56 protein-coding genes (2 of these 56 cut by a window edge) are annotated in these 57,671 nt (G+C 28.7%); 28 read left to right on the forward strand and 28 right to left on the reverse strand.

The genetic code is table 11. The annotated features are described in order from the left end of the window. The 17 genes from nth to ACWOBP_RS01380 form a co-directional block, all read left to right on the forward strand. Positions 1-28: the 3' portion of an endonuclease III gene (nth, locus tag ACWOBP_RS01300; protein ID WP_294683310.1), read on the forward strand. 617 nt of this gene lie to the left of the window's left edge; the window shows 28 of its 645 coding nt (coding positions 618-645); its start codon lies beyond the left edge, outside the window; it ends in the stop codon at positions 26-28. Between the two features lie 13 nt (positions 29-41). Next, a complete protein-coding gene (gene lspA, locus ACWOBP_RS01305) occupies positions 42-497 on the forward strand; it encodes a signal peptidase II (RefSeq protein WP_455337121.1) in 456 nt (151 codons plus the stop codon). A 232-nt stretch (positions 498-729) separates the two neighbouring features. After that, on the forward strand, positions 730-1,233 hold the full coding sequence (locus ACWOBP_RS01310; RefSeq protein ID WP_455337122.1) for a methylated-DNA--[protein]-cysteine S-methyltransferase: 504 nt from the start codon (positions 730-732) through the stop codon (positions 1,231-1,233). Between the two features lie 88 nt (positions 1,234-1,321). After that, a complete protein-coding gene (gene fmt, locus ACWOBP_RS01315) occupies positions 1,322-2,284 on the forward strand; it encodes a methionyl-tRNA formyltransferase (RefSeq protein WP_455337123.1) in 963 nt (320 codons plus the stop codon). Beyond that, positions 2,277-3,602 carry a 16S rRNA (cytosine(967)-C(5))-methyltransferase RsmB gene (rsmB, locus tag ACWOBP_RS01320; protein WP_455337124.1) on the forward strand — a complete coding sequence of 442 codons (1,326 nt, stop codon included), beginning with the start codon at positions 2,277-2,279 and terminating at the stop codon, positions 3,600-3,602. Before fmt ends, rsmB begins: the two co-directional genes overlap by 8 nt. Beyond that, a complete protein-coding gene (gene rlmN / locus ACWOBP_RS01325; RefSeq protein WP_455337125.1) occupies positions 3,596-4,729 on the forward strand; it encodes a 23S rRNA (adenine(2503)-C(2))-methyltransferase RlmN in 1,134 nt (377 codons plus the stop codon). The genes rsmB and rlmN overlap by 7 nt, the downstream gene beginning before the upstream one ends. Next, entirely contained in the window at positions 4,707-5,453 is a 747-nt protein-coding gene (locus ACWOBP_RS01330) for a protein phosphatase 2C domain-containing protein (RefSeq protein ID WP_455337126.1), read from the forward strand. Before rlmN ends, ACWOBP_RS01330 begins: the two co-directional genes overlap by 23 nt. Continuing rightward, the gene (pknB, locus tag ACWOBP_RS01335; protein ID WP_455337127.1) at positions 5,443-7,350 is read left to right on the forward strand and encodes a Stk1 family PASTA domain-containing Ser/Thr kinase; all 1,908 of its coding nucleotides are present in this window, start codon (positions 5,443-5,445) and stop codon (positions 7,348-7,350) included. Before ACWOBP_RS01330 ends, pknB begins: the two co-directional genes overlap by 11 nt. 85 nt (positions 7,351-7,435) lie before the next feature. After that, the gene (gene uvrC, locus ACWOBP_RS01340) at positions 7,436-9,184 is read left to right on the forward strand and encodes an excinuclease ABC subunit UvrC (protein ID WP_455337128.1); all 1,749 of its coding nucleotides are present in this window, start codon (positions 7,436-7,438) and stop codon (positions 9,182-9,184) included. A 130-nt stretch (positions 9,185-9,314) separates the two neighbouring features. Next, positions 9,315-10,229, forward strand: coding sequence for a fumarylacetoacetate hydrolase family protein (locus ACWOBP_RS01345; protein WP_455337129.1), 915 nt, complete (start codon positions 9,315-9,317; stop codon positions 10,227-10,229). Positions 10,230-10,245: 16 nt separating this feature from the next. After that, complete coding sequence (recA, locus tag ACWOBP_RS01350; RefSeq protein WP_455337130.1) at positions 10,246-11,385, forward strand: recombinase RecA; 1,140 nt, start codon at positions 10,246-10,248, stop codon at positions 11,383-11,385. A gap of 349 nt (positions 11,386-11,734) precedes the next feature. Beyond that, entirely contained in the window at positions 11,735-13,918 is a 2,184-nt protein-coding gene (locus ACWOBP_RS01355; protein ID WP_455337131.1) for an ATP-dependent helicase, read from the forward strand. A 6-nt stretch (positions 13,919-13,924) separates the two neighbouring features. Further along, positions 13,925-15,916, forward strand: coding sequence for an NAD-dependent DNA ligase LigA (gene ligA, locus ACWOBP_RS01360; protein WP_455337132.1), 1,992 nt, complete (start codon positions 13,925-13,927; stop codon positions 15,914-15,916). Continuing rightward, entirely contained in the window at positions 15,916-16,191 is a 276-nt protein-coding gene (locus ACWOBP_RS01365) for a DUF1049 domain-containing protein (RefSeq protein WP_455337133.1), read from the forward strand. The genes ligA and ACWOBP_RS01365 overlap by 1 nt, the downstream gene beginning before the upstream one ends. Before the next feature lie 32 nt (positions 16,192-16,223). Continuing rightward, complete coding sequence (recJ, locus tag ACWOBP_RS01370) at positions 16,224-18,482, forward strand: single-stranded-DNA-specific exonuclease RecJ (protein WP_455337134.1); 2,259 nt, start codon at positions 16,224-16,226, stop codon at positions 18,480-18,482. Positions 18,483-18,504: 22 nt separating this feature from the next. Then, positions 18,505-19,131 carry a DsbA family protein gene (locus ACWOBP_RS01375; protein WP_455337135.1) on the forward strand — a complete coding sequence of 209 codons (627 nt, stop codon included), beginning with the start codon at positions 18,505-18,507 and terminating at the stop codon, positions 19,129-19,131. A gap of 217 nt (positions 19,132-19,348) precedes the next feature. Then, a complete protein-coding gene (locus ACWOBP_RS01380) occupies positions 19,349-23,461 on the forward strand; it encodes a leucine-rich repeat protein (protein ID WP_455337136.1) in 4,113 nt (1,370 codons plus the stop codon). Between the two features lie 87 nt (positions 23,462-23,548). Here ACWOBP_RS01380 and ACWOBP_RS01385 read toward each other — a convergent pair whose 3' ends face one another. Both ACWOBP_RS01385 and ACWOBP_RS01390 read right to left on the reverse strand, forming a co-directional pair. Next, a complete protein-coding gene (locus ACWOBP_RS01385) occupies positions 23,549-24,082 on the reverse strand; it encodes a VanZ family protein (protein ID WP_455337137.1) in 534 nt (177 codons plus the stop codon). Positions 24,083-24,149: 67 nt separating this feature from the next. Continuing rightward, on the reverse strand, positions 24,150-24,527 hold the full coding sequence (locus tag ACWOBP_RS01390) for an iron-sulfur cluster biosynthesis family protein (protein WP_455337138.1): 378 nt from the start codon (positions 24,525-24,527) through the stop codon (positions 24,150-24,152). Between the two features lie 264 nt (positions 24,528-24,791). On the opposite strand from ACWOBP_RS01390, the gene ACWOBP_RS01395 reads away from it, so the two are divergent. The 10 genes from ACWOBP_RS01395 (at position 24,792) to ACWOBP_RS01440 (ending at position 33,869) form a co-directional block, all read left to right on the forward strand. After that, positions 24,792-25,304 (forward strand): adenine phosphoribosyltransferase, encoded by a 513-nt coding sequence (locus ACWOBP_RS01395; protein ID WP_003144963.1) that lies wholly within the window; start codon positions 24,792-24,794, stop codon positions 25,302-25,304. 22 nt (positions 25,305-25,326) lie between these two features. Beyond that, positions 25,327-28,194 carry an insulinase family protein gene (locus ACWOBP_RS01400; protein ID WP_455337139.1) on the forward strand — a complete coding sequence of 956 codons (2,868 nt, stop codon included), beginning with the start codon at positions 25,327-25,329 and terminating at the stop codon, positions 28,192-28,194. A 12-nt stretch (positions 28,195-28,206) separates the two neighbouring features. Then, positions 28,207-28,851, forward strand: a complete 645-nt coding sequence (gene trmB / locus ACWOBP_RS01405; protein WP_455337140.1) for a tRNA (guanosine(46)-N7)-methyltransferase TrmB — start codon at positions 28,207-28,209, stop codon at positions 28,849-28,851. A 151-nt stretch (positions 28,852-29,002) separates the two neighbouring features. Beyond that, positions 29,003-29,560, forward strand: a complete 558-nt coding sequence (efp, locus tag ACWOBP_RS01410; protein WP_314084269.1) for an elongation factor P — start codon at positions 29,003-29,005, stop codon at positions 29,558-29,560. Positions 29,561-29,628: 68 nt separating this feature from the next. Continuing rightward, positions 29,629-30,165, forward strand: a complete 537-nt coding sequence (locus ACWOBP_RS01415; RefSeq protein WP_455337141.1) for a DUF1697 domain-containing protein — start codon at positions 29,629-29,631, stop codon at positions 30,163-30,165. 75 nt (positions 30,166-30,240) lie between these two features. After that, positions 30,241-31,641 carry a GntP family permease gene (locus tag ACWOBP_RS01420; protein WP_455337142.1) on the forward strand — a complete coding sequence of 467 codons (1,401 nt, stop codon included), beginning with the start codon at positions 30,241-30,243 and terminating at the stop codon, positions 31,639-31,641. Positions 31,642-31,758: 117 nt separating this feature from the next. Continuing rightward, the gene (gene rpmB, locus ACWOBP_RS01425) at positions 31,759-31,947 is read left to right on the forward strand and encodes a 50S ribosomal protein L28 (RefSeq protein WP_003144993.1); all 189 of its coding nucleotides are present in this window, start codon (positions 31,759-31,761) and stop codon (positions 31,945-31,947) included. 198 nt (positions 31,948-32,145) lie between these two features. Further along, positions 32,146-32,283: a hypothetical protein gene (locus ACWOBP_RS01430; RefSeq protein WP_455337143.1), complete on the forward strand. Its 138-nt coding sequence runs from the start codon at positions 32,146-32,148 to the stop codon at positions 32,281-32,283. 234 nt (positions 32,284-32,517) lie between these two features. After that, on the forward strand, positions 32,518-33,564 hold the full coding sequence (gene xerS, locus ACWOBP_RS01435) for a tyrosine recombinase XerS (protein ID WP_455337144.1): 1,047 nt from the start codon (positions 32,518-32,520) through the stop codon (positions 33,562-33,564). A 62-nt stretch (positions 33,565-33,626) separates the two neighbouring features. Continuing rightward, positions 33,627-33,869 carry a CBU_0592 family membrane protein gene (locus ACWOBP_RS01440; RefSeq protein ID WP_455337145.1) on the forward strand — a complete coding sequence of 81 codons (243 nt, stop codon included), beginning with the start codon at positions 33,627-33,629 and terminating at the stop codon, positions 33,867-33,869. Between the two features lie 20 nt (positions 33,870-33,889). On the opposite strand, the gene ACWOBP_RS01445 is transcribed toward ACWOBP_RS01440, so the two are convergent. From ACWOBP_RS01445 to ACWOBP_RS01570, 26 genes are all read right to left on the reverse strand, one after another. Next, on the reverse strand, positions 33,890-34,429 hold the full coding sequence (locus tag ACWOBP_RS01445) for a GrpB family protein (protein WP_455337146.1): 540 nt from the start codon (positions 34,427-34,429) through the stop codon (positions 33,890-33,892). Between the two features lie 60 nt (positions 34,430-34,489). Further along, positions 34,490-35,059 (reverse strand): CDP-diacylglycerol--glycerol-3-phosphate 3-phosphatidyltransferase, encoded by a 570-nt coding sequence (gene pgsA / locus ACWOBP_RS01450; protein ID WP_455337147.1) that lies wholly within the window; start codon positions 35,057-35,059, stop codon positions 34,490-34,492. A 123-nt stretch (positions 35,060-35,182) separates the two neighbouring features. After that, a complete protein-coding gene (locus ACWOBP_RS01455) occupies positions 35,183-36,022 on the reverse strand; it encodes a hypothetical protein (RefSeq protein WP_455337148.1) in 840 nt (279 codons plus the stop codon). A 73-nt stretch (positions 36,023-36,095) separates the two neighbouring features. Next, complete coding sequence (locus tag ACWOBP_RS01460; RefSeq protein ID WP_455337207.1) at positions 36,096-38,219, reverse strand: DNA translocase FtsK; 2,124 nt, start codon at positions 38,217-38,219, stop codon at positions 36,096-36,098. 211 nt (positions 38,220-38,430) lie between these two features. Continuing rightward, positions 38,431-38,643, reverse strand: a complete 213-nt coding sequence (locus tag ACWOBP_RS01465; protein WP_455337149.1) for a ferredoxin — start codon at positions 38,641-38,643, stop codon at positions 38,431-38,433. Then, complete coding sequence (locus tag ACWOBP_RS01470; RefSeq protein WP_455337150.1) at positions 38,633-39,217, reverse strand: XTP/dITP diphosphatase; 585 nt, start codon at positions 39,215-39,217, stop codon at positions 38,633-38,635. Before ACWOBP_RS01470 ends, ACWOBP_RS01465 begins: the two co-directional genes overlap by 11 nt. Before the next feature lie 10 nt (positions 39,218-39,227). Further along, positions 39,228-40,022, reverse strand: coding sequence for a glutamate racemase (gene racE / locus ACWOBP_RS01475; RefSeq protein WP_455337151.1), 795 nt, complete (start codon positions 40,020-40,022; stop codon positions 39,228-39,230). A 14-nt stretch (positions 40,023-40,036) separates the two neighbouring features. Next, positions 40,037-40,768: a DNA repair protein RecO gene (gene recO, locus ACWOBP_RS01480; protein WP_455337152.1), complete on the reverse strand. Its 732-nt coding sequence runs from the start codon at positions 40,766-40,768 to the stop codon at positions 40,037-40,039. Further along, positions 40,752-41,660, reverse strand: a complete 909-nt coding sequence (era, locus tag ACWOBP_RS01485) for a GTPase Era (protein ID WP_003146031.1) — start codon at positions 41,658-41,660, stop codon at positions 40,752-40,754. The genes recO and era overlap by 17 nt, the downstream gene beginning before the upstream one ends. 2 nt (positions 41,661-41,662) lie before the next feature. Further along, positions 41,663-42,136, reverse strand: coding sequence for an rRNA maturation RNase YbeY (gene ybeY, locus ACWOBP_RS01490; protein WP_060914727.1), 474 nt, complete (start codon positions 42,134-42,136; stop codon positions 41,663-41,665). 72 nt (positions 42,137-42,208) lie between these two features. Continuing rightward, positions 42,209-42,685: a tRNA (uridine(34)/cytosine(34)/5-carboxymethylaminomethyluridine(34)-2'-O)-methyltransferase TrmL gene (gene trmL, locus ACWOBP_RS01495; RefSeq protein WP_455337208.1), complete on the reverse strand. Its 477-nt coding sequence runs from the start codon at positions 42,683-42,685 to the stop codon at positions 42,209-42,211. Positions 42,686-42,688: 3 nt separating this feature from the next. Then, entirely contained in the window at positions 42,689-44,041 is a 1,353-nt protein-coding gene (gene ffh / locus ACWOBP_RS01500; RefSeq protein WP_455337153.1) for a signal recognition particle protein, read from the reverse strand. A gap of 10 nt (positions 44,042-44,051) precedes the next feature. Further along, positions 44,052-44,375 (reverse strand): YlxM family DNA-binding protein, encoded by a 324-nt coding sequence (gene ylxM / locus ACWOBP_RS01505; RefSeq protein WP_455337154.1) that lies wholly within the window; start codon positions 44,373-44,375, stop codon positions 44,052-44,054. A gap of 322 nt (positions 44,376-44,697) precedes the next feature. Continuing rightward, a complete protein-coding gene (gene priA / locus ACWOBP_RS01510) occupies positions 44,698-47,061 on the reverse strand; it encodes a replication restart helicase PriA (protein ID WP_455337155.1) in 2,364 nt (787 codons plus the stop codon). Positions 47,062-47,090: 29 nt separating this feature from the next. Continuing rightward, complete coding sequence (coaBC, locus tag ACWOBP_RS01515) at positions 47,091-48,266, reverse strand: bifunctional phosphopantothenoylcysteine decarboxylase/phosphopantothenate--cysteine ligase CoaBC (RefSeq protein WP_455337156.1); 1,176 nt, start codon at positions 48,264-48,266, stop codon at positions 47,091-47,093. A 21-nt stretch (positions 48,267-48,287) separates the two neighbouring features. After that, positions 48,288-48,611 carry a DivIVA domain-containing protein gene (locus tag ACWOBP_RS01520; protein WP_455337157.1) on the reverse strand — a complete coding sequence of 108 codons (324 nt, stop codon included), beginning with the start codon at positions 48,609-48,611 and terminating at the stop codon, positions 48,288-48,290. 12 nt (positions 48,612-48,623) lie between these two features. Further along, a complete protein-coding gene (locus ACWOBP_RS01525; protein WP_455337158.1) occupies positions 48,624-49,373 on the reverse strand; it encodes an RsmE family RNA methyltransferase in 750 nt (249 codons plus the stop codon). A 188-nt stretch (positions 49,374-49,561) separates the two neighbouring features. After that, entirely contained in the window at positions 49,562-50,692 is a 1,131-nt protein-coding gene (gene mltG / locus ACWOBP_RS01530) for an endolytic transglycosylase MltG (protein ID WP_455337159.1), read from the reverse strand. A 2-nt stretch (positions 50,693-50,694) separates the two neighbouring features. Further along, on the reverse strand, positions 50,695-51,000 hold the full coding sequence (locus tag ACWOBP_RS01535; RefSeq protein WP_003145557.1) for a DUF1292 domain-containing protein: 306 nt from the start codon (positions 50,998-51,000) through the stop codon (positions 50,695-50,697). Between the two features lie 25 nt (positions 51,001-51,025). Continuing rightward, on the reverse strand, positions 51,026-51,454 hold the full coding sequence (gene ruvX, locus ACWOBP_RS01540; RefSeq protein ID WP_003145599.1) for a Holliday junction resolvase RuvX: 429 nt from the start codon (positions 51,452-51,454) through the stop codon (positions 51,026-51,028). After that, on the reverse strand, positions 51,455-51,709 hold the full coding sequence (locus ACWOBP_RS01545) for an IreB family regulatory phosphoprotein (protein WP_003146016.1): 255 nt from the start codon (positions 51,707-51,709) through the stop codon (positions 51,455-51,457). A 15-nt stretch (positions 51,710-51,724) separates the two neighbouring features. Further along, positions 51,725-52,567, reverse strand: a complete 843-nt coding sequence (locus ACWOBP_RS01550) for a DegV family protein (RefSeq protein ID WP_455337160.1) — start codon at positions 52,565-52,567, stop codon at positions 51,725-51,727. A gap of 3 nt (positions 52,568-52,570) precedes the next feature. After that, on the reverse strand, positions 52,571-53,059 hold the full coding sequence (locus ACWOBP_RS01555) for a dihydrofolate reductase (RefSeq protein WP_455337161.1): 489 nt from the start codon (positions 53,057-53,059) through the stop codon (positions 52,571-52,573). Positions 53,060-53,069: 10 nt separating this feature from the next. After that, complete coding sequence (locus ACWOBP_RS01560) at positions 53,070-54,002, reverse strand: thymidylate synthase (protein ID WP_455337162.1); 933 nt, start codon at positions 54,000-54,002, stop codon at positions 53,070-53,072. A gap of 12 nt (positions 54,003-54,014) precedes the next feature. Next, entirely contained in the window at positions 54,015-54,404 is a 390-nt protein-coding gene (mntR, locus tag ACWOBP_RS01565; RefSeq protein ID WP_003145030.1) for a transcriptional regulator MntR, read from the reverse strand. A 14-nt stretch (positions 54,405-54,418) separates the two neighbouring features. Further along, a complete protein-coding gene (locus ACWOBP_RS01570) occupies positions 54,419-55,195 on the reverse strand; it encodes a Nif3-like dinuclear metal center hexameric protein (RefSeq protein ID WP_455337163.1) in 777 nt (258 codons plus the stop codon). Between the two features lie 210 nt (positions 55,196-55,405). Here ACWOBP_RS01570 and recD2 point away from each other — a divergent pair, with 210 nt between their 5' ends. Further along, positions 55,406-57,671, forward strand: the 5' portion of a protein-coding gene (gene recD2 / locus ACWOBP_RS01575) for an SF1B family DNA helicase RecD2 (protein ID WP_455337164.1). 71 nt of this gene lie beyond the right edge of the window; 2,266 of the gene's 2,337 nt are visible here — the first part of the coding sequence; the start codon lies at positions 55,406-55,408; its stop codon lies off the right edge, out of view.

Below are 57,671 nucleotides of genomic sequence, written 5' to 3' on the forward strand. Positions count from 1 at the left end.
ATTAGAAAAATTATTAGTATTGAAATAAGAGGAGAAGGAATATGTTAATCATATTTATATTAGCGTGTTTTCTAATATTGCTAGATCAACTTAGTAAAAATTTTATAGTTAATCATTTCTCGTTAGGAGAAAGCAAGGAAGTTATAGCAAATTTTTTCAGTATCTCATCTCATAGAAATAGAGGAGCTGCATGGGGGATTCTACAAGATAGTCGTCTATTTTTCTTAGTTGTTACGATTATTTTTGTGGCCATTTTAACATATTATCTATTAAAACAAAAAGATTCTTTATCTGTCTTTGATAAGGGGACATTTGCTTTAATATATGGTGGAGCAATAGGTAATTTTATTGACAGATTAACAAGACATGAGGTTGTTGATTTTCTTGATTTTAGAATATTCGGTTATGATTTTCCTATATTTAATTTAGCAGATTGTTTTATTTGTGTAGGAGTATTATTTTTACTATATAAGATTTACAAAGAAGACGAGAAATAATAATAAAGGGGCTGATCCAAAAGTCCTAAATTTAAACAAAGTGTATATGATAACTCATAGACGCAGTGGTTTATTGATATTTAAATTCGCTTTATAAAAGCTTTTAGATATCTAATAAACTGTGCGGGAGTGACTCGATAAAATCGATTTCTTCAAAATCGCGATTTTTGAGTCACTCCCTCTTTTTTTGTTATAATAAAAGTATATTAGTATAAATTCAAAGGAGTTTTAAATGTATTATTGTACTTATGAAAGCAAAATAGGACTTTTATATTTAATTTCAGACGGTGAAAGTCTTTGTGGGTGTTATTTAAAAAATCAAAAGTATTTTCCTAATGACATAGGTGAATATCTATTAAATGAAGAATTAGATATATTTGTAAAGTCTAAAGATTGGTTAAAAAAATATTTTAATGGTGAGAATCCAAGTATAGATGAAATCCCTTTGAATTTTATTGGGACTGAATTTAGAAAAACAGTATGGGAAGTACTCAAAGAAATATGCTATGGAGAGCTAGTTACATATAAACATATAGCAGAAAAAATTGCTAAGACTAAAGACTTAGAAACTATGTCAGCTCAAGCAGTTGGAGGAGCAGTTGGGCATAATCCATTGTTAATTTTTATTCCATGTCATAGAGTAATAGGGGCAGACGGAAGTTTAACAGGTTATGCTGCCGGTCTTGAAAATAAGAGATTTTTATTAAATCTAGAATCTGATAATAATCATTATTAATTAAAGGATGAAATACCATTCAACAATAGAAGGATATACAAAAATATGGTATAATTAAATAGATTAAATTCTTTTTTAGGAGAAATAAATGAACGATAAAAAAATAGTATTTATGGGAACTCCAAAGTTTGCTGTTCCTGTTTTAGAAATGTTAATAGAAAATTACGGAGTAGATTTAGTAATCACTCAGCCAGATAAAAAAGTTGGTAGAAAGAAAGTACTAACACCACCTCCAGTAAAAGTTGTAGCTTTAGAAAATAATATTAAAGTATTACAACCCGAAAAAATATCAACAGATGAAGAGACTTATAATACATTAAAAGAGTTAAACCCGGATATTATTATAACTGCCGCCTATGGACAACTTGTACCAGAGAAGATTTTAGAAATTCCTAAACATAAGTGCATTAATGTCCATGGATCATTATTACCAAAATTACGTGGAGGAGCACCTATTCAGTATTCAATACTTGAAGACCATGATAAAACAGGTATAACAATTATGTATATGGTTAAGAAACTAGATGCAGGAGACATGTTATCAAAAGTAGAGGTTGATATTCTTGATAGTGATAATTATGAGACTTTACATGATAAACTTTCAATAGCTGGTCGTAATCTATTAAATGAAACTCTTCCAAAAATCTTTAGTGGTGATATTGCACCAAAAAAACAAAATGATGAAGAAGCTACGTTTGCTCGTAATATCTTAAGAGAAGATGAGAAAATTGATTGGAATACTTCAGCTAGAGATATATTCAACAAAGTTCGTGCATTAGATCCAACACCTGGGGCATTTACTTATTTAGAAGGAAATGTGCTAAAAATTTGGTCTAGTGAAGAAGTTAAACAAGACATTGAGTCTAATTTTGATAGAGTTGGAACTATTATTAAACAAGATAAGAAACACATCTATATTCTATGTGGTAATAAGACAGTGTTAAAAGTAAATGAACTTCAAGTTTCTGGTAAAAAACGTATGCCAGTAGTTAATTTCTTATCTAATAAGAAAGACTATGTGGGAACAGTATTAGGTGAAGAAAATGAGTAGCATTAATGCTAGACATATTGCATACGAGGTTCTATATACAATTATTCAAGAAGATGGTTATAGTAATATTACCTTAAATAAATATTTTAATCAGTATAAGGTCGAAGAACAGGATAAGAGATTTATCAGTGAAGTAGTATATGGAACTATAAAAAACAAATTGTATTTAGAACACACTCTTAAATCTTATTCTAAAGGTAGAGTAAAACCTAAAGTTAAAGTTATTTTATTAATGAGTATTTATCAATTGCTTTTCATGGATAAAACACCCAATTTCGCAGTTATTGACGAAGCTGTAAAATTAAGTAAGAAAATTGCAGGTAATATCACAGGAAAATTCGTCAATGGTATTTTAAGAAATATTGAGCGAAATGCTAATAATTTAGATCTTAAATATAAAAATGCAACTGAAAAGTTCTGTATAGAAAATAGTTGTCCAAGTGAATTATATAATATACTTAAAGAACAATACGGAGTTGAAAAAGTTCAAAAAATAGTTGTGTCTTTTAATGAAAAGAGCAAAAATAGTATTAGATATAATCCATTAAAAATTACTAAAAAAGAGTTAATAGAAAAATTAGGGGATGCTGTTAGTGAGAGTGAAATCTGTGAAGACAGCCTAGTTTTAAATAAATTAAACTTAGATAGTAGTTTATTTACAAAAGGATACTATATTGTCCAAGATGAGGCAAGTGCTCTTGTAGCAGCATCGATTGGATTACCAGTTGATAAAGAGTATGAAATACTTGATACTTGTGCCGCTCCTGGTGGTAAAAGTTTGCATATAGCTAGTAAGTATTTTAATTCTAGTTTAATTTCATGTGATAAATATATACATAAGCTAAAATTAATTGAAGGTAATAAAGAGAAGCTTGGAATTACCAATATTGAGGTTAAAGAACAAGATGCTACTCTAAACAATACTTTATTTAACAATAAGTTTGACATAGTAATCTGTGATGTGCCATGTTCAGGAATAGGGGTTATAAAAAACAAACCTGAAATTAAATATAAAATCACAAATTCGTATGTTGAAGATATTGCTAAACTTCAATATGATATTTTAGACAATAGTAAACACTATGTAAAACAAGAAGGAATTTTAATGTATTCAACTTGTACGATTGATAAGAGAGAAAATATAAAAAATATAGAGAAGTTTTTAAAAGAGAACAAAGATTTTAGTTTAGAGAGTATTTCTCTAAAAAATAGTATTGTAAAAACGAGAGAAAATGGTGTATTAGAAATACTACCTGATGAGTATAGTTGCGATGGATTTTTTATCGCAAAACTTAAAAAAACGGAGGAAAAATGTTAATTTCAGATTTTAAAGGCTATAAAAAGTCTAGATGGTTAAAAGATTTTGATAAAATGTCTATATATTCTATAAGACTTGATCAATTAGAAGAATATATTGTAAGTATCGGTGAGAAAAAATTTAGAGCGAAACAAATCTTTGATTGGCTATATAAAAAGAGAATTACAGATTTTTCAGAAATGAAAAATGTACCTAAGTCTCTACAAGAAAAACTTGCTGAAGAATTCGAGATTACAACTCTAAAAACAATTATTAAGCAAGAATCTGCTGATGGAACAATGAAATTCCTATTTGAGCTACAAGATAAGTATACTATTGAGAGTGTTCTTATGAAAAATAAATACGGAAATTCACTATGTGTAACAACACAAGTAGGTTGTCGAATTGGATGTACTTTCTGTGCTTCTACACTTGGTGGTTTAAAACGAAACTTAGAAGCAGGAGAAATTGTATCTCAAGTATTAAAAGTCCAACAAGAGTTAGATAAAAAAGGTGAGCGTATCTCAAGTATTGTTATTATGGGTATCGGGGAACCATTTGAAAACTACGATGAAATGATGGACTTTATTAGAATCGTAAATAGTGACGAGAGCTTTAATATTGGGGCCCGCCATATTACTGTTTCAACTTCTGGTATTGTACCGAAAATTTATGATTTTGCGAATGAGAAAGTACAAATTAACTTTGCGGTATCATTACACGCGCCTACTAATGAATTACGTAGTAAAATCATGCCGGTCAACAGAGCATATAATATTGATAAGCTTATGGAGGCTTTAAAATATTACCAAGAAACTACTAATCGTCGTATTACGTTCGAATATGGTTTAATGGGGAAAGTAAACGATCAAAAAGAACATGCGGAAAAACTATCGGAAATTATAAAAGGTTTAAACTGCCACGTTAACTTAATTCCGATTAACTATGTGCCTGAACGTAACTATGTAAGAACTAGTAAGAGTGACATTTTCGCATTTGAAAAAATTCTTAAGAAAAATAAAGTTAATGTAACAATTAGAAGAACACAAGGTGATGATATTGATGCTGCTTGTGGTCAACTTCGTGCAAAAGAACGTAAGGATGAGGTAAAAGGAGGAATTCCAGATGCCACTAGTATATTCGTATAATAGTAATAAAGGTAGAAAAGAAAAAAATGAAGATGCAATTTCTGTTGTAAAAAATAAACAAGGTGAAGTGCTTGCTGTTGTTTGCGATGGTGTAGGTAGTCATAGTAATGCAGCATATTCAAGTAATTATATTGTGGCAACCTTAGAAAAAGAGTGGCAAAGTTTAACTTTTGCTAACTTTAATAATATGAAAAATTGGCTTTGTGACAAAATAGAAAAATTAAATTTAGAATTATTTAATAAATCTCAAGAAAAAAATAAAAAAATGGGGACTACTATTGTCGCAGTAGCCACATTTGCCAATAAAGTTGTTGTTTATAATATTGGTGATAGTAGTGCATACGGCTTGACTAAAGATAATGAGATGAATATTGTCACTACAGAAGATTCATTTGTTGGAGCATTAATAGATGCTGGAGCAATAACGCATGAAGAAGCAAAAACTCATCCAGAACGACACGTACTAACTCAAGCTTTAGCTACAAAAAATAATATTAATTTGCATACATTTATTGACGAATTAAGCAACTATGATTATTTTTTACTATGTTCAGATGGTTTAACAAACATGATAGAAAATGAAGAGATTCAAGATATAGTTAGAAACAATGAATTATCGACATCTGTAGAAAAGCTTATAAAATTATGTGTAATTCGAGGAGGAATAGATAATATATCAGTGGCTATAATAAAAAATCTAGGGGGTGTAAACCATGATAAATAAAATTATATGTAATAGATATAAGATTTTAGATCATCTAGGTACTGGTGGAATGGCTACTGTGTGGTTGGGTTATGATACTATTTTAGATAGACAGGTAGCAATTAAAACATTTAAAATTGATGCGAATGATGAAGATGCGGTAAAAAGATTTAATAGAGAAGCCAAAGCGGTGACTAGCTTGTCTCATCCTAATATTGTTTCTATTTATGATGTAGAAAATGAAGGCGAATTTTATTATCTTATTTTAGAATATGTAGAAGGAATGACGTTAAAGGATTATATGATTAAAAATCCTCGTATTCCAATTGAAACAATAGTTCATATTGCTAAACAAATTGCAGCGGGTCTTAGTCATGCACATCAAAACGGGATAATTCATAGAGATATTAAACCTCAAAATATTTTAATGAATGAAAATTTAACATGTAAGATAACTGATTTTGGTATAGCAAGAGCCTATGGTGATACTACTCTTACGCAAACAAATCAGATGTTGGGAACTGTTTACTATTTATCACCAGAGCAAGCGCGTGGGAATGTTGCTACAGCCCAAAGTGACATTTACTCATTAGGAATTTTAATTTTTGAGATGATTACTGGTCAGATTCCATTCAAAGGTGAATCTGCAGTTGCCATTGCTTTAAAACACCTACAAGAAGAACTCCCTGATATCGACAAATATAGAGAAAATGTACCTCAAAGTGTAAAAAACATCGTACTTCAGGCTACTATGAAAAATCCTAATGAAAGATATATTAGCTCTAAAGAGTTATTTGAGGATTTAAGTACGGTTCTTAATCCAGAACGTTTATATGAAAATAAATACACTGGTTTTAAAATCCCAGCACAACCCATAAATAATTATAATGAAACTCAATATATTGATAACAGTATTAATAACGATCAGTACGGTTACAATGATTACACTACTACTGATGATGATTATGAATATGAACAGGATAATAGAAAGAGTAATCGACGTTATCAACAAAGTAATAATCAAAAAAATAATTATACTAATGTGAGTAAAAAAGACGAAAAAGAGGAAACATCAAAAGCTAAACATGTATTTCTTGCAATATTAGCTATTGTTACTATTGTAGTAGGTTCATTCTTTATTTACAATTATGTTAGTGATTCCAACAGTGTTTCGGCACCAGATGTGCGTAATAAATCACTAGAAGAAGCTAAAGTTACTATCGTTAAAGCTGGTCTCGAAGTAGGAGATATTACAGAAATCGCAAGTGATGATATAAAAGAAAATATTGTTATAGATAGTGATCCTAAGGCCGGTAAAAAAGTAAAAAAAGGCTCTAAAGTAGATTTACGTGTTTCTTCAGGTAAAAAGACAATAGATATGCCAAATTTTGTAGGTCTAGATGAAGAAACTGTTAAGAAAAACGCATCAAAACTAGGATTTAAAAATATAACAGTAGAGAAAGTAGAAAGTAATAATTATGATACTGGAAAAGTTGTTTCTCAAAATATTAAAGCTGGTATGGAAATAGTACCAAAAGAAAAAGAGTTGATATTACAGGTTTCAACTGGTAAGAAAAGAATTGCTATGCCTAACTTAGTTGGTGAAGATATTAAAAAAGCAGAAAATACAATTTCGGCATATGGATTTAAACAAGTATCATTTAAAGAAGAGTACTCAGATAAAGATGCTGGATTGGTTATTTCTCAAAATATTAAATCGGGTTCTAGTATTATACCAAGTGAAGAGAATTTAGAAGTTATTGTTTCTAAAGGAAAAGATAAAACTTCTTCTCGTGAGGAGACAACAAATGATTTAAGTACTGATAAGAAGTCAAATGAAGATAAAAAATCAAATGAAGATAAGTCTACTAAAAATAATTCTATTCGAAACAACTCAAATAATAAGAATACTAACTAATTAATGATTATAAAAGCACAGGGGAGATAGGAATTTCAACTGTGCTTTTTAACAAAAGTTATAAATTGATTATATGGTGATTAATATGAATTTAACATTACAAAAAAAATTAGAGTTACTACCTGATAATCCAGGCTGCTACTTATATAAAGATAATATTGGAGAAATTATATATGTAGGTAAAGCTAAAAATTTAAAAAATCGGGTTAAAAGCTATTTTACAGGTACACATAATAAAAAAACTCAAACTTTAGTTTCAAAAATTGAAGATTTAGAATACATAATAGTAAACTCGGAAAAAGAGGCGTTGTTATTAGAGAATAACCTAATAAAAAAACATAGGCCTTACTTTAATATTCGATTAAAAGATGATAAAAGTTATCCGTATTTAATGATAACTAAAGAAGAACATCCTAGACTATTAATGACAAGAAAGTATAAAAAAAATAATAAAAATATATATTTTGGACCTTATGTTGATATAAAATCAGCTACAGAGGTAAAGAAAATATTAGATAAAATATACCCATTAAGAAAATGCAACCCAGTAGAAAAGAGACCATGTATGTATTATCAAATAGGTGAATGTATAGGTCCATGTGCCAAGAAAATTACAACAGATGACTATAAGAATCAGATTTCTAAAATTAAATCTTTCTTAACGGGTAATACTAAAGAGATATTATCAGACTTAAAAAATAAAATGCAAAATCATGTTAAAAATCTAGAGTTCGAAGCAGCGGGACAAATACATAGTTATATTAAATCAATAGAAATTTCAGTTCAAAATCAAGTTGTTGCAGATAGTACTAATGTAGATAGGGACTATATTGGATTTTCTTTTAATAGTGATCATATATGTATACAAATATTTTTATCTAGATTAGGAAATATTATAGAACGTAAGGTTGAGTACTTTAACTTATACGATACTCCTGAAGAAATTTTATATTCATACTTGTTACAATATTATTCCCTAAATAAACTTCCGAAAGAAATATATATTGATGATATTGATGAAAATTTACTTTCTGATGTAGTTGATTGTAAAGTTATAATTCCAAAACGAGGTAATCATAGAAAAATATTAGATACAGTAAAAGAGAATGCAACTTATTACTTAAATAATAATCTAGCCATTGAAGAACTTAAAGAAAGAAAATTACAAGTTACACTTAATAACATTGCTGAAAAATTAGGTGTACAATCTGTAAATAGCATTGATGCTTTTGACAATTCTAATATAATGGGCGTTGATGCAGTTTCTGTGAAAGTAAATTTCACCAATGGTAAAAAGAATACTTATAATTATAGAAAATTTAAAATTGATGAATCGATGGGAATTAATGATGTCCAAACTATGAGAGAAGTACTTTATAGAAATTATAAAGATAAAAAGACCAATACAGAACTACTAATAGTCGACGGTGGAAAGAATCATCTTAATGTAGCTATTGATGTAGTTCATAAAACTCTCGGTCTAGAACAAATTAAGATTATTGGATTAGCAAAAAATGATAGACATATAACAGAGTACATTATTACCGATGATTATGAAATTATAGAATTTCCTAAAACTTCAGCAGAGTATTTATTTTTAAAGCAAATACAAGATGAGGTTCACAGATTCGCTATAACTTATCACAGAGCGATAAAGAATAAAAATATGTATAAATCTAGCCTTGATGATATTCAAGGAATTGGCAAAGTTAGAAAAAATCTATTGTTAAAATCGTTCTCTTCATTAGAAGAAATCAAGAATGCAGCAGATGAAAAGCTCTTAAAACTAGGTATTCCAAAAGATGTAATTAAAAATTTAAAGAAAAAATTATAATTTATTAAGTTATCCATATTTTTAAAATAAAACATACGGATAACTTAATTTTTTTGAATAAATCTATAGTAATATTACTAAAAGTATGGTATAATAACTTAAAGAAATTATAAAAGTCGAGGAGGCAACTATGAAATTTTTATCATTCAGTTATAACGATAAAGAATTATATGGAGTAAAAGTAAAACGTGAAGAAAGTGCATGGAACTTAATTAAAGTATTTGAAGATTTTGATAACAATGATACTATTCCGCAATCGTTAAGAGAAGCAATCGAAATATATGGGGTTTCATTTATAGAAAAAGTTCGAAAAGTACTAAAATTAGTTGAAGAAAGCAGTGATGCTGATAACTATAAAGTATCATTTGATAAAATAATTTGGCGTTCGCCTATTACGAGAACACCAAAAAACATTCTTTGTGTTGGACACAATTATGAAGCACATGTAAATGAGCTAGGTGACGAATTAGCAAAAACTCCTAAAGATGTTCTTATCTTTACAAAAGCCACAACAGCTTTAGCTGGAAATAATGAAGTAGTGCCATCTCATAAAAATATTACAGATAGCTTAGATTTCGGAGGGGAACTAGCTGTAGTAATAGCAAAACCAGGTAAAAATATACTAAAACCTCTAGTTTTAGATTATATTTTTGGATATACAATTATGAATGATATCACTGCTACAGACTTACAATATAAACACGGTCAATTTTTCCTAGGGAAATCACTAGAAAAATCAGCACCAGTAGGACCTTACTTAGTTACAAAAGACGAGGTTAGTTCACCTGAATCTATGAGTATTGTAACAAAAGTTAATGGTGAAATTAGACAAAATGCTATGACTTCAGAAATGTTATTTAGAATTGATGATGTATTAGCAGAAGTTAGTAAAATTGTTCCTCTAGAGGCTGGAGATATTATTGCAACAGGAACACCTGCAGGAGTTGGTTCTGCTCAAAATCCACCAGTATACCTTAAAGCTGGAGATGAAATTAAAATAACCGTTGAAGGAATTGGTACATTAACTACAGTTATTGGAGACTAAGTAGAAAGGAATAACAATGGCGAAGAAAGCAAAAGATAAACAAGTTACACACATTGAAAAAGACGATTTAAAAGCACGTCAAGCCGCTATTAATGAAGCTATTAAAGTTATAGAAAAAGAGTACGGTAAAGGTGCTATCATGGATATTTCCTCTGAAAATCCTATTAAAGTAGAAGCTGTGTCTTCTGGATCATTAGCAATCGACTCAGCTTTAGGTATAGGAGGATATCCTAAAGGTCGTATTGTTGAAGTATATGGTCCTGAATCATCAGGTAAAACAACAATCGCACTTCATGCTATTGCTGAAGTACAAAAAACTGGAGGAATCGCTGCATTCATAGATGCTGAAAATGCCCTAGACATTGAATATGCTAAAGCATTAGGAGTTGATTTTACTCCTGGTAAGTTTTTCTTATCACAACCTGACAGCGGTGAACAAGCACTTGATATCGCTGAAAAACTTATCTTATCTGGTGCGATTGATATAATAGTAATTGACTCAGTAGCTGCATTAGTTCCAAAAGCAGAAATTGATGGTGTTATGGGGGCGAATCATATTGGGTTACAGGCTCGACTTATGTCACAAGCTCTACGTAAATTAACTGGGCAAATAAACAAAGCCAATACTATTGCACTATTTATTAACCAACTTCGTGAAAAAGTTGGGGTAATGTTTGGTAGTCCTGAAGTTACAACAGGAGGTCGTGCATTAAAATTCTATTCAACTGTACGTATTGATGTACGTAAAGGAGAAGCAATTAAAGGTGCTGATAGTGAAATTTTAGGAAATAGAACTAAGATTAAAATTGTAAAGAATAAAGTTGCTCCACCATTTAAAGTCGCTGAAGTTGATATTATGTTTGGTGAAGGAATTTCAAAAATCGGGGAAACTCTTGATTTTGCAGTTGATTTAGATATTATTAACAAATCTGGTTCATGGTTCTCATATAATGGAGAGCGTTTGGGTCAAGGACGTGAAAATGTTAAAAAAGTATTCGAAGAAAATGAAGAACTATATAATGAAATTTACGGCCTAGTAAGGGATGAAATTATGAGTAAAACTGGGAAAAAGAATAACTCAGCAGATGAAGAAGAATCAAATGATAATATTGATGAACTTGATTTAGGGATAGAAACTTTAGGTGAGGTTGAATAGTAATATATGAATAAAAAATTATTTAAAATTGTATTATGGTTAATGATTTTTATTATATTAGCTAGTGGATTTATTTCAGCTATAGCAATATTCTTATAATCTAGATACATAGCAAATAAAAGGGGAGGCCCCAAAAGTCATAAATTTTAAAAAAGTTTATATGAGAACTCATAGACGCAGTGGTTTATTGATATCTAGACTCGCTTTATAAAGGTTTTTTAGATTCAAATAAACTTTGCGGGGGTGACTCGACAAAATCGATTTCTCTGAAATCACGATTTTTGAGTCACTCCCTTTTATTTTGAAAATATGATAAAATATTTTTAGAGAATGAATAGGAGAAATAATAGTGAATTTAGTACAAAATATGAACGATAATCAGCTAAAAGCTATATTAAAAACAGAAGGTGCTGTAATGGTTATAGCTGGAGCAGGTAGTGGTAAAACTCGTGTTTTAACAAATAGAATAGCTTATTTAATTTCTGAAAAGAATATATTAGAGAATAATATCTTGGCTATTACTTTTACGAATAAAGCTGCTAAGGAAATGAAAGAAAGAATATATGCTTTAGTTGGTGAAACTTCAAAATATATTTGGATAAATACATTCCACTCTATGTGTGTAAGAATTTTACGTCAACACATAGAACTTTTAGGATATAATAAAAACTTTACAATACTAGATACTAGTGAGCAAAAAAGTATAATTAAAAATATAGTTAGATCTTTAGATCTATCAGAAGATGCATATCAACCAGCTAACGTATTAAAAATAATTTCAAATGCAAAAAATAATTTAGTTTCTGTAAAAAAAATGAGAGAACAATCTCGTTTTGGATTTATGAAAAATGTAGCAGAAATTTATGCACACTACCAAAGTTATTTAAAGAAAAATAGTGTTTTAGATTTCGATGATTTAATGCTTAAAACAATTGTATTATTTAAAAAATTCCCTGAAGTTTTAGCGATTTATCAAAATCAATTTCAATATATTCATGTTGATGAGTATCAAGATACAAACGTTATTCAATATAGATTAATTAAAATGTTATCAGAGGTACATAAAAATGTATGTGTAGTTGGTGATGATGATCAAAGTATTTATAGCTGGCGTGGTGCGTGTAGTGATAACATAATAAATTTTGAAAAAGATTTTGACAATGTTGAACTAATATTTCTTGATCAGAATTACCGTTCTAATTCAACAATTCTTGATGCTGCTAATGCGGTTATTAAAAACAATACTGATAGAAAAGAAAAAGCTCTATGGTCTGAAAATAAAGGTGGAGGTAAAATATCTGTTTATGCTGCTTCTAATGATAAAGATGAAACAGATGATATTGCTAAAAAAATACTTGAATTGAAAAAAGAAGGTATCGATTATAAAGATATTGCGATTTTATATCGAGCTAACTACCTTTCACGTCAAATGGAGAATTCATGCCTATCTTTCGGGATACCATACAAGTTAATTGGTTCTCTTAAATTCTTGCAACGTCAGGAGGTACGTGATTTACTTGCATATTTAAACGTTATTGTAAATAGAGCTGATGAGTTTAGTTTAAGAAGAATTATTAATGTACCAAAACGAGGTATTGGTGCCAGTTCTATGGATAAAATTGATAAGTATGCAGAACAGTATGGTATTTCATTATTCGAAGCTTTAAAAAATATAGAAGCAATAGGAGTCTCTAAAAAAATAATTACTAACATCAAATTACTGACTAATCTAATTGAAAAATATTCAGAAGTAGAAAAATACTCAATAGATGAGTTAATTATTGGAATTTATAAAGACTCAGGTTATGAAAGTATGTTAAAGGAATCCAATGATCCTTATGCAGAAAGTAGAATCGAAAATATTTCTGAGTTAGTATCTTCTGCTAAACAATTCTCTAGCATGAATGATAGTCTTATTGATTTCATTTCGGAAATGTCGCTAACTTCTGATTCTGATGATGAGAACCAAGAAGACGCTGTGGTACTATCGACAGTCCATGCTTCAAAAGGATTAGAGTATAAAGTAGTCTTTATAATGGGGTTAGAGGAGAATTTATTCCCATCTATCAGAGATGCTGAGAGCAGTGCTGACGAGAAGAACAAGATGGAAGAAGAGCGTCGTTTAGCCTATGTTGCTATTACACGTGCAAAAGAAAGATTATTTATGTCTTATGCAAATAGGCGAATGCAATTTGGTTCTATCAAGATGAATAAACGTTCTAGGTTCTTAGATGAAGTTCCTAACAAATTAATGCATTTTGAATCTTCATTTGGAGGAAGTTTTGAAAGTACTGATTCAAATGTAGATCAAGCTAATAAGTTTATAAGTAGGCTTAGTCCAAAAATTAAGATCTCAGAGAAACCTAAGTCTTCAGTTAGTACAAATTATGTTATAGGGGACACTGTACTTCATAAAAAATTTGGAGAAGGCAAGATCCTAGACATATCTAAGGATAGTGTAAAAGTTGAATTTGGTGAGGTTGGCGTGAAAACTTTATTAATTGAGTATGCTAATCTAACTAGAAAGGATTAATAAATTATGAAACAAATTCAAGAAGAAATTTTTAAACTAGTTTCACTACTAAATAAACATTCATATGAGTATTATGTTGAAGATAATCCGCAGATAACGGATACTGAGTATGATACTCTATATAAACAATTAGAGAAACTAGAAGAAAAATATCCTGAATTAATACTAGAAAATTCTCCCACACAAAGAGTAGGGGATAGGGTTCTCGATGAGTTTGAGAAAATTACTCATAAAGTACCGATGTTAAGTTTATCGAATACATTCTCTACTGAAGACTTAAGAGATTTTGATGCAAGAGTATCAAAATTAGTCCCAAGTGAAAATGTTGAGTATATATGCGAATTAAAAATAGATGGTCTTGCAATTTCTATTAACTATGAGAATGGTAAATTAGTTAGTGCAGCTACTCGCGGAGACGGAACTGTTGGTGAAGATGTTACTGAAAACATAAAAACAATATTTTCGATTCCAAAAGTGTTAAAGGATAAAAGATCCTTTGAGGTTAGGGGAGAAGTTTATCTGCCAAAGAAATCTTTTAATATCCTAAATAAAGAGCGTGAGGCAAATAATGAGGTATTATTTGCTAATCCTCGTAATGCAGCAGCAGGATCTTTAAGACAACTTGACTCTAAAATAACAGCTAAAAGAAGATTATCAGCATTTATTTATTCAATAGTAGATGATGATAGTATTGTTTCTCAAGAAAATGCATTAAATATAGCTAAGGAATATGAACTTCCTGTAAATCCTAATTTCAAACTTTTTAAAAGTATTGATGAAGTAATTGAGTATATTAATTACTGGGCAGAACATAAAAAAGATTTACCATATGATATAGACGGAATTGTAATTAAAGTCAATTCATATGGAATTCAAGAACAAGTAGGGTATACTCAAAAAAGTCCGCGGTGGGCTACAGCATACAAGTTTCCTGAAGAAGAGCTCGCAACTAAATTACTTGATGTAGAACTTAGTGTAGGTAGAACTGGGATAATTACACCTGTTGCTATACTTGATCCAATTGTAATTTCTGGTTCCACAGTATCTAAAGCATCTTTGCATAATAAGGATATTATTGATGAACTTGATATTCATATTGGAGATATGGTAGTAGTAAAAAAAGCAGGTGAAATTATTCCTAAGGTAGTTCGTGTAGTTAAAGAATTAAGAACTGAAGGAACTACAAAATATCAAATGCCATCTACTTGTCCATCATGTCAACAGGAGACTTGTGTGAAAGAAAATGATCCTTTTACACGATGCAAAAATCCAGATTGCCCCGAGCAAAATATTAGAAGAATAATCCATTTTGCTTCAAGAGATGCTTTGAATATAGAAGGATTAGGTGATAAAGTAGTAGCAACTTTATATGATAAGGGGTTTATTAGTCATACAATAGATTTATATTCATTAGATAGAAATAAGCTTATTAATTTAGAAAGAATGGGCGAGAAATCTGTAGATAATCTATTGAATGCGATAGAAAAATCAAAAGAGAGTTCGTTAGATAAAGTAATTTTTGCACTTGGAATACTAAATGTCGGTAAAAAAGCAGGAAAGCTACTTGCAGAAAAATACTTGAATCTTTCTAATTTTATGAATGCAACTTTAGAGGAGCTTATTAACCTCGATGATGTTGGTCAAATCACAGCGGAATCTATTTTAGACTATTTATCTGATGAAAATAATATTAAGTTCATAAATGACTTGATTAATATTGGAATGAATCCTCAATATGAAGTAAATGCAGTGAATACCGATAATATATTCTCAGGGAAAACAGTAGTATTAACTGGTAAGCTTGTTGAATTAACAAGAAATGAAGCAAAAGAATTTTTAGAGAAAAATGGAGCAAAAGTTACTGGAAGTGTTACTTCAAAAACTGATCTAGTAATTGCAGGTGAGAAAGCAGGTTCTAAACTCGCTAAGGCCGAACAATTAGGAATCGAAGTAATTAACGAAGAACAATTTGCTAACATGGTAAGAGAGGTGAAATAATGGATAATAAATTACCGTATAAAGTTTTTGGGATTGTAATTGTGTTCGTATCAATAATTACATTTTTCATCATGAACTACAATTCAGTACCAGTTTCATTTATATTTTTTACTATTAAATTACCTTTAACAATACTATTCTTCGTATGTTTCTTTATGGGAATAATAGCTGCTAGTTTTTATTGGTATCAAAAATATAAAAGTTTAGCTAAAAAATATGAAAGAACAGAAAAACTATTATTTACTAAGGAAAAAATTGAAGATAAAATGGAATAAATTACATTTTTCGAAAGAAAAGGGGTGAGAGAATGGGCATAAAATATAATTGGATATATCCAAATTACGATGAAAATTTTATTAAAGAATTAGAAACATATAGTATCTCTAAAAATATTGCTAAAATATTAAATGCTAGAAATATTACAGATATGACTTCCGTTAAAAAGTATTTTTCGGATGAATATGAAGAAGGATATGATCCATTTTTAATGCATGATATGCAAAAAGCTGTAGATAGAATAAATGATGCTATAGAAAATGAAGAAAGAATTCTAGTCTACGGAGATTATGATGCGGATGGAATTACTTCAACAGTGTTATTAGTAGAGACATTAATATCTATGGGGGCCAATGTATCATCTTACATACCAAATCGATTTGAAGAAGGATATGGACCAAACAAAGAAGCTTTTACAAAGATTATTGATTCAGGAATAACTTTAATTATTACAGTCGATAACGGAATTGCAGGTGTGGAAGAAGTTGATTTAGCAAATGAATTGGGTTGTGATGTAATTATAACAGATCACCATAAAATTCAAGATACTATACCTAATGCATATGCTATAATTCATCCGGAACATCCAGAAGGAGACTATCCATTTAAGAAATTAGCAGGAGTCGGCGTTGCATTTAAATTAGCCCACGCATTATTGGAAATCTTCCCTGACTTTTTATTGGATTTAGTTGCGATTGGTACAATAGCGGATATGGTATCAATTACTGATGAAAATAGAATATTTGTAAAGCAAGGTTTAGAATTAATAAATGAAGATCCACGAATAGGCCTTAAGATGTTACTTGAATTGTCAGGTATAAATACAAAAATAGACGAACAAACTATAGGTTTTTATATAGCACCTAAATTAAATTCAATAGGTAGAATGGATAGTGCTAAATTAGGATTAACCTTCCTAATGGCAGAAGATCCAGTAGCGGCAAAATCATTAGCTGAACAAATTGAACAATATAATATACAACGAAAACAAGTTACTGAAGATATTGTAAAAGATGTAATAAGTAAAATTGAAAATTCAAATAAAAAAAAAAAGAATATTATTATGGTTTCTGGTGAATACCACGAAGGTGTATTAGGTATAGTAGCATCTAATATTGTTGAAAAATATCAAAAACCAGTGTTTATTATGAATAAAAAAGAAGGTATTCTTAAGGGGTCTGCAAGAAGTATTTTTGATTTTAACATCTATGTAGCAATGAATAAAATTTCTAATTTATTTATTGCGTTCGGAGGTCATACATTAGCTGCTGGTTTCTCATTTGATGCGAGTAATTTTGATAAAATTGAAGAATTTTTAGATAATGAATTTGAAGAATTTAAAAAACATAACGAATTAAAATCAAGTAAGAAGATTGATATAGTAACTTCACTTGAAGGTATTAGTTATCAGTTTTTTAATTCTTTAGATGTATTAAAGCCTTATGGTATGGATTTCGAAAAACCTAGTGTATTAATAGAAAATGCAATGGTTCTTAATAAAGCATATTTTGGTTCTGAAAAACAATATTTGAGACTTACAATTGCTGATGAAGTAGGTAATCTTGAGTGTATCAGTTTTAAAGATATTTCAGTATTCGATAAAGTTGAGAAAAATGACATTATTGATTTGTTATGTACGTTGGATAAAAATAACTTTAATGGACGATCAAAATTACAAGCTCACATTATCGATATAAATATTAAAGAATTTTTATTTGAAGATTTACGATTTATCAATTATGATATTTCAAAAATTGACAAGACTAGTTTAAAATTATCAAAGTATAAAAGCGATAAAGATAATAATTTTTATTTATATAAAGATATAGACAAGTTAAATACTAATTTTGAATATATTTATTTACTAGATATACCCGCATCTAAAGAATATCTAAACAAAATAATAAATCTAAAACCTAAAAAAATATTTTTAATATGTGAAGAGAAACAGGTTTTATCTGATGTGTATCTTATTGATAAAAATAGATTAATTAAATTATTTAATTTAATACTTTCAACAAATAATAAACAAATAAATGTAACTCAACAATTAGATAAATTACTAACCGCATTAAAAACAAATGTGGATAGTTTAAAAATTATGGTACAAATATTTAAAGAATTAGAGTTAATTAACTTTGTAAATAATACAATAATACTTAATCCAAATTATAAAACCGTTGATTTGAAAAAATCATCAAGTTTTATAAGAATGGAAGAAATTTTCGAAGTTGAAACTTTACTTTTAAAAGAAAATATAGCTAATATCAATAAAATACTTGAAGTTTAATATAGATTAAAGGAGATTTATAATGAAAATTTTATACTTTTGGGATGCATACTGTGGTTGGTGTTATGGATTTAATAAAATATTTACTAAGTTTTATGAGAACCATTCAGACGTAGAAATTGAAATAATTTCTGGTGGATTATTCTTTGGAGACAACAGTAAAAAAATCAAAGAATATGGATATTTTCAGGAAGGAAATAAAAAAATTTCTGAAATGTATAATGTAGAATTTGGAAAAGAATATAATAAAGTAGTTGAAGAAGGCGAAATGATACTAGATTCTATTCGTCCTGCAATAGCTATGGATGTTGTAAAGGAGCTAATACCTAATTCACAAATATTACACTTCGCATATGATGTTCAATGTAAATTCTTTATTGAAGGAAAAAGTCTTAGTGATGTTCAGACATATGTAGAATTAAGTAAAAAATATGGAATAGATAGTTATGATTTTGCTTTAAAATTAACTATTGCATTCAAAAATTCTAATCCTATTCATCCAGATTTTATAAAAACTCTGAATTTAGGAATTGAATCATATCCAACTGCAGTTATGGAAAAAGATGGAGAATACTATGACTTAAGAGGATATGCAACAGAACCTGAAGACATTGAAACTCATTATAATTTAATAGCAAAAAGATTTTAACTATTTATATTAATTATTTTTCATTGTGGCAAATTTATGAACGAAAATTATTAGGTGATAATCCCATGAATTCAGTATTTCATATACTTAATTTATAAGATTATCATCTAATTTTTTTTTATTTTTAACGTTTTCTCTTGTATCTTTTATATTGTTGTAGTATAATAGCCTTATAATTAATCGATATTGATTATCATTGTTTTAATGGAGGAACATAATGAACAAAAAATATAATAATAAATTAATTATTGGATTGGCTGTACCTATTTATTTAAGTATAGGTTCTGTTGATTTCAATAATTCTAAATTAAATATTGATTCTAATGTGGTATATGCACAAGATCAACAAAGTACAGGTTTTAAAGTATACGAACCAGAGATTGGATCAAGTAATTCATTAGAGATTGCTGTTGAAGGTCAAGATACATCAGATACACTTTTTAAGAGATACTGGAATAAAATTGATAAACTATTAATAGATGGAAAAGATTTCGGATTTAATAGTGAAGCATCTTCTTCAAAAAATTATTCATTATTTGATAGTGTTATTTATGTTAATAATAGTGAAATAACTAATCATTATAATAAACAAGATAAACATAAAATTGAATTTATTTTTAAAGATGGATCAAAAGCTGTATATGAAGATAAAGGGTATGTAGATCCAACAGCAAAACCAAAATTAATTAATGAAGGTTTAAAAATTTTAGAACCACAAGTAGAAAATGACTCGCTAATCTTCTTCTTAGAAGGTTCTGACCTTTACAAAAACTACTGGTCAAAAGTAACTAAACTTACAGTTGATGGAAAAGATTTTGGATTTGATAGTCAAAATACTAACAGTAAATTTTATAAACTATATGATGGTCAAGTGACTGCTGTAGATAAAGCAATAACTGAGCATTATAAAAAACAAGATAAGCATAAAATTGAATTCACATTTACTGACGGTTCAAAAACAACTTATGAAGATACTGGTTATGTTGAGCCTAGTAATGAAGCATCAACATCTGCAAAAGAAAGTTCAACTGATTCTAACAAACCAGCTACAAATGCTAAATATACTATTTCCAAATTAGATCAAGGTAAAAACTGGAAAGATGAAAAACACTTAACTTTAGAATTATCTGACACTTCAGTTTATGATAATTTTGTTGATGAAATCGCTAGTGTGACTCTAAATGGTACTACTGTAAATAAAGATGTTTTCAAAGATAAAGTAGAAACTTCAAAATATCTTGGAATCAGAATCTTTAACGAAGACTTAGTTAAGGCTTTAAAAGATTCAGACAATAAACTAGAAGTCAAACTTGCTGATGGAACAATAATTTCATATCCAGCGGCGACTGATAAAAAAGAAGATGTAAAACCTGCAGAACCAAAACAAGATACACCAGCTACTAGCACATCATATGCTCAAAAAGATTTAGTTTCTAAAGTGGAAAAAAATAGCTATGCTGATGAATTAAATATTACACTTGTTGATGGATTTAAAGCGGAAGATGTTCTTAAAAATACTAAAGAAGTAATTATTAATGGAAAATCATTTGATAAATCACTATTCAGTAAAAACTGGAAAGATCAAATAGTTACTTTCGATGATGGTGGAGAAAGTCTTAAAGCATTTAAAGCTTGGAACTTTGATGGAGATAATACAATTGTATTTAAAGCAAATGACGGTAGCGAAAGTAAAACATATACTACTGGTAATAAAGTAGTTGAAGAAAAACCAACACCAGAAAAAACTCCTGAAAAACAAGAGGAAAAAACTTATTCTCTTACTGATAAATTAGAAGATGGTGAATATACTTTAGGATTTAACGCTTTATACGCTGATGGAAGACAAGGAACTTCAATGTTAGAAGGATTCTTTGATAAAAATGTGAAATTAGTAGTTAAAGATGGAAAAATGAGTATTACAATGTTAAATACATTATTTGCTCATGGTTTATATGATTTTGCTATTCAAAATAAAGGTAAATGGGAATCAGGTGTGAAAGAAAACTTTGGTGAGAAGAACTCAGCAGGTCAATATGACAGAGCGTTATTTACACTTCCGGTTGAAGATCTAGACCAAGTACATTTAGGTGGTGTTATAGTTTCTTATATGGGCTCTTTAGAAAGCGATAAAGGAAACTTTGATAAATATACGACAGTTAAACTAAAATTCAAACCTGAGATCAAAAAAGGATGGAATGGATTTGAGTTAGTAGAGAAAAATAATGAAGAGCGTAAGAAAAGTGATGACTTACTTCAAAAGAAATTAATTGCTAATGGCGTAGATACTAACAAAGACGGTAAAGTAACAGAAGATGAATTGAAAAACTTCACTGGTGATATCAATATTGGTTCATTAGAAATTGATGGAAAAGTTGATAAAGGTGCTATTTACAATCTTGATTTACTAAAACACATGGGACCTGGTGTTAAATCATTCTCATCTGATAGTAATAACTTCGGTGAATTACCTGAAGATTTATTTAAAAATGCAGTTAATATTGAGCGTATTAACTTAGGAGGAAATGGTGTTACTAAACTACCAGGTAACCTATTCGCTAATAACAAAAAATTAAAAACTGTGAATTTATCTTCTAACAACTTAGGTAATATCCCAGAAAACTTGTTTGCAAATAATTCTGAATTAGAATCTGTTGAATTTAGTCAATCATGGTTATCAACATTACCAGTGAATGTATTTGCTAACAATAAAAAACTAAAAACAGTAAGTTTATCAAACAATAAGATTGTTTCACTTCCAAATGATTTATTTAAAAATAATACAGGTTTAACATTCTTATCTGTAACTGACAATGAACTTACTAAACTTCCTGACAGTGTTGCTAATTTAACTTCTTTAACACAGTTATATGCAGCTAACAACAAATTAACATCACTTCCAGAAAATGGAGTTAATTTCACTAAATTAAATACTCTAGCTCTAAATAACAACCATATTTCTAGTTTATCTGATGAATTATGGAAAACACTAGCAAAAAATAAAGCAACAGTAAGATTAGTAAATAACCAAATTAGTAATATACCATTAGAATTAATTAAAGCAAATGGTAGTCTGCATATCCTTGATATTGCTAATAACAATTTACCGGCAACATTACCGTATAATGATTCTGACACAAAACTATTAGGAATTTCTCCTGAAGTAACACAAGGTTACTATCCACAAAAACAAGCTATTGAATTAAATGTTGTAGCAAGAGATAATAAGGTCACTATTCAACCTAAAGATGAAAAATTAACAATTCTAAATCTTCTACACTGGTATAGAGGTCGTTCTGAGTTCTACGGTGGAGAAGGTATCTTACAAGGATTAGATAAATATAAAGAATTCCTAAGTAAACAAACAAAACCTATGGCCGAACTACTTAAGAGCGATGACTATGGTCGTAACTGGTATATTGTTACTAAGGTAGAACGTATCCGCGATAATGAAGTTAAAGAACTTAGTTCAACAAGTGTCTCTAATGAAGATGATAGAAAATTAGAAATTACTGATAATGATATGAAAGCTGGAGATAAATATAGAATTACTAAAATTTTATTCGAAAAAAATGCTACAAATATCGACGATAAATTAGTTGAACTTGTAACGACAGTTGAGGCTGATGTTAAGAAAGAAGAACCAAAAGTTGAAGAAAAACCTCAAGTAACTCCGGAGCAGCCAAAACCAGAGGAGAAACCACAAACAACACCTTCTGAACAACCTAAACCTGAAGAAAAACCTCAAGTGACGCCTGAACAACCTAATACACCTCCACTAGAAGATAAGAAAAATAATGTAACTGATACTCTTATTGCTAAATTACCTGGAGATGAAGAAGTAACAGTTCAATTCAAGGCTAAAGATGTTACTGGAATTCACTTTGTTGCTCAAAATTCCAATAAACAAAAAGTAAATGAAGTAAAAGAATTAGTTAAAAATCTAGCTGATAACTTAAATGTTGTTAAAACTTTAGATTTATTCTTTACAGATGATAATGGTAATGTAATAAATAAAGATGGTGAAACTAGAATAGTTACCGTGACTGTACTAGCTAATGAGAATGAAACACTAGAAGTATACTATGTAAATGGTAATAGATTAGAGAAAGTTCAAAGTACTTACAGTGATGGAAAACTAACATTCTATACAGATCACTTTAGTACATATACTATTGTTTCTAAAGCTAAAGAAACTAAGAAAGATGATTCTTCTCCTAAACTAAACAATATACTACCTAAAACTGGTTTAACTGAAAATAGTGTAGGATCTGTGCTATTAGGATTACTAGGAGTGGTTCTAGCTGCATTAGGAATTAGAAGAAAAAGATAGTAAATCATAATTTTTGATTATTCATAATACAAATAAAATAATAAAGAGCGATATTTATTGATTAATATATATCGCTCTTTATTATTTTTAAATTATTATATATAGAATTTCATAAATAATATAACTCGAAAAAAGTATTAGTATAAGATTCATATAAATTCTTAATTTCTCTCTGAAAATTACTGAAATTATATCAATAATTATTACTCCGATAACCGCACCTAAAGTATTGTCAATTAAATCTGTTATATCTGGAAATCCAATTGTTAAAACATATTGTGTGGATTCATAAATTAAGCTCAACATAAAGCCTAAAATTATTGCTTTAAATCCTGAAGATTTAGGGTATAATAATTTTATATAGAAACTAAAAGGGATAAAAAATAGAATATTTAACAAGACTTCTAATATGTCGAAGTTCCCATTTCTAAATGGAACTAAATTAATAGATCTCCAAGTTATCCCTGGATGAAGAAGTACTTGTGGATGTTTAATCCAAGAAAGATTACTACTTTTAAGCAAGGTCCAATCCATTTTAGCAATAATTACCCATGAAAGTATGAATAAATATACACAGAATAGAATAAATGTTAATTTTCTACTATTTAGTAACGATTTCAAAATATTCTCCTTTCATTATAAGAAATATAAAATTTATGATACCAGTTCTTATTAAAATAAACTTAAATTATAATTTTATAATTACTTGTACTTGTTCTGTAATTATGCCCGCTTCACTCTTCAAGTATAAATTAAAATTAGTTGCACTATAATCAAACTTATTATCTTGATTAAACATTACTTCGTAATATGATGGATAATAAACATTTCCTATATTTGTGGAAATTTGTTTATCATATTTATCCCATTTAATATTCGTATCTTCTTTAGAAACTATCAAAATTCTATATTTATCATATACTTGACAATGACAGCCATTAACACTATCTGTATATGGGCTATTACCGTCTAAGTAATCAATAATGATATCGTATAACTTAATATCATTATTATCTAGTTTTTTATATATATAATTTAAAGCTGCCTCTGTAAATGTAAAATTCATAATTAAAACTCCTTTATAAGTAATTAAATATATTTTAACATATAATTCTAAGTAACGATAATATTTGATTTTAAAGAAACCTCAAAAATACCTAATCAATTACTAAATTGTTATAAAACTAAACTATAAATTAGATTTAAACTAATTTTTAGACATTCACAGATTATGATTATAATCGCCTATATAGTATTAAAAATTGCTTATTTTCTTATTTTATAGTATAATAATTGAGTTAAGAAAACATTTAGGAGAAAATAAACATAAATGAATTTAGAAAAATATATTTCAATCGTACCAAATTGGCCAAAAGAAGGAATTAGCTTTAAAGATATTACTACTTTAATGGCAGATGGAGAAGCGTATAAGTACGCTACAGATCAAATCGTAAACTATGCTAAAGAAAAACAAGTTGATGTAGTAGTAGGACCAGAAGCTCGTGGTTTCATTATTGGATGTCCTGTATCTTACTCACTAGGTATAGGTTTTGTTCCTGTAAGAAAACCTAATAAATTACCACGTGAAGTTATTTCATACGAATATGATTTAGAATACGGAAGTAATACTCTAACAATGCACAAAGATGCAATTAAACCGGGGCAACGTGTTCTAATTACTGATGACCTATTAGCTACAGGTGGAACAATTGAAGCAACTATTAAATTAGTAGAAGAATTAGGAGGAATCGTAGTAGGTATTGCGTTCTTAATCGAATTAGATGGTCTAAACGGTATGGACAAACTACAAGGTTATGACGTTCTTACATTACTAAAAATGTAATCTACTATAATAATTAAATAATATGACATTTGAACTTATAGAAAAGAAATATCTAAAAAATATAAATACAAATGCTTATCTTTATGAGCATGTTAAAACTCGTGCTAGATTAGTATTCTTTGAAAATGACGATATAAATAAAAGTTTTAGCATTAGTTTTAAAACTATTCCTTATAATGATAATGGTATTTTTCATATTTTAGAACATTCTGTTTTATGTGGTTCAGCGAAATATCCAGTAAAAGAACCTTTTGTAGAACTACTTAAAGGTTCTTTTAATACATTTTTAAATGCAATGACATTTCCTGATAAAACTATGTATCCAGTATCATCTAAAAATGAAAAAGACTTAGAAATATTGATGGATATATACTTAGATGCAGTATTTAATCCAAACTTAAAAAACAACCCAAATATTCTTGCCCAAGAAGGATGGCACTATCATCTTGAAGATAAAGAAGAAGAACTAATATATAAAGGTGTTGTTTACAATGAAATGAAAGGTGCATATTCATCAATAGATGAAGTACTGGATCAATATGTAACAGAACAACTATTTAGTGATACTTCTTATAAATATTCTTCTGGAGGAAAACCAGAAGCAATCCCTTCGATTACACAAGAAGAATTTTTAGAAACTTATAATTATAACTATCATCCAAGTAACAGTTATATCTTTTTATATGGTGACTTAAATGTTCAACAGTATCTGAACCATATTGATAGTTATCTAAATAATTACGACTATAAAGACTATAGCGATTATAACTTATCACGTCAAAAAAACTTTACTGCGGATATTGTTAAGCGTACATATTTTAATGAAGATGTAAAAGATAAAGCTTATGTTGCTTATAACTATATTCTTGGTAATAGTAATGAGTTTAGTAAAATTGAGAATATCGATATAATAGATGATATTCTTCTAGGAAGTAGTAATACAGAATTTAGAAAATACTTCATTGATAACAATATTTGTGAAGATGTGTATAGTTATGTACAAAAAGATCGTAAAGAAACTGTATACTCAATTATCTTTAAATATGTAAGTGATGATAAATTAGAAAGTCTTGATACAGAATATAAATCTTTATTAAAAGGTATTATTGATAAAGGATTTGATTATGAGCAAGTTCAAGCTTCAATTAACAAAAAGAACTTTTCTATCAAGGAAGAGATTAATAAAACTTCGTCACCTAAGGGTGTGTCTTATGCTATTAGATTATTAAGAACATGGTTATATAGTGAAGATAATATATTAGACGCATTTGATTTAGACAATGTAATTTCTCATTTACAAGAAAACTGTGTTAATAAACAATACGAAACTCTTGCTAGACAGTTTCTAATTGAAAATAATAAACAGGCTGTATTGCACTTAATTCCAACATTAGAAAAAGAGAATAAGGAAAAAGATTTAGTTGAATATAAGGCTACTTTATCAGAAACTGGGTTAGAGGCCCTTGTTCAAAATACTAAATCACTTCAAAAATGGCAAAACAGTACTGATAAAAAAGAAGATTTAGAAAAAATTAAAAGTGTCAATGCTAAAGAAGTAGAGTTGAAAAATCCATTTGAAGAAACTTTCTTTGAAGAATACACAGGTATTAATTTCTCACACTATAATACTGTGACTAATGGTATTTCATATTCTAAATTACTATTTGACATAAGTGATTTTGAAGTTGAACAGCTTCAATATGCATCAGTATTATCTTATTTATTATTTAACTTTAATACAAAAAATAAAACTGAAGCCGAAGTTATAAAAGAAATAGGTGCAAATCTTGGTGGTGTTAGTTCTTATGTAGATGTTTTCAGAAAACATAAGAGTGAAGAATGTGAAGTGAAGTTCATAATCAGTGCTAAGAATTTAGTAGAAAAAGCTGGAGACCTTGCTAAAATTCTAGATGAAACTACACTTAATGCTGATTTTGAAGATAAAGAAGCACTATACAATGTTCTCTTAGAAATTAAGTTAATGCTAGAAAGTAGATTTAAAAATTCTGGACATGCTTTTGTAGCACGTCGTATTAGTGGTTTCTACAATCCTCAAAGTAAACTTGCTTCATATCACGGAGAATACGACTTCTACATGTTTATAAATGAATTAGTAAGCAACTATGAACAAAATAGTAATAAAATTAAAGAGCAGTTATACACTGTTACAAATCTGATCTTTAATCAAGCCAGATTATTAGTTAACTTTGTCGGTAATAAAGAAGAATACGCTAACTTCAAAGAAACTATATCTTCATATTTAACCAAATATCCTACTGAATTAGACAAACAAAAAGGATTTGAAATTAAATTAGAAGATCAAGGATATTCTGAAGGTTTTTACTTTGATTCACTAGTTCAATACGTTGGTGTAGGTTATAATATAAATGATTACACTGGAACACACTTAGTACTAAGACATATCTTAAGCTTAGACTATTTATGGAATAATGTCCGTGTTAAAAATGGAGCCTATGGTTCTGGCGTGATATTTAATGCTTTTGGTGATTTTAATTTATGGTCTTATCGTGATCCAAACTTAACAGAAACTCTAGAAATATATTACAATATTAACAACTACGTAGCTAATGTTGAAGCAGATGAAAAAAATCTTAATAAATATATTATAGGTACTCTAAACTCATTAGATGTACTAATGTCGCCAAGTGCGCAAGCTGCATATTCATTAAACAAATATATCACTAACTCTCCATTTGAAGTTTATGATAAACTTGTAAATGAGATAAAAAATACGACAGTTGAAGATTTAAGAAAGTTAGCAGTAGAATTTGAAAATATGAAATCTAAAGCATATACTTGTGTTCTAGGTTCAAAAGAAAAAGTATTAGAAAACAAACAATTATTTAATAAAACAATAGAATTAAAATAGAAAGGTGCATGAATGAGAGTTCGAAATAGAGCAGATGCTAGAGAGCGTCTAGAAAATAGTCCAGTTGTATTTTTACAACCTAAGGATAATAAGGGAAAATGGAAAGAAATTTTTGGGAATGATAATCCAATACACTTAGAAATAGGAAGTGGGAAAGGTAAGTTTATTCATACACTTGCTGAAAAACACCCTGATATTAACTTTATAGCTATGGAGGCACAACCAACTGTCTTAACATTTCTACTAGATAAAGTTGAAGAAACTCATAGAGAAAACTTAAAACTTATCTCAGGAAATGCAGAAGATTTACTAGAATATTTTGCTGAAGGTGAAGTTGATCAACTATATCTAAACTTCTCTGATCCATGGCCTAAAACAAGACATGAGAAAAGACGCTTAACATTCCATACGTTCTTAGCTCGTTATGAAGCTATTTTAAATGGAAATAAAACAATAGTTCAAAAAACTGATAACCAAGGTTTATTCGAATACAGCTTAATGAGCTATGCTAAATATGGATTTACTTTTAATAGACTTTCACTAGATTTAACTAATAGTATCTATGAAGAAGATAATGTTCATACTGAGTATGAAGATAAGTTTATTAAAAAAGGTAATAGAATCTACATGGTAGAAGCTGTAATTGAAAGTAAATAATTTTAGTTTACGTAATTATATTTATGTAAACTAAAATAAATTAATTACTATTCTTTATATAAAATACACTAAATTTATTAGTTTTTACCTTGATTTTAAAAAAAAATTTATTTATAATAATATTAATACAATTTAAAGGAGAATTACAATAATGATATCAGTTAATGATTTTAAAACTGGAGTTACTATCGAAGTTGATGGAAACATTTGGAAAGTAATGGAATTCCAACACGTTAAACCTGGTAAAGGAGCTGCATTCGTACGTTCTAAATTAAGAAATATGCGTACTGGTGCTGTTAACGATAAAACTTTCAGAGCTGGTGAAAAAGTTGCAAAAGCTCAAATTAACAACCAAAAAATGTCATACCTTTACTCAACTGGTGAAGCATATGTATTTATGGATAACGCTACTTACGAGCAAATCGAAGTACCTGAAGCACAATTAAAATATGAATTAAACTTCTTAAAAGAAAACATGGAAGTTTCAATCTTAATGTTTGGTGATGAAATCTTAGGAATTGACTTACCAACAACAGTAGAACTTACTGTAACTGAAACAGAACCTGGTGTTAAAGGAGATACTGCACAAGGGGCTACTAAAGCTGCTACAGTTGAAACTGGATACACTTTACAAGTACCTCTATTCGTTAAAGAAGGAGACGTATTAGTTATCAATACTGCAGAAGGTTCTTACGTATCAAGAGCATAATTAAAGAATTATTTTTAAACTCTCTATTATTACGATAGAGAGTTTTTTTAAAAGAAGGAGAAGTTTATATGCGTTATGTACTATTACTTAGAGGAATTAATGTTGGTGGAAAGAATAAAGTATCAATGGCTGAGTTAAAAGAGATGATTTCACATTTAGGGTATACCAATGTTGTTTCATATATAAATAGTGGAAATATAATATTTGATACTACTGATAGCATAGATACTATTAATCAAAATATATCAAAGATATTAAATGCTTATCCATTTAAAATTAATAAAGTAATACTTAGTCAGAGTGAATATCTTGAGGAACTTGAAAACTTACCTAGTTGGTGGTTTAACGATTTGTATAGAAAAGATGTATTATTCTATACAAATGAAATAGACTATTCAATTGTGAAAGCCCGTATAGAACAAATGCCATTAGACGATGAAGATGTTCATTTTGGTAAACATGCAGTGTTTTGGGGTAAATACAACGAAACAAGTTACTTAAAAACTGCCTATCATAAGTATTTAATAAAAGAAAGTTTCTACAAATCTATTACTATACGAAATGCTAGAACTTTCGAAAAAATTGCTGATCTCCTAAAAAAATAAATTATAAAGCGTTTACCTTTACTTCTCTATATTAATAATGTTATAATTACCTAATGAAAAATTAAGGAGAATATAATGAAATTAGATAAGATATTTATTATCTTAGGATTAATAGTCTACTCATCATTAGCATTTTTTTTAGGAAATTATTCTTATAAATTATTGTTAGTATTTATTGGTATTAGTACTCTTATATTTTTGATTACAAAATTACATTTTGAGCCATTTTTATCAATATTAATAGTAGCTATTATTCTAGGATTATTTTTAGGACTTTCCCCTAATACATTGATAGATTCTATAGAGAAGGGGACTGGATCTCTTCTAGGACATTTATCATTAATATTAGGTCTAGGAGCAATGTTTGGTAAAGTATTGGAAGAATTAGGTGCAGTAGAGATTACTGCAAAGAAAATGATCAGCGTATTTGGAGTTAAGAAAATCCAATTAGGCTTACTTATAGCTGGAATGTGTATAAGTTTTTCTTTATTCTTTGATGTAGCTTTTATTTTAGTAATTCCAATTATTCTTGCGGTAGCTAAAGAGTTAAAACTAGATAAGATATATCTAGCCCTTCCTGCAAGTATAGGTGTACTAACTATTCACGCTTTATTCCCACCACATCCAAGTCCAAGTATAATAGTAAAAACATTTCACTTAAATATGGCTGAAGTGTTCTACTATGGATTAATAGTTGCTATACCTACGGCTTTTATAGGTGGTTTATTATTAACAAATTCTAATTTAGTAAAAACAAGAGTTAATTTAGACAATAATGAAAAGAATATAAGCGTTCTAAAAATTGAAAATCAAACTATGAGTACTACATTTGCTATCTTATTAATGCTATTACCAGTACTATTAATTACGATCCCTACAATAATTTTAGGTATACCTAATTTATCAGGAATAATAAAAGGTATCTTAATAATTATAAGTAACCCGGTTACAGCATTAATAATAAGTTTATTAATCGCTATTATTGAATTAATGATAACAAAAGGTTTAAGAATAAGAAGTATTGTTCCATTACTAAGCCAATCTCTTAAAACAATTGCAGTCGTATTACTAATTAATGGTGCTGCAGGTGGTTTAAAACAAGTATTAGTTGATTCTAAAGTTACTGATGAGATTGTTAGACTAACTAATGGTCTCAATTTATCACCAATCGTTATTAGCTTCCTAGTAGCTGCTATATTAAGAATATCATTAGGTAGTGCTACAATAGCTGCAATAACTACACTTGCTATTGTCGAACCATTGGTTCCTGCTATTAGTTATTCACCAGTATTTATAATGCTAAGCATTACAGCTGGAAGTATGTTCTGCTCACATGTAAATGATCCTGGATTCTGGTTATTTAAACAATATCTAAATTTAGATTTTAAAACTACATTTAAGACCTGGACTCTAGGAACAACAGTATCATCTATAATAGCATTTATAATAATATTATTTATAACATCGTTTGTATAAAGAAAATTATTATAAATTAAAGTTTTTACTTGATATTTATGTTAAGGTATGTTATATTATTACTTGTGTATGTAGTAAATGTTATGAATAAACTATTTCCAAAAGGAGGATTAATTCATGGCAAAAGTTTGTTACGTAACTGGACGTAAAGCTCGTTCAGGAAATACTCGTTCACACGCAATGAACGCAAATAAAAGAAAATTCAAAGCTAATCTACAAAAAGTAACAATTTTAGTAGACGGACAACCTAAAAAAGTTTGGGTTTCTGCTAGAGCTTTAAAATCTGGAAAAGTTGAGCGTGTATAATTAAGCGATAAACTTTAAGCTATCTAAGGAAACTTAGGTAGCTTTTTACATTAGATTACAAAAAAATAATAGAAAAATGATAAAAAATACCAAAATAGACGTTTAAATCCATTCTGAACGTTTTTAGTGGTTTTTGGGATAATTATACAAAAAATAATTTTAGGACGCTTATACGGCGTTTAAATAGGTGATATTTTTATGAAGAAACTGAAACTAAATAATCATAATAATTATATAGTTGAAAATAAAAAAATCCCTCCAAAAGTTCCTTACTTAGTAAAGTATATTTTCCAACACGTAAACGTAGTAGTTTTTAAATATAAGAAAACAATTTGAATATCTTTCTAATCAAACTTAACCAAAACAAATACTGATAAAAGATGTTGACTCTCATCAAAATATAAAATAAATTAATAAGAATTAAATAAAACTATATAATATTAATAAGATTCAAATATGAGGGGACAAGTATATATTGAACGAACTAGCTGAATGTGATATAATATAATTGTTCGCATAATACATATTATATGTATAATTTATAAATTAAAGGAGAATGTAGTAATACCAATGAATCAACGTGATTATTATAAACAAAAGATTAACAAAATACTTCCAGAATTTCCTGACTATATAGAAGATTTTATTGATACATATTATGACAATTTATCTCCATTAACTTTACATAGATATCTAGAAACATATAAGAACTTTTTAAATTGGACTATCAGAGAGACTATATCAGATGCTGAACTCATTAAAGATGTCAGCCTTTCTACATTAGAAAATATTTCAAAAAAAGAAATGGAAAGTTATTTCAAGAGCCTATCTCGTGAACAAGTTAATGGTAAATATCGTAGTCAAACTACTATAAATAACTATAAAGCCGCTATGAGATCACTTTATAAGTTCCTTACAGTAACAAGTGAAACTGAGCAAGGTAAAGCTTATTTTGAGAGAAATGTTATGCTTAAAATACCTATTAATCGTGTGAAAGAAACATTATCTTCAAGATCAAAGAAAATATCGGAAAAGATTTTTTTAGATTCTCAAGACGAAGAATTCTTACAGTATGTCGAGTTTGAATATGAAAAGACTTTATCTAACCATGGTAAATCATTCTTCTTAAGAGATAAAGCAAGAGATCTAGCTATACTTACACTATTTTTGAAAAGTGGTATCCGAGTTAATGAACTTGCTAATCTTAAAGTAAAAGATATTGATTTTCTAAATAGTGAGATTAATGTTGTCAGAAAAGGTAATAAGGTCGATACAGTTATAATTACTAAATCCGCTTTAGATAGGTTAAATGAATACATTACTTCCCTACCTTTTAAACTTAATAGAGAAGATTATGTATTTATTAGTAAAAATAAGAGCGGACTATCAATAAGAGCAATTCAAAAATTAGTGATGAAGTATACAGACGCTTTTAATGTTCCAATGTCACCACACAAATTAAGACATAGTTACGGTACAAAACTAGCTCTAAAAACAAATGGGAATATACCTATAATTATGACACAAATGGGACACTCTAACAGCGACACATCAATGCTATACATTAACGAATCAAAAAAGATTATCAAACAAAACATTGACAAACTTGATGATTAGTATTGAAATATATCTCCAATTGAGGTAAAATATAAAAGTTATTAAATTTTATGGAGGTAATAATGGGTATTATTGTTCAAGTTTTAGGATCACTATTAATACTTATAGGATTTGTATTTAGTCAATTAGGAAAGCTTAAAACAACTTCACTTAACTATCTATTGCTTAATGCTATTGGTGCTTTAATTCTTGGAATAGACGCATTTATAGTAAAACAATGGGGATTTGTTTTACTTGAAGGTGTCTGGTCAATAGTTGCAATTCAAGGGTTAGTTAAGTACTTCAATAAAGAAAAAGTAAAATAAAGAATATGGTTTACATATCGTTAATTATGTAAATCATATTCTTTTATAATATCTTTTATTAATTTCGTTTTGCCAGCTGTATATCCTTCTCTATCATACTTATATGTTGTTTCTAAATCTAATTTTAATCTTTCATATTGTTTTGCTAATTTTGGATTTTCTATTAATACATCTCTAAACTTAACTTCTTCAATATCACCTTTTTTTCTTACATGTAGATGGTATACTTTATCTAGAAAACCATCAGCACCGTATCCTTTAACTAGAAAAGCTCTATCCTCTTCTTTCCAACGTAGTTCCCACTCAAGACTCAGAGTGTCAATTATACTATCAAAATCGTTACTTTCATAGATTTCTAATATTATATCTATTATATCCTTTGAATATATATTTGGAATTGCTGTGCTTCCTATATGATATAAAATCACTTTATGTTTTTCGAGTTTAGCTAGTAAACTTTTCTTTTCATCTTCATACCAATGTGCCCACTCACTATTATATTCAACAAGTTTTATAGGAAATTTCTTTTTAAACTCCTCATCTCTCAATATTTTATTCATTTATAAAAAATACCTCCCAAAAAATAAAAATGCTAGGATAGGTTGAACCTATCACTAACATTATTTGAATACGTGTAATGAGTTTTTGAAATACTCAATTCCAGATAGTATCGTTAAAATTACTGATATCCATAATAGAATATAATCTAGTTTAAATCCAACAGTATTAAAAATAGGATTTCCTAATAATATAAGAATTATGGCGATTAATTGACTAATAGTCTTTAGTTTTCCTAAAATACCAGCAGGAATAACTTCACCTTTTTCAACAGCTAAAAGTCTTAAACCAGTTATAGCAAATTCTCTCGCAATTACAACAACTACCATCCAACTGTGCATTAATCCTAATTCAACCATAACTATAAATGCACTTCCAACTAGAAGTTTATCTGCTAATGGATCTAAGAATTTCCCCATATTTGTAACTAAATTATATTTTCTTGCTAAATAACCATCAATAAAATCAGTAAATGATGCAAATATAAATATTAATGCTGCTATAAATATATTTAAGGATATTTCTCTTCCTCCTAGAATAGAAATACTTCCTCCCATATCAACTAGTAAAAATACTATAAATACAGGTATTAATATTGTTCTAAATAATGTTATTTTATTCGGTAGATTCATTATTTTTTACTTACCCTTCTAACTTAAAGTATAAATTCAATTCACTAATAATTATAACATATTCTATAATTTGCTACAATAAAAAATACAGGATAATTAGATTTATCCTGTATTTTAATATAGTTATTCTCCACTTCCCGTAGCTTCTGTCCCTGCTGGCGCTGCTGGTGTAGTTGGTGCTACTGGAATTGTAGTAGCTCCACTGTTAGTTGGTGTTTCAGTAGTTGCTGTATTATTCGATGGTGTACTTGGGCTACTAGTCTCAGTAGAAGTATTACTATTAGAACTATAACTAGAAGAGTTACTACTATTACTATATCTTGGTGTATACGTATTTGCAGGTTGTTGAGGAGCTGGTGTATCAGCTACTTCTGTACTAGCATGTGCTTGAGTTTGTGTTTCCTTCTGTTGTTGTGATTGATTAGATTCTGTAGTTTTAGAAGCCTCTAAAGCTGTTAGTGCATCTTTAATACTCTGAGCGACAGAATTATAATCTTCTTCTTTTTCAAATAAAACTGATTTTTCTTTTTCAAGAGTAGATTGTAAGTCATTTAATCCTTTCTTAACAGAGTCCACTTTTTCAGAATTTTTCTTATCTTCATCATTTAATGAAGCATTTTTAATTTTATCCTTAACAGCGTTATTTAGTTTTTCACGCATATTTTTAATTGCATCATTATACTCACTGTTTAGCTTATCTTTGTTTTCTTTTGCTACTTCATCCTTTTTATCAAGAATTGATTTAAATATTTCAATTTTTTTATTTAAATCATTCTCTTTATCAAATTTAGAAACTGTTTCTTTTATTAATTTCTCTAATTTAGAATCTTCTTTTTTCTTTTCAACTTTTGGTTTATTATTATTAAGTGCTTGTTGCTTTTGGTATGCATAAGCAGATAATCCAATAACTGCTAAAATAACTATAGTTAATAATCCTATTAATAATTTACTATTTTTTTTCACGTCTATTTACCTCTAATTTAATTTCCTTCACTTAGATTTACATAAATTAAATTATGTAAACAAAATATTTGTTTTATTCATTATCTTCTGCGTATTCTTTTTCTAAAAATACTTTTCTTGGTTTACTTCCATCTACAGGTCCAATATACCCATCTTCTTCAAGCATATCTATTATTCTTGCTGCTCTATTATAACCAATTTTAAATCTTCTTTGTAGTAATGAAGCAGAAGCTTTCTGTGTTTTAGCTATAAATAATAATACCTCTTTATACAGCGGATCTACATCTTCTCCTGATGAGCCTCCGTTTTGTGAACTTACTTCACTTGGAGTCATATTTGGATCGTACTGTGCTTCAGACTGACTCTTAACAAAGTCGACAACTTTCTCTACTTCTTCATCAGATAAGAAAGCTCCTTGTACACGAACAGGTTTACTTGAATCAGCTGATAAGTAAAGCATATCACCCTTACCAAGTAATGTTTCTGCACCTGATTTATCAAGAATAGTTCTTGAATCAATACTAGAACTTACCGCAAACGCAATTCTTGATGGAATATTAGTTTTAATAACCCCTGTAATTACATCAACTGATGGTCTTTGAGTTGCTATTATCATATGTATACCAGCTGCCCTAGCTTTCTGTGCTATTCGAGCAATTGACTCTTCTACTTCTTTAGAAGATACCATCATTAAATCAGCTAACTCATCTATAATAACTACTATATATGGAAGTTCTTTATAGTCTGGATCTTTTGCAGCAATTTTGTTATAACCTTCCATATTTCTTACTCTAGCTCTTGCAAACTCTCTGTATCTGTTTTCCATTTCAAGAACAACTTTATGAAGAACATCAGCTGCTTTTACAGGATCTGTAACAACAGAAGTTAACAAGTGTGGAATACCATCATAAATCGATAGCTCAACCATCTTAGGATCTATCATTATCAATTTAACCTTATCTGGTTTATTTTTTAATAATATACTAGTAATTATCGTATTTACACAAACTGACTTACCACTTCCTGTAGAACCTGCTATTAATAAGTGAGGCGTTTTATCAATTCTCGTGAATATCGATTCACCTGATACATCTTTACCTAATACAACAGATAGTGGTGAATTATCCTCATCATTAACAAAAACTTCTTTCATCGTTACTAGCTCATTTACAGTATTCGGTATTTCTATACCTATTAATGATTTACCAGGAATAGGTGCTTCAATACGTACATCCTTAGCTGCTAGATTTAATGCAATATCATTGCTCAAGTTAACTATCTTACTAACCTTAGTTCCTGGAGTCGGTAATATCTGGAACTGTGTAATCGAAGGCCCTACTATTGCTTTGACAATCTTAACCTCAATACCAAAGTTATTAAATGTACTTTGAAGAATTTTTGATTTTTCTACTACATCACCTTTAGTAATAGTTTGTTTTTTAACTGGGTTATTCAATAGTGTAACTGGTGGAAGTTGATAATTATCATATGACTCTTCAGAAACTATTTCACTAACCGTTTCTTCTTCAACAGTAATATGCTCTTTATTTAATTTAGGTTGCTTTCTAGAAGGACGTTGTACAATTTCCTCATCATAAAATTCTTCATTTTCTTTGAATTCTCTTATATCAACAACTAAATCTTTATCTTTAATTTTATTATATCTTTGTTCATTAGAATTTTCTCTATTAACATCAGACGAATTATATTCGTCATAGATAATATCGTCCTCTTCTTGATAGTCATCTAAAGTATCTTCTACATATTCATTCTTATCAAATGCATTAACTATATGGTGTTTAATTCTTAAGACTAACTCCCTATGATTAATGTTAAAATATAAAAATATAACTGTTATTATAGCTGAGATTATCACCAATAATGAACCATAATAAGATAATAAATAAATTAAGAATTTAACAGGATAATATGATAATAATCCTCCCCCATATGAACTAACTCTATTATTATAAATATCATTAAAACCTAATAAATTATAATCACTATTTCCAATATAAATTAATTGAAATAGAAAATCTACTAAAATTAGTAAGATTACTATGATTGCTGGTGTTTTTAGTTTTTTGTTCATAATATAATATATTGGAGTTGCAACTATTATTATATAGATAAGATAACTAAAACTTCCGAATAAATATTTAAAAAGTGTATCGAAAAATCTACCAATAAATCCCATTTGTAAAACAGATAAAATTACTATAAGAACAGAAATTACAAAATATAATCCACGATAGGCTTCTTTAGACAAAACGGGAATAACATTTTTCTTTGGAGTTTTCTTTGCACTTGTATTTTTACCACTTACCTTAGTGGTTTTCTTGTTTTTATTAGTTTTACTTGTTTTTTTTGTACTTTTTGTCTTTTTATTGCTCAATCTTCTCTCCTTTCTAGTCTTCTTCTACAAAAACTGCCTCAGTAGGACAATTATCTTTTGCTTCTAAGACTAAACTACGATACTTTTCAGCAACTTCCTCAGTCATCTCATTATCATCGATAATGCAATACGCTATTCCATCTTCATCATAATCATAAACATCAGGGCATATCGCATTGCAGTTACCGCAGGCAATACAATCTTCTCGTATTATTTTAGTTTTCATTATTTTCTTCTCTCAAAAAATTAGAAAATTTCTCCAACGATTCTTTTCGATGACTGATACTATTTTTTTCTTCAGAACTTAGTTCTGCAAATGTTTTATCTAAACTCGAAACATAGAATATAGGATCATATCCAAAACCATTCTCACCTCTTAACTCAGAGATAATTTCACCATGACATTCCCCTCTAAAAGTAAATTCTGTCCCATCAGGTTCAACTAAAGCTATAACTGATACAAACTTAGCATTTGATTTCTTACCATCTAATTCAGATAAAACTTTCTCTATATTTTTTGAATCTGTTTGTTCTTTTGAATATCTTGCTGAATAAACTCCAGGTCGGCCATCTAAAAGATCAACACTAAGTCCACTATCATCTGCTATTGCAGTTTTTCCTGAGTATTTTGAAATTGTTCTTGCCTTTATCAAAGCATTTTCTTCAAATGTTAATCCATCTTCAATAATCTCATCAGTAAAATTAATATCTTTTAATGTTAGAATATTATAATCACTCAATATGCTTTTAATTTCTTCAACTTTATGTGCATTATTTGATGCCAAAATCAATTCTTTCATTTTATCACTCCTATATTTCAACTACTTCTGCATTAATATCTTTCTTTAACCATTTTGAAGCAATACTATTAAAATTATCACTTTCTTGTGAAATAAAGAATCTGTGCTCTTTTATATTTAACTTCTTCTGATGCAATCTTTCATATCCCAAAACAGTACTCACTTCCCTTGCTGCTTCTCTACCTGAAGAGATAACTTTAATATTATTACCATAATATTCCTCAATATCTTTTTTTAGTATTGGATAATGTGTACATCCGAGAACTACAGTATCAACACCAAGCATATTGGTATTACTTAATGTTTCATCAATTAGTTTTCTAGTGGCTTCTTTATCAAGATTACTTTCTGCCTCAATAAAAGGTACAAAAGCAGGACAAGCTTTGTCAAAAACTATAATATCAGAATTAATATTTTCAATTTCTATATCGTATACTTTTGAGTTTGCTGTAAACTTTGTCCCTAATACCAGTACTTTATTATTTTCTGTTGCCTGGATAGCTCGTCTAGCACCTGGTTGAACAACTCCTATAATAGGCACTTCATATTTGTTTTGTAGATACTCCAATGCTGCAGCTGTTGCAGTATTACATGCTAAAACAACCAGTTTCACTCCTTTATCTATTAAGAATTTTACTGCTCTATCCGTATTTTTTATTATTTCTTCCTTTGTTTTATCCCCATAAGGGCAATTTTTAACATCGCCGAAATAATAGATAGTTTCATTAGGCAACTGTCTCATTATCTCACGAGCAACTGTTAGTCCACCTACTCCACTATCAAATACTCCTATTGCATTATTCATATATAGCCTCTTTCTTAATTAGAACTTAACATTTCTTCAAGTTCTAATATTTTAGTGTAAGATTTAGTTTCTATTCCTACAAATTCTTTAAATACCATATTTAAAAATGAGAATAATCTAATTAAATCTTTGTTTTCTATTTCTAAATTTTCTAAAAAGTCAATATTTTTAACAGTCATATAGTATGTAAGTTTTACTAATGAATCGTTAAGACCATAAACACTATAATCCACATTAAACTTATCTACAAAGCTATTTTTTAAAAAGCTATACCCTACATAGATTTGATCTGTTTTTTGGTATTTGAACATAAAACCTTGACCTTTTAAAATTTGACATAAAAAATATATTAAAACAAGTTTTTCAGAAACATCTTTTTCTATATTTTTTAAACATAACTTCAATAACTTATACATATTAAATGTATCATCATTTATTAAATTAACATACTCCAACATATTTGAAACATAACTGTTTTTCAGTATATCATATACAATATTTGTATATGTATTTTCAATTTCCAAATTTGTTATTTTATTCATACCACCAGTTGAAAAAAAATTAATCGATACCTCATGTGGCGTACTCACCTTAATTTTTTTCTTACTTTTGTGTACATTTTCATAAAAGAAACTCTCTACATTTCCTTGTTCTGTTAAAATATGTAGTATTTCATGATAATCTCTATATCTTATTTTTTTTATAATTATTCCTGTAATAAAATTTCTATTAGTCAAAGATATCATCCCTATAGCCAAGATCACGAATTTGGTTAGGTTTTGATCTCCAATTATCAATTACCTTAACCCATAATTCTAAGAATATTTTTTCTCCAAGAAGAACCTCAATATCCTTTCTTGCTCTAGAACCAATTTCCTTAATCATCTTACCTTGTTTTCCTATAATCATACCCTTTTGTGATTTTCTTTCAACAACAATTGTGGCGATAATATTTTTCTTTTTACCAGGTTGTTTTTCAATCCTATCAATTACAACAGCGATTGAATGAGGAATCTCTTGCTCAGTAAGTTGTAATACTTTCTCTCTAATAAACTCTGAGATAACAAAATACTCTGGTGAATCAGTAATTACATCATCAGGATACATTTTGAAACTTGGTTGTAAATATTTTTTCGTTGTGTTTAATAAATTATCAACATTTATTGATTTTAATGCTGAAATGGGAACTATCTCAACAAAATCATATAAGTCTTTATAAAATTCAATAATCTGAATCAGTTGTTCAGGTGAAATTAAATCGATTTTATTAATTAATAAGAACGTTGGAACTTTTAATTCCTTAACTATGTTTATTAAATGTTGATCACCAGGACCAAATTTCTCACTGGCATTTATAATTAAATATACAATCTCAGATTCTTGAATTGCACTACTAGCAAGTTTCATCATATAATCACCAAGTCTATGTTTTGGCTTGTGAATACCAGGTGTATCAATAAAGACAATCTGTGAATCATTATCAGTATAAACACCATTTATAATGTTACGTGTTGTTTGTGGTTTATCTGACATTATTGCTATTTTTTGTTGTAATATATTGTTTAATAACGTAGATTTACCCGCATTAGGTCTACCTATAATAGTGACAAATCCCGTTTTAATCTGTTCTTCAAACATGCTTATCTCCTTAAACCAAACTTCTCAAGAATCTCGTCTTGTTTACCAAACATTTCTTTTTCATCTTCTTCAGTCATATGGTCATAACCTAGTAAGTGTAAAAATCCATGTACTGCAAGAAAACCTATCTCTCTATCAAAACTATGTTCATACTCTTTTGCTTGTTCATGAGCAATATCAACACAGATAATTACATCACCTATAGAATTAATCTCATCTTCAAGACCAATTATATCAATTTCATCTTCTACCTCATCATTTAAAGCAAAAGAAATCACATCAGTAGGAACATCTTTTCCTCTATAATCACGGTTAATTTCTTGTATTTCTTCTTTACTAACGAATGATAACGACATTTCAGTAATCTCAGTATCAACACCTTCATACTCAGCTGCACAATCTAATAATTTTAGCAACATATCTTTTGTACTATCTTCCACTAAGTTATTATCATCTATAATTTCAACAAATGTCATGATTTTCTCCTTATATATTCTTATTGAGAGGGGATAATTCAAGACAAAAACCCTAAATTCTCCCCCCATTTATTATTTTAATTTATTAAAATTTTGTTGTCTTAAAGCTTCGTAAATTATTAATGCTGCCGTATTAGACAAATTTAATGAACGAACATTTTCACTCATTGGAATTCGCAATGCTTGTTCACTATACTTCTCTCTAAATTCTTTTGGTAAACCTTTCGTCTCTCTACCAAAAATAAAATAGATGTCTTCATTATCAACATTTGAAAAATCAAAATCACAATAATTTTTTGTCCCAAATTTAGTTATTAGATAATAGTGCTTGTCATTAGTTGCTTCTAAAAATTCATCAAAACTATCCCAAACAACTAAATCTAGATGTTCCCAATAATCTAAACCAGCTCTTTTTACATGTTTATCATCAATTGAGAATCCTAGCGGCCTAATTAAATGTAACCTTGTATTAGTTCCAACACAAGTACGTGCAATATTTCCTGTATTAGCTGGAATCTCTGGTTGGAATAAAACTATATTATTCATAATTAACTAGAATGGAAGTTTGCCACCAAACATTCTTCCAAGACCCTTTCTTTTAGATTTATCATTCATAAGCCCTCCAAACTGTTTCATCATTTTTCTCATTTCTTCGAACTGTTTGATGAGTTTATGAACCTCATTAAGAGGACGACCACTACCTTGTGCAATACGTTTTCTGCGTGGTACGTTTATAATATCAGGATTTTGTCTCTCTTCAATTGTCATCGACTTAATAATAGCCTCAATATAGACAAATTGTTTTTCATCAACAGCATCTAAATTCATATTTTTTAGTTTACCCATTCCCGGAATCATTCCAAGTATATCTTTAAGACTACCTAATTTCTTAACTTGTTCTAACTGGATTAAGAAATCCTCAAAAGTAAAACTTTGATTTAGAATTTTTTCTTGCATTTTTTTAGCTTCATCTTCATCAATAGAAGCTTGCGCCTTTTCAATTAACGTTAGTACATCACCCATACCTAAAATACGAGATGCCATACGTTCTGGGTGGAATAACTCAAGGTCATTCATTTTTTCACCCATACCAACTAATTTAATTGGTTTACCTGTAATAGATTTAATAGATAGGGCCGCTCCTCCGCGAGTATCACCATCTAATTTAGTTAATACTAAACCAGTAATGTCAAGTTGCTCGTCAAATGATGTTGCAATATTAACTGCTTCTTGTCCAATCATAGAATCGACAACAAGTAAGATTTCATCTGGTGTTGTAGCAGCTTTAATATTTTTTAATTCGTCCATTAATAATTCATCGATATGTAGACGTCCTGCTGTATCGATAATTACATAATTGAAGTAATTTTCCTTAGCAAAAGCCAATCCATCTTTAACGATATCTACTGGATCTTTATCTACATAGAATACTTCGATATCAAGTTGCTTACCTAGTGTTTTTAATTGTTGAACTGCAGCAGGTCTATAAACGTCAGCTGCGATAAGAAGCGGTTTTTTCTTCATAGTTTTCTTAACTTTAAGTGCTAATTTACCTGCTGTTGTCGTTTTACCAGCCCCCTGAAGACCAACCATCATAACAGTAGTAATTTTACCACCTTGGTTTAATTCAACATTAGATCCGCCTAATAATTCAACTAATTCTTCATTTACAATCTTTACAACTTGTTGCGCTGGAGTAAGAGACTTCATAACCTCAGTTCCAACTGCTCTTTCACTAATTTTTTTTACAAATTCTTTTACAACTTTAAAGTTAACGTCCGCTTCTAATAAAGCTAACCTAACTTCACGCATCATCTCTTTTACATCAGCTTCTGAAACTTTACCTTTTCCTGTAAGTTTAGCTATTGTATTTTGTAATCTTTCTGATAAATTCTCAAATGCCATACAAGCTCTCCTAATTTTCTAGTTTTATCAATTCTTCAACATACGTCAGTACTTCTGTATCAGTAGTTGATTTTTTTATCTCATTTAGTAAAAATAATCTCTGATTGTTTAATTTAATTAAATTTAATTTCTCTTCAAACTGTTCTAATTCTAATATTGTTCTCTTAATATTATTTGACACAGCTTGTTTTGATATATTATAATTTTCAGAAATCTCTGTTAGCGATAAATCGTTAAAATAATAGTCATCTAAATACTGTTTTTGTTTATCACTAAGTAAGTCAGAGTAAAAATCATAGAGTTGTGAAATTTTTATAACTTGTTCTATTTCCACAATCTTCCTCCAGTCATTAAATATAAATCTATATCATTATATTATACGATAAAATCGCGTTTTTTTCAAACTTTTACAGTTTTTTGAAAAAAATAAATCAACTCAAAATAGTTTTAATTTGAGTTGATTTATTTAAAATTATACAATTGATTTTTGGGAGTGACTCAAAAATCGTGATTTCAGAGAAATTGATTCACCCCCGCACAGTTTATTAGATATCTTAAAAGCTTTTAAAAAGCGATTTTAGATATCAATAAACCACTGCGTCTATGAGTTTTCATATGAACTTTGTTAAATTTTAAAGCTTTTGGGTCAGCCCCATTTACATATAATCCAGTGCAGAATTATCAATCGTTATTGTAATTTTTTCTCTAGAAAAACTTTCAGCAAAATAATCATTAATATACTTTAATAAAGGAAACAGTTTACTATAATCTTCATCTTGGTATCTTATCGCAATATTAAATTTATATTCATTATTTATTTTATAAAAAAGACTCTTATTAGGCCCTAATATTGATAAATTAGTTTGCTTTTTACTAATAAAATCAAATATCATTTTAGCAACACGTTCCGTCTTTTGTTCATCATACCCTTTTATAGTTATAAAAGAGATTTTACAAAACGGTGGATAGTCTATTAACTTTCTTCTGTTAAGTTCATATTTATAAAACTTCTCATAGCTATGTTCAATTGCATAATCTAGTATATTACTAGCTATATTAGTTTGAAAGACAACTTCCCCATCCTTCTCACTTCGTCCAGCCCTACCAGCTGTTTGAACTAGTAATTGGAATAGTTTCTCATTTGCTTTAAAACTAGGCAGTGCTATCATATTATCAATAGATAATACACCAACTAAAGTAATATTTGGAAAATCTAGTCCTTTCGAGATCATCTGCGTTCCTAATAGAATATCAGATTTGTGATTTTTAAAATCAGTAAGTAGCCTTTCATATGCTCCTTTTCTACTAGTTGTATCAGAGTCCATCCTTGTAATTCTAACATCTGGTATATTTTGATATAGGTACTCTTCAACGCGCTGTATTCCATAATTCCCCGAAACTAATTCTGGATGTTCACAACATTTAGGTATATTAGAAATTTTCTTTTGATATCCACAAAAATGACAATGCAATAAATTATCATGTTTATGGTAGTTTAAACTTATATCACAATTTTCACATTTATATAAATGTCCACACGAAAAACAACGAATAAAGTTAGTATAACCACGTTTATTCATTAATAAAAGCACTTGCTCTTTCTTCTCTATTTTTTGTTTAATTCTAATAAGCAATTCACTAGCAATCACATCTTCTTTTTCTTCGGTATGCACTATATTTATCATAGGTAATTTATTATTAAACCTATGGGTAAGTTTTAATAAATTGTTAGGATTATTTTTTTCAAAATTATAATATAAATCAACTGAAGGTGTTGCACTAGCATATACTACCGTAGATTTATTATAGATTCCACGCTTTCTAGCAATATCCTTCGCATCATACCTTGGTGACTCAGTCTGTTTATAACTATTTTCATGCTCTTCATCAATGATAATAATACCTAGATTATTAAACGGCGCAAAAACTGCTGAACGAGTACCTAAGCATATTTTAACCTTACCATCTCGAATTTTTTTCCACTCATTATACTTTTCTTTTGAATTTAATCTAGAATGTATAACCGCTATATTATCGCTAAATACTTTTCTAAATTTCTTTTCAATTTGAGGTGTTAATATAATCTCAGGAACTAATATTATAGCATCTTTTCCTTTTTTAACAACCTCTTCAACAAGTTTTATATAAATCTCTGTTTTCCCAGCACCTGTAACACCATGCAAAAGATACTCATTGAACTTTTTACTATCAAAATTCTCGCTAATTCTGTCATAAATTCTTTGTTGATGTTCACTTAGCTTCGTATTATTTTCTAGTATAGATGTATTTATATCATGTTTAACATCTTCTTCAATAATTCTAATTACATTTTTTTCAAGTAGTTTTTTCGTAACAGAGTTACCTATGCTAAGTTTATCTTTAACCTTTGATTTTTTTATTTTATTATTAATAATTAAATAGTCGACTAATTCTTTTTGTTTTTTTGTTAATTTAACATCCTTATATTTGTTCAACACAAAGAACTCTTCTGTTTCGTTATTTTTAATTTCTTTAATCCTACTTATAAGTCTTACAGCTTTTAGTGAGATTAAGTAGCCTATTTGTTCAATTGAAAATAACTTTTCGAATTTATTTTTTTCAATTAAGTTATCCATATTGAAATGTTTTGCATAATCTAAAAGTAATGTTTTATTAGCATCAAGTAGCTCATAATATTCTACATACTTATTCTTTAAGCTCGTTGGAACAATTGTTTCAATGGCCTGTATTCTTGTACAAAAAAGTTCATCCGCCATTACTTTTGATAACAGAATCATTTCTTTTGTTAATATTGGAAAATCATCCTTTAGTTTTTTTATATATTTAAACTTATTCGTTGATTCTATTTCTGAATTTTCTCTTCTAGTATCTACTATATAACCTTGAACCGTTCTTGTTCCAAAAGGAACCTCAACTCTATATCCTACAATATCCCTGTCTTTAAATTCCTCAGGTACAAGATAAGAATAAACTTGATTAACATTATGATTATTTACATCAATTATTACCTCAGCATACATAATCTCACCTCCTTAAAATTAAAGTTAATTTATTTTGATATTTCATCAACTATAGCTTTTGCTATATTATTTTTACTACTCTTATCAATTTTTTTGATATTATTGTGTTTATCTATTATATAGACCTCATTATCATCACTACCAAAACCTATATCTTTTTTAGATATATCATTAGCAACAATATAATCAAGATTTTTCTTAATTATTTTTTCTTTTGCGTACTCTATCAAATTATTTGTTTCCGCAGCAAAACCAATAACTTTTTGTTTATCTGTTTTATTTTCCCCAACATATTTTAGAATATCTTGTGTTCTTTGAAATTCAATTGTTAAATTTCCTTCTTGTTTTTTTACTTTTTTTTCAAAAACTTGTACGGGTGTATAATCTGATACAGCTGCTGCTTTTATGATAAAATCACAATCTTTGAAATTATTTTTCACCGCTTCAAACATATCATTTGTACTAGTGATTTTTATTTTCTTTACTTTACTACTTATAGTATCATTATCAATGCTAGATACTAATATTACCTCTGCTCCTCTTCTTGCACATTCATTTGCAAGAGAGATACCCATTTTCCCTGTAGAGGGATTAGTTAAACATCTAAATGGATCGATGAATTCTTTCGTAGGCCCTGCAGTCACTAGAACTTTTTTACCTTTCAAATCTTGTTCAACTTCATGAAAAATAAAACTCTCAATTTTATCAATAGACGGAAATTTACCTTCTCCAACATCCCCACATGCTAATAGACCGCTATCTGGCTCTACAAATTTAAATCCAAGTTTTATTAGTTTATTCATATTTTCTTGAATAATTGGATTTCTATACATAAATGTATTCATTGCAGGAACAATATAAACTTTAGTCACATCTCTCACTGCCAGCATTAATGAAGTAGCTAAATCATCTGCAATTCCATTTGCAAATTTTGAAATTAAATTAGCTGTAGCTGGTGCTACAACAATCTTTTCCGCCCATTTTGTTAAATCTATATGTTGTATTTCGTTTTCATCAATTTCTTCAAAAGTACTTGTATAAACTCTATTTTTTGTTAAAGTTTGAAAAGGTAGTTGTGTAACAAAATTTTCAGCATTTTTTGTAAGCACTACTTTTACACTATTACCTTTCTTCACAAGAGAACTGCATAAATCAATTGATTTGTATGCTGCAATCCCCCCAGAAACTATTAATAAAATATTCATGGAATACCCCTCTAAACATAATTAATATAAATCGTGATCTACGTTATTTGTACCGAAAACAGCTGTTTCAAGTTTCGATAATCTTTTTAAAATATCTAAGTTAGTAACCTGAACCGGCTTATCTTCACGACTAGAACTCTTAATCGCTTCTATTTTTATCTTTAAGTTTTGATTTTCTATTTCTAATTCTTTTAATCTAGTCATAAGTTTATCTAACTTCATATAGTCTTCAATTATTAAATCTAAATAGTCATTAACATCTTCTTCACTATATCCTTTGACTCTACTTTTTTTAAATTCTTTTTCATATATTTCTTTTGCTGTTAAGTTTAATTCAACACTCATAATTTGACTCCTTTAATTAAATTCACTAAAATATGCGACGCAACTAACAAAATATAATGGTGCAGTTTCGGCTCTTAGTATTCTTTTTCCTAATCCTATCACATCAAATTTATTTTCAGTTAAAAGATCCACCTCTTGCTCAGAAAGTCCACCTTCACTTCCAAATACTGCTATAACCTCTTTATCACTTAAATTCGAATTAAGTAAATTTTTAAGATTGATATTCTCCTCATTAACAGATTCCTTCTCATAAGCTACAACTTTATGATCGAATTTTTCAGAAAATGCAATTAAATCTTTCAAACTATCAACATAAGTGATATCAGGAATTATATTTCTCTTAGATTGCTCTGCAGCCTCTTTTACGATTTTATTCCATCTATTTAATTTAGAATCTACCTTATCTTTCTTTACCTTAGCGACATTTCTCTCAGAATTAAATAGCACTATATTATTAACGCCCAGTTCAGTTAATTTTTGCATTAAATATTCAATTTTATCATTTTTTAATGGCGGAATAGCCACTGTTATTTTCGTCGATAATTCATTAGTACCTATTACTTGTTCATACGGCGTAACAAGAACTTTGTCCACATTATTATCAACAATTGTACAAATGTATTTAACTTCATTATTAAATACAACATATACTTTATCTTCTATTTTCTTTCTCATAATTCTTACAATATGATTACTGTCATCTTTAGACAATTCATATGTTGATTCAACATTCAAATCTTCATTTATAAAATACTGTTGCATAAACACTCCTAAATTTTAATCTTACAACTAATTTTACCCTATAATCCATATTAATTCAATAGTAGCATCCCTAATATAAAAGTAACGACTCGTAAATAGAATTTACAAGTCGCTACTTTTTTTATTAAATTCAGCTTAAAAATAATCCAAACAAAATTTTCATTAATATTCAATTTATAATATCCTAATTAACTTCCAGCTGGAATATAACCTTCAATATGCTCTTTAGCTAATGCTTCATGTTCAGCATATGTTTTAGAGAAATATGCTTTTCCATCTTTTGTTGCATGCAAGAAATATAGATACTCTGTATTCTCAGCATTATTTAATGCCTCATAAGAAGTTGCCCCAACAGAAGAAATTGGACCAGGAGGTAAACCTATCACAACATATGTATTATAAGGTGAATTTAATGATAATTCTACCTGTGTTGGAGCTCCTGTTAACTTATCAGCTGCATAATTAGCTGATGGATCAGTTTGTAGTTTCATCCCCTGCGCTAATCTATTTAAGAATACACTAGCAATGAGTTTATTCTCGTCAGATTTAGTAGATTCTTTTTCAAGTATACTACCCATAGTAATATAATCATGGATAGAAATTTGAGTTTGTTTACCATTTACTTTCCATACTTTATTATTCTTATTGTACAATGGAACAACCTTTTCATCCGTTAATTTGACCATCTTAGTAATTAAACTCTCTACTGTTTCATCATCATTTATATCATAAATTGCTGGATACAAGTACCCCTCTAGTGCATATTTAATATCTTTACCAAATACTTCATTAGTAATTAGCTCTGGAAATTGTTTCTGTAGTTTTTTGATAAATTCAGCATCATTAACTTTCTCTAAAAACTCATTTCCACTTAATTTTGTCTTTTCTAAATTCTTAGCAATCTTAAGTATGCTATCACCTTCAATTAATGCAAATGTATTACCAGAACTCGCTTTATCTTTAGCCGCTAACTCTTGAATTATTTGAGGTAAACTCATACTTTGTTTTAAATTAAAATTTCCAACATAAAACGATGCATTAGGGGATAATCTCGCATACATCTTAAACACTTCTTCATTACGAATTAAACCTTTTGCCTTTAATTCTTGTGCTATCTTTGCACTTCCATAGTTTTCTTTAACTTCAATTCTAATATCTTTATTATTGCTCTTATCGACTGGTGTTATCATATAGTAAAATAATGATAATATTCCGATTCCAATAACAAGTATTATTGTCAATAAGATAGGAATGATAGATTTTTTCTTCCTATTTTTTTCTCTTAATTCTCTACTTCTTCTTATTTTATCTTCTCTCATTTTTACTCACTCTCATCGTAGTAGAAAGTATCTAATACTTCTGAAATCATATCGTATTCTTCATCCGTCTCAACCGGTTCAAATCTTACACTATCTTCACCATCTTCGACACACACCATTGGAAAAATACTAATTTCCTCTTCATCGATTGTTTCTTCTTCAGCAAAGATATAATATAGGTTACCGTTTGTTGGGTTTGTAAATTCTAAAATTTTGCGGTATTCTTTTTCTTCACCTTCTAACGTACTAAGTGTGTATACCTCTTCAGTATTATCGATACTAATATTTTTTAAATCCTTCTCTTGCATTTTATTATCCTCCTGAGATCTTATATTAATTTAATTTATCTAAATATGTCTGCAATATTAATACAGCAGCCATTTTATCAATAACATTTTTTCTTTTTTTTCTTGAAACATTAGCCTCAAGAAGTACTCTTTCTGCGCCCATCGTCGTTAAGCGCTCATCTTGTAAAATTATTTCAACATTCTTAATTTTCTTTTTCAATACTTCTACAAAATACAGTGTCGCTTCGCCTCTAAATCCTACAGAATTATCCATATTTTTTGGAAGACCAACCACTATTGTTCCTACATTATGCTCTTGAACTAATTCTTTAATCCTTTTAATTTTAAAATCTTTAACCTGCTCATTAATATTAATAGTTTCAATACCTTGGGCAGTAAAACCTAACAAATCACTAACGGCAACACCTATAGTTTTTGATCCGTAATCAAGCCCCATAATTCTTTTATCTAACATCTAAGACTCCTGTATAAAAAAGTATAATAAGTACTCTAGTATATCATCCATATCAATCAATCTTATTTGCTCTCTTGCGTGATTATCTCTAGGAATATATACTGGGTCAGCCGTTTTAATATATCCCATTAACTGATTAATAGGATCATATCCACGCTGTTTAATTGTTTCCACAACATTTTTTAAAATGTTGTGAATATCATTTTTATCATAAAAATTGCTATCAAATAATCTTGTTTCATCGAAATTTGTCATAATCTTTACCTCCGATTATACTAACTCTACTAAGATACCTACTGCATTTTCTCCTGTATGTGTCGAAATAATTGGCGTTGTAGTAAATATTTCATCTTCACTTACTTCATAACCAAATACTTCTTTTAATTCTGATTTGATTAAAGCTACATACTCATCAGCTAAAGCATTTGGCAAGCTGATACTTTTTATTGTTTTTCCTTGTTTCGCTTCTTCAATATGTTTAATTAAAGTTTGAACTAATTTTTTCTTACCACGAACTTTATCTAAGGCAACTAACTCAGTTTCTTTTAACTGCGTTAAAACTTTAATATTTAGTAAACCTCCAATTAAAGCTTGTGACTTACTTAGTCTACCACCTTTTACCAAATTGTCAAGTTTATCGATTGTAACATACGTTAAAATATTTTTAGCTTTCTCTCTTAAGTTCTCCGCAATTTCCTCCACAGATACATTTTCTTCGAGTTGTTTTAAACACTCTTTAAGTAAGAAAAACATACCTCGTGTTGTTGTCTTAGTATCAACAACATGTATCCCCTCAAATTCTGAACTTGCTGTAACCGCGGTATTATACGTACCACTTAAAGCAGAAGAAAGTGTTAAAACAATCACCTTATACCCTTCTTTCGTCCATTTTTCATAAGCTTCTAAAAACTTACCGATTGCCGGTTGACTAGTTGAATAAGATGTAGCTGTTCTCATTCTTTCAATATACTCATCATTACTTATTGTACGGTAATCATACTCATTTCCATCAATATTAATTGTTAGAGGAATTACATCCACATTATATTTCTCAATTTCATCAAAAGTTAAATCACTTGACGAATCAATAATTATCTTCACTTTTTCTAACATTTATTATTTCCTCTTTCTTTTATAATGTAAAAATACGAAATCAAACTCATTATATTCATCTTTGAAGAATTCTTCACGACTTATTAATTCCCACTCATTTTCATCAAATTCAGGAAATTTAGTATCAGCTTCTACAATTGTATTTACTTCTGTTATAAACATTTCATCACATTTATCGAAATATTTATTATAAATCATTCCTCCGCCAAAAATATATGCCTTTTCCGTTTTTATATTTTCTAGAATCGAATCATCAGTATATACTTCAATATTTGAATAGTGACTTAAAGAATTCTTATCACGAGTTAATACTCTATTTATCCTATTCGGTAGCGCTCTACCAATACTGTCCAATGTTTTACGGCCCATGATAATAGTCTGGTTAGTAGTTAATTCTTTAACTCTCAACATATCACTCTTTAAACGCCATGGAATCGTATTTTCTTGTCCTATAGATTTATTTTTATCATATGCAACTATTAGTGATAACATATTATCCCTCCTAAACTGCTATTGGTGCTTTAATAAACGGATGACTCTCGTAATTTACAATTTCTACGTCTTCTATTTTAAGATCAAAAATACTTTCAAAAGCATTTATTTTTAATTCCGGTAATGAATATGGTGTTCTAGACATTTGTTCTTTTACTTGTTCAAAGTGATTTTTGTAAATATGCGCATCACCTAAAGTATGCACAAATTCACCCACTTCAAGCCCACATTCCTTAGCAATCAAAATAGTAAGTAATGAATAAGAAGCAATATTAAATGGAACACCTAAAAACACATCACCGCTTCGTTGGTATAATTGACAACTTAATTTCCCATCATTCACATAAAATTGGAACAACGAGTGACAAGGAGGAAGTGCCATTGTATCGACTTCTGCTGGATTCCATGATGAAACGATTAAACGACGAGATGATGGATTACTCTTAATTTGTTCAACAACATTTTTTAATTGGTCGACACCATTAAAATCTCTCCATTGTTTACCGTAAACATTACCTAAATCACCGTATTTTTCTGAAAATTCATCATCTGTTAGAACTCGTTCTTTAAATATTGACATTTGCTCTTTATATTGTTTAGAAAACTCTTCATCAACTAGAGTTCTATGACCAAAATCTGTCATATCTGGCCCAGTATACTCATCACTTTCTATCCATTTTTTAAAGGCCCACTCATTCCAAATATTATTTTTATTTTCAAGTAAAAACTTAATATTAGTATCTCCTTTAATGAACCACAATAGTTCAGACCATACTAAATTGAAGTTTACTTTTTTTGTAGTCAATAATGGGAATCCCTCAGATAAATCAAACTTCATTTGGTATCCAAATATACTCTTTGTACCAACCCCTGTTCTATCTTCTTTTTCTATTCCGTTTTCTAAAATATGATTACATAATTTTAAATACTCTTTATCAGCCACTCTAATTCTCCATTACGCTTTATAGTTATGTTCTCTTAGGTATTTCATCAAATCTTTAATTTTCTCTAATGAACTTTTACCAAAATGATGCTCAATACCCTCTACTTCTTCATAAACTTTATCTTCGTCTACTCCTATTAGTCTTAGAAAATCTTCTAATAACTCATGTCTTGTTAAAGCATATTCACCCATTTTTTCTCCTTGCTCAGTTAGGGCAATACCTCTATATTTTTCATATACAATATAGCCTTCAACATCAAGTTTTTTCAACATTTTAGTTACAGTAGATGGATAAACGTCTAGTTTTTCTGCTATATCCGCACTTCGTGCATAGCCTTTATTTTTTACCAAAGAATAAATTACTTCAATATAATCTTCCATAGTCGGTGTGGCTTTTGCCATATTATATTCCTCCTTTATAAAATTTTAAATGGTGATTCCTCCACATTTGATTTAATAACTTCAATACCTTGCTTAGAAAGATAGTCTTTTAATAAATCTTTTACTAAACTTTCTGTAAAATGACCAATATCAATAATATTTTTTTTCATTTCTATAGCATCAAGTGCAGCATGATACCCTACATCACCTGTCAAGTAGATATCAACGTCTGGTAGTGAATATAGAAAGTCGGCCCCGCTTCCTCCTAATAATGCTACTGTTTTAATTTCTTTATCATTCCCAATAACAGTAGAAACACTATCCAATAAGAATTTTTCCTTAATATATACTATAAAATCTTCTACAGATAATGATGAAGATAATTTTCCTATTCTTCCTAGTCCAGCTTCTTTATCTAAATTATGTTCAAATAATACTCTAATATCATCCAAATCAAGTAATTTAGCCAAATAATCGTTAAGACCTAATTTCGCTGAATCCAAATTAGTGTGAAATGAAATTACTGAAATATCATTCTTTATTAAATCTCTAATAATATTAGACTTGAAATCATCTGTAAAATCCAATGATTTCAATGGTTTAAAAATAAGAGGATGATGAGAAACTATTAAATCTACATTATTTTCCACAGCTTCTTCTACTACTTTTGTAGTTACATCTAAACAAACTAAAATTTTATTAACATTACTATTATTATCACCTAACATTAAGCCAACATTGTCCCATTTTTCAGCAAGTTTAACATCTGCTAATACATTTAGTTGATTATATACATCTTTTACAGTGATCACAAATCCAACCTCCTTTAATTGTTATCACATTATTATAACACTTTATAAAAAATATTGCCATAACGAAACATAGTTTGTAATTAAAATAACATATTTATTTTCTTTAATAATTTTTTCATATCTATAAAAGTATAATCATATCCACCTACTAGACATTTTTACTATAATATATTATCATTGTTCATATAAAGAAATTAATAGGAGTTAATTATGCAAACTGTAGAAGGTTATTTAAATAAAGTTATTTTTCATAACAAAGAGAATAATTACTATATATTATCTATATTTTTAAATGATCAGTACGATTTTGTTGATGGGGATTATCTTAGTGTAGTTGGTACTTTTAATGATTTTGAATTTGTAGAAGATGATCTTTATTCGTTCAAAGGCGAAATAGTACAACACAGAAAATATGGAACTCAATTATCAGCAATTGTTGTAGAACCCGTTATCGAAAAAGATAAAGAAGCTATAGTGTCTTATCTATCAAGTTCTATATTTCAAGGTGTTGGGAGAAAAACAGCAGAATTAATCGTTGATACTTTAGGAGTAGATGCTTTAGATAAAATATATGAAGATAAAGATTCTCTATTTAAAATAAAAGGTATTCCTGAGCAACGAAAAGATACGATTTATGCTACTATTGTTGCAAATAAACAGACACAAGATATAATTCTTAAACTAAACGAGTACAATCTAAGTAATAATTTAATTCTAAAAATATATAACTTCTATAAACATAACACACTACGTACCATTACAGAAAATCCTTATTCATTAATTAAAGATATTAAAGGAATCAACTTTAAAACTGTAGATAAAATAGCTGAAACAAATGAAATAGCTGCAAATGATCGCGAAAGAATTCTATACGCCTTTATTTATACTATAAATTCATATTGTTTTTCAACAGGAAATACATATATTTCTAAAAACAACCTGCTTTACAATACGTTTAATATATTATACTCATCACGTAATATAGCAGTCTCAAAAGAAGATATATTAAACTCCTATACATATGCCTTAGACACTGGAAAATTAATAGAAATCGAAGACAGAGTATTTTTACCAGAAATATACTACTCTGAATATTCTATTTACAGCGATATAACTCAAAGATTAAAACAGGAAAATACAATTGAAATCAGTGATAGCTTGCTAGATAAGTATATAAATGAAGTTGAAGAGGAATTAGAAATTTCTTACGATATAGTACAAATAGCGGCGATAAAAAACTGTATACGTAATAATTTTGCTATTCTTACTGGAGGACCTGGTACCGGGAAAACCACTATAATACTAGCTGTAATTAAAATATTCCAAAAAATAAAAAATTACAGTGTTCATGATTTACTTGATGAATCTAGAAATATTCTTACTTTATGCGCTCCTACCGGTAAAGCTGCAAAAAGAATGTCAGAGAGTACCGGCTTTTATGCTTCAACAATTCATAAAGCTATTGGTTGGAGTACAGAAGATGAAAATATGGAAGAATTCGTTAGCGAGAAATTTATTAAATCAGAACTAGTTATAATAGATGAATCTAGTATGATTGATGTATTTTTAATGTACAATTTACTAAAAATCATTAACAAAGATGCTAAAATTATATTAGTTGGAGACAACGATCAGCTTCCTTCTATTGCTCCTGGTAATGTCCTTAATGATTTAATTAATTCAAAAGCAATTTCTACAGTAAAATTAAATAAAATTTTTAGACAAAGTGAACATTCGAGTATTATAAACATTTCACACTCAATAAAAAATAATATTCCATTTGATGTCTTGGAAAACTTCGATGATAAAGAATTTATCTCTGCAAACAAAAATGAAATGATAAATGTCATCTCAGCCATCTATGATGATTTAATAAAAGGTTCTGCTAAAGAAAATATTCAAATATTAGCTCCTATTTACAAAGGAACAAGTGGCATTAATGAGATAAATATGGCTATTCAATCAAGATTCAATGACAACGAAGAGCAAATAGAATATGGTGAATTAATCTATAAAGTTAATGATCGAGTAATGCAGTTAGTAAATAGACCTGAAGATAATATTTTTAATGGTGATATAGGATATATAGAGCAAATTTATAAAGAAGGAAATAAAGTAAAGATCGTAATAGACTATGATGGCAATTATGTAACATATGAAAAAACAGAGCTAAACCAAATTACCCTTTCTTATGCTTGCTCAATTCACAAGGCACAAGGCTCAGAATTTGAAAATGTTATAATTCCATTTATCGATAATTATAACTTTATGTTAAACAAAAACTTAACTTATACTGCAATAACACGAGCTAAGAAAAAATTGATACTTTGTGGTAGCTCAAATGTATTTTACAAGTCAATAGAACCAACAAATGTCGTAACTAGACAGACAGCACTGGAATGGTTCTTTACAACTGATAGAGACGCGGAAATGCAAAATCTTGAAATAAAAGAAGAAATAAATGGATATATATTGA

This window comes from Gemella parahaemolysans (assembly GCF_053758945.1).

Excerpts from the sequence above, each read along its gene's own strand:
- recJ (WP_455337134.1), top strand. The coding sequence starts at position 16,224 with ATGGGCATAAAATATAATTGGATATATCCAAATTACGATGAAAATTTT.
- ACWOBP_RS01390 (WP_455337138.1), bottom strand. The coding sequence starts at position 24,527 with ATGAATTTTACATTTACAGAGGCAGCTTTAAATTATATATATAAAAAA.
- ACWOBP_RS01460 (WP_455337207.1), bottom strand. The coding sequence starts at position 38,219 with ATGGGATTTATTGGTAGATTTTTCGATACACTTTTTAAATATTTATTC.
- ACWOBP_RS01365 (WP_455337133.1), top strand. The coding sequence starts at position 15,916 with ATGGATAATAAATTACCGTATAAAGTTTTTGGGATTGTAATTGTGTTC.
- ACWOBP_RS01545 (WP_003146016.1), bottom strand. The coding sequence starts at position 51,709 with ATGACAAATTTCGATGAAACAAGATTATTTGATAGCAATTTTTATGAT.
- ACWOBP_RS01345 (WP_455337129.1), top strand. The coding sequence starts at position 9,315 with ATGAAATTTTTATCATTCAGTTATAACGATAAAGAATTATATGGAGTA.
- ACWOBP_RS01555 (WP_455337161.1), bottom strand. The coding sequence starts at position 53,059 with ATGTTATCACTAATAGTTGCATATGATAAAAATAAATCTATAGGACAA.
- ACWOBP_RS01465 (WP_455337149.1), bottom strand. The coding sequence starts at position 38,643 with ATGAAAACTAAAATAATACGAGAAGATTGTATTGCCTGCGGTAACTGC.
- pknB (WP_455337127.1), top strand. The coding sequence starts at position 5,443 with ATGATAAATAAAATTATATGTAATAGATATAAGATTTTAGATCATCTA.
- uvrC (WP_455337128.1), top strand. The coding sequence starts at position 7,436 with ATGAATTTAACATTACAAAAAAAATTAGAGTTACTACCTGATAATCCA.
- priA (WP_455337155.1), bottom strand. The coding sequence starts at position 47,061 with ATGTATGCTGAGGTAATAATTGATGTAAATAATCATAATGTTAATCAA.
- mltG (WP_455337159.1), bottom strand. The coding sequence starts at position 50,692 with ATGAGAGAAGATAAAATAAGAAGAAGTAGAGAATTAAGAGAAAAAAAT.
- ACWOBP_RS01395 (WP_003144963.1), top strand. The coding sequence starts at position 24,792 with ATGAATTTAGAAAAATATATTTCAATCGTACCAAATTGGCCAAAAGAA.
- ACWOBP_RS01420 (WP_455337142.1), top strand. The coding sequence starts at position 30,241 with ATGAAATTAGATAAGATATTTATTATCTTAGGATTAATAGTCTACTCA.
- ligA (WP_455337132.1), top strand. The coding sequence starts at position 13,925 with ATGAAACAAATTCAAGAAGAAATTTTTAAACTAGTTTCACTACTAAAT.
- recO (WP_455337152.1), bottom strand. The coding sequence starts at position 40,768 with ATGATATCTTTGACTAATAGAAATTTTATTACAGGAATAATTATAAAA.
- ACWOBP_RS01415 (WP_455337141.1), top strand. The coding sequence starts at position 29,629 with ATGCGTTATGTACTATTACTTAGAGGAATTAATGTTGGTGGAAAGAAT.
- recA (WP_455337130.1), top strand. The coding sequence starts at position 10,246 with ATGGCGAAGAAAGCAAAAGATAAACAAGTTACACACATTGAAAAAGAC.
- rpmB (WP_003144993.1), top strand. The coding sequence starts at position 31,759 with ATGGCAAAAGTTTGTTACGTAACTGGACGTAAAGCTCGTTCAGGAAAT.
- racE (WP_455337151.1), bottom strand. The coding sequence starts at position 40,022 with ATGAATAATGCAATAGGAGTATTTGATAGTGGAGTAGGTGGACTAACA.
- era (WP_003146031.1), bottom strand. The coding sequence starts at position 41,660 with ATGTTTGAAGAACAGATTAAAACGGGATTTGTCACTATTATAGGTAGA.
- ACWOBP_RS01430 (WP_455337143.1), top strand. The coding sequence starts at position 32,146 with ATGAAGAAACTGAAACTAAATAATCATAATAATTATATAGTTGAAAAT.
- xerS (WP_455337144.1), top strand. The coding sequence starts at position 32,518 with ATGAATCAACGTGATTATTATAAACAAAAGATTAACAAAATACTTCCA.
- ACWOBP_RS01470 (WP_455337150.1), bottom strand. The coding sequence starts at position 39,217 with ATGAAAGAATTGATTTTGGCATCAAATAATGCACATAAAGTTGAAGAA.
- ACWOBP_RS01550 (WP_455337160.1), bottom strand. The coding sequence starts at position 52,567 with ATGTTAGAAAAAGTGAAGATAATTATTGATTCGTCAAGTGATTTAACT.
- ruvX (WP_003145599.1), bottom strand. The coding sequence starts at position 51,454 with ATGTTAGATAAAAGAATTATGGGGCTTGATTACGGATCAAAAACTATA.
- ACWOBP_RS01400 (WP_455337139.1), top strand. The coding sequence starts at position 25,327 with ATGACATTTGAACTTATAGAAAAGAAATATCTAAAAAATATAAATACA.
- mntR (WP_003145030.1), bottom strand. The coding sequence starts at position 54,404 with ATGGCAAAAGCCACACCGACTATGGAAGATTATATTGAAGTAATTTAT.
- ACWOBP_RS01330 (WP_455337126.1), top strand. The coding sequence starts at position 4,707 with ATGCCACTAGTATATTCGTATAATAGTAATAAAGGTAGAAAAGAAAAA.
- ACWOBP_RS01535 (WP_003145557.1), bottom strand. The coding sequence starts at position 51,000 with ATGCAAGAGAAGGATTTAAAAAATATTAGTATCGATAATACTGAAGAG.
- ffh (WP_455337153.1), bottom strand. The coding sequence starts at position 44,041 with ATGGCATTTGAGAATTTATCAGAAAGATTACAAAATACAATAGCTAAA.
- ACWOBP_RS01310 (WP_455337122.1), top strand. The coding sequence starts at position 730 with ATGTATTATTGTACTTATGAAAGCAAAATAGGACTTTTATATTTAATT.
- rsmB (WP_455337124.1), top strand. The coding sequence starts at position 2,277 with ATGAGTAGCATTAATGCTAGACATATTGCATACGAGGTTCTATATACA.
- ACWOBP_RS01380 (WP_455337136.1), top strand. The coding sequence starts at position 19,349 with ATGAACAAAAAATATAATAATAAATTAATTATTGGATTGGCTGTACCT.
- lspA (WP_455337121.1), top strand. The coding sequence starts at position 42 with ATGTTAATCATATTTATATTAGCGTGTTTTCTAATATTGCTAGATCAA.
- ACWOBP_RS01520 (WP_455337157.1), bottom strand. The coding sequence starts at position 48,611 with ATGAGTGTTGAATTAAACTTAACAGCAAAAGAAATATATGAAAAAGAA.
- ACWOBP_RS01440 (WP_455337145.1), top strand. The coding sequence starts at position 33,627 with ATGGGTATTATTGTTCAAGTTTTAGGATCACTATTAATACTTATAGGA.
- trmB (WP_455337140.1), top strand. The coding sequence starts at position 28,207 with ATGAGAGTTCGAAATAGAGCAGATGCTAGAGAGCGTCTAGAAAATAGT.
- coaBC (WP_455337156.1), bottom strand. The coding sequence starts at position 48,266 with ATGAATATTTTATTAATAGTTTCTGGGGGGATTGCAGCATACAAATCA.
- ACWOBP_RS01375 (WP_455337135.1), top strand. The coding sequence starts at position 18,505 with ATGAAAATTTTATACTTTTGGGATGCATACTGTGGTTGGTGTTATGGA.
- ybeY (WP_060914727.1), bottom strand. The coding sequence starts at position 42,136 with ATGACATTTGTTGAAATTATAGATGATAATAACTTAGTGGAAGATAGT.
- ACWOBP_RS01525 (WP_455337158.1), bottom strand. The coding sequence starts at position 49,373 with ATGCAACAGTATTTTATAAATGAAGATTTGAATGTTGAATCAACATAT.
- pgsA (WP_455337147.1), bottom strand. The coding sequence starts at position 35,059 with ATGAATCTACCGAATAAAATAACATTATTTAGAACAATATTAATACCT.
- fmt (WP_455337123.1), top strand. The coding sequence starts at position 1,322 with ATGAACGATAAAAAAATAGTATTTATGGGAACTCCAAAGTTTGCTGTT.
- rlmN (WP_455337125.1), top strand. The coding sequence starts at position 3,596 with ATGTTAATTTCAGATTTTAAAGGCTATAAAAAGTCTAGATGGTTAAAA.
- ACWOBP_RS01445 (WP_455337146.1), bottom strand. The coding sequence starts at position 34,429 with ATGAATAAAATATTGAGAGATGAGGAGTTTAAAAAGAAATTTCCTATA.
- efp (WP_314084269.1), top strand. The coding sequence starts at position 29,003 with ATGATATCAGTTAATGATTTTAAAACTGGAGTTACTATCGAAGTTGAT.